Annotated in this window: 26 protein-coding genes (2 of these 26 cut by a window edge); 22 read left to right on the top strand and 4 right to left on the bottom strand. The window is 42.5% G+C overall.

Annotated features, from left to right (window positions below; translation table 11 throughout):
• Positions 1 to 1,580: the 5' portion of a SusC/RagA family TonB-linked outer membrane protein gene (locus tag AAA970_RS23945; RefSeq protein WP_338239421.1), read on the bottom strand. 1,435 nt of this gene lie to the left of the window's left edge; 1,580 of the gene's 3,015 nt are visible here — the first part of the coding sequence; the start codon lies at positions 1,578 to 1,580; the stop codon falls past the left edge of the window.
• A 385-nt stretch (positions 1,581 to 1,965) separates the two neighbouring features.
• On the opposite strand from AAA970_RS23945, the gene AAA970_RS23940 reads away from it, so the two are divergent.
• Both AAA970_RS23940 and AAA970_RS23935 read left to right on the top strand, forming a co-directional pair.
• Positions 1,966 to 2,964 carry a hypothetical protein gene (locus AAA970_RS23940; protein ID WP_338239420.1) on the top strand — a complete coding sequence of 333 codons (999 nt, stop codon included), beginning with the start codon at positions 1,966 to 1,968 and terminating at the stop codon, positions 2,962 to 2,964.
• 68 nt (positions 2,965 to 3,032) lie between these two features.
• On the top strand, positions 3,033 to 4,496 hold the full coding sequence (locus AAA970_RS23935; RefSeq protein ID WP_338239419.1) for a sulfatase family protein: 1,464 nt from the start codon (positions 3,033 to 3,035) through the stop codon (positions 4,494 to 4,496).
• Between the two features lie 95 nt (positions 4,497 to 4,591).
• Here AAA970_RS23935 and AAA970_RS23930 read toward each other — a convergent pair whose 3' ends face one another.
• The 3 genes from AAA970_RS23930 to AAA970_RS23920 are packed head-to-tail and all read right to left on the bottom strand — an operon-like array spanning position 4,592 to position 8,028.
• Complete coding sequence (locus AAA970_RS23930) at positions 4,592 to 5,626, bottom strand: amidohydrolase family protein (RefSeq protein ID WP_338239418.1); 1,035 nt, start codon at positions 5,624 to 5,626, stop codon at positions 4,592 to 4,594.
• A complete protein-coding gene (locus AAA970_RS23925) occupies positions 5,619 to 6,587 on the bottom strand; it encodes an ABC transporter substrate-binding protein (RefSeq protein ID WP_338239417.1) in 969 nt (322 codons plus the stop codon). The genes AAA970_RS23930 and AAA970_RS23925 overlap by 8 nt, the downstream gene beginning before the upstream one ends.
• A 10-nt stretch (positions 6,588 to 6,597) precedes the next feature.
• Complete coding sequence (locus AAA970_RS23920) at positions 6,598 to 8,028, bottom strand: gluconate:H+ symporter (protein WP_338239416.1); 1,431 nt, start codon at positions 8,026 to 8,028, stop codon at positions 6,598 to 6,600.
• 424 nt (positions 8,029 to 8,452) lie between these two features.
• On the opposite strand from AAA970_RS23920, the gene AAA970_RS23915 reads away from it, so the two are divergent.
• From AAA970_RS23915 to AAA970_RS23820, 20 genes are all read left to right on the top strand, one after another.
• On the top strand, positions 8,453 to 12,601 hold the full coding sequence (locus AAA970_RS23915) for a fibronectin type III domain-containing protein (RefSeq protein WP_338239415.1): 4,149 nt from the start codon (positions 8,453 to 8,455) through the stop codon (positions 12,599 to 12,601).
• Between the two features lie 55 nt (positions 12,602 to 12,656).
• Positions 12,657 to 14,495 carry a glycoside hydrolase family 2 protein gene (locus AAA970_RS23910; protein ID WP_338239414.1) on the top strand — a complete coding sequence of 613 codons (1,839 nt, stop codon included), beginning with the start codon at positions 12,657 to 12,659 and terminating at the stop codon, positions 14,493 to 14,495.
• Between the two features lie 74 nt (positions 14,496 to 14,569).
• Positions 14,570 to 17,827 carry a fibronectin type III domain-containing protein gene (locus tag AAA970_RS23905; protein WP_338239413.1) on the top strand — a complete coding sequence of 1,086 codons (3,258 nt, stop codon included), beginning with the start codon at positions 14,570 to 14,572 and terminating at the stop codon, positions 17,825 to 17,827.
• A gap of 223 nt (positions 17,828 to 18,050) precedes the next feature.
• Positions 18,051 to 22,895, top strand: coding sequence for a hybrid sensor histidine kinase/response regulator transcription factor (locus AAA970_RS23900; RefSeq protein ID WP_338239412.1), 4,845 nt, complete (start codon positions 18,051 to 18,053; stop codon positions 22,893 to 22,895).
• An 880-nt stretch (positions 22,896 to 23,775) separates the two neighbouring features.
• Positions 23,776 to 26,499: a GH116 family glycosyl hydrolase gene (locus tag AAA970_RS23895; protein ID WP_338239411.1), complete on the top strand. Its 2,724-nt coding sequence runs from the start codon at positions 23,776 to 23,778 to the stop codon at positions 26,497 to 26,499.
• A 68-nt stretch (positions 26,500 to 26,567) separates the two neighbouring features.
• The gene (locus AAA970_RS23890) at positions 26,568 to 28,430 is read left to right on the top strand and encodes a glycoside hydrolase family 97 protein (protein WP_338239410.1); all 1,863 of its coding nucleotides are present in this window, start codon (positions 26,568 to 26,570) and stop codon (positions 28,428 to 28,430) included.
• Positions 28,431 to 28,440: 10 nt separating this feature from the next.
• Positions 28,441 to 30,012 (top strand): glycoside hydrolase family 28 protein, encoded by a 1,572-nt coding sequence (locus AAA970_RS23885; protein ID WP_338239409.1) that lies wholly within the window; start codon positions 28,441 to 28,443, stop codon positions 30,010 to 30,012.
• A 77-nt stretch (positions 30,013 to 30,089) separates the two neighbouring features.
• The gene (locus AAA970_RS23880; RefSeq protein ID WP_338239408.1) at positions 30,090 to 32,522 is read left to right on the top strand and encodes a glycoside hydrolase family 2 TIM barrel-domain containing protein; all 2,433 of its coding nucleotides are present in this window, start codon (positions 30,090 to 30,092) and stop codon (positions 32,520 to 32,522) included.
• 229 nt (positions 32,523 to 32,751) lie between these two features.
• Positions 32,752 to 36,945 carry a fibronectin type III domain-containing protein gene (locus AAA970_RS23875; protein WP_338239407.1) on the top strand — a complete coding sequence of 1,398 codons (4,194 nt, stop codon included), beginning with the start codon at positions 32,752 to 32,754 and terminating at the stop codon, positions 36,943 to 36,945.
• 303 nt (positions 36,946 to 37,248) lie between these two features.
• A complete protein-coding gene (locus AAA970_RS23870) occupies positions 37,249 to 39,174 on the top strand; it encodes a sulfatase-like hydrolase/transferase (protein ID WP_338239406.1) in 1,926 nt (641 codons plus the stop codon).
• A gap of 49 nt (positions 39,175 to 39,223) precedes the next feature.
• Positions 39,224 to 42,541 carry a glycosyl hydrolase gene (locus AAA970_RS23865; RefSeq protein ID WP_338239405.1) on the top strand — a complete coding sequence of 1,106 codons (3,318 nt, stop codon included), beginning with the start codon at positions 39,224 to 39,226 and terminating at the stop codon, positions 42,539 to 42,541.
• A gap of 487 nt (positions 42,542 to 43,028) precedes the next feature.
• Positions 43,029 to 44,342 carry an acetylxylan esterase gene (locus tag AAA970_RS23860; protein ID WP_338239404.1) on the top strand — a complete coding sequence of 438 codons (1,314 nt, stop codon included), beginning with the start codon at positions 43,029 to 43,031 and terminating at the stop codon, positions 44,340 to 44,342.
• A 1,375-nt stretch (positions 44,343 to 45,717) separates the two neighbouring features.
• The gene (locus tag AAA970_RS23855; RefSeq protein WP_338239403.1) at positions 45,718 to 47,160 is read left to right on the top strand and encodes a DUF1593 domain-containing protein; all 1,443 of its coding nucleotides are present in this window, start codon (positions 45,718 to 45,720) and stop codon (positions 47,158 to 47,160) included.
• Between the two features lie 138 nt (positions 47,161 to 47,298).
• Positions 47,299 to 49,047: a sulfatase-like hydrolase/transferase gene (locus AAA970_RS23850; RefSeq protein WP_338239402.1), complete on the top strand. Its 1,749-nt coding sequence runs from the start codon at positions 47,299 to 47,301 to the stop codon at positions 49,045 to 49,047.
• An 840-nt stretch (positions 49,048 to 49,887) separates the two neighbouring features.
• On the top strand, positions 49,888 to 53,403 hold the full coding sequence (locus AAA970_RS23845; RefSeq protein ID WP_338239401.1) for a BACON domain-containing protein: 3,516 nt from the start codon (positions 49,888 to 49,890) through the stop codon (positions 53,401 to 53,403).
• Positions 53,404 to 53,519: 116 nt separating this feature from the next.
• Complete coding sequence (tnpA, locus tag AAA970_RS23840; protein ID WP_338239400.1) at positions 53,520 to 53,846, top strand: IS66 family insertion sequence element accessory protein TnpA; 327 nt, start codon at positions 53,520 to 53,522, stop codon at positions 53,844 to 53,846.
• Entirely contained in the window at positions 53,834 to 54,178 is a 345-nt protein-coding gene (gene tnpB, locus AAA970_RS23835) for an IS66 family insertion sequence element accessory protein TnpB (RefSeq protein WP_338239399.1), read from the top strand. The genes tnpA and tnpB overlap by 13 nt, the downstream gene beginning before the upstream one ends.
• A gap of 58 nt (positions 54,179 to 54,236) precedes the next feature.
• Positions 54,237 to 55,673, top strand: coding sequence for an IS66 family transposase (gene tnpC, locus AAA970_RS23830; RefSeq protein WP_338239398.1), 1,437 nt, complete (start codon positions 54,237 to 54,239; stop codon positions 55,671 to 55,673).
• 157 nt (positions 55,674 to 55,830) lie between these two features.
• On the top strand, positions 55,831 to 57,276 hold the full coding sequence (locus AAA970_RS23825; RefSeq protein ID WP_338239397.1) for a right-handed parallel beta-helix repeat-containing protein: 1,446 nt from the start codon (positions 55,831 to 55,833) through the stop codon (positions 57,274 to 57,276).
• An 87-nt stretch (positions 57,277 to 57,363) separates the two neighbouring features.
• Positions 57,364 to 57,671, top strand: the 5' portion of a protein-coding gene (locus AAA970_RS23820) for an AGE family epimerase/isomerase (RefSeq protein WP_338239396.1). 1,501 nt of this gene lie beyond the right edge of the window; only the first 308 of its 1,809 coding nucleotides appear in the window; the start codon lies at positions 57,364 to 57,366; the stop codon falls past the right edge of the window.

The following is a 57,671-nucleotide window of genomic DNA, read 5'->3' as shown; positions in this document are numbered from 1 at the left end:
GTTCCTCCGGCCATGGCATTGATGGAATGGTCCCCAAAAGTACGGTTGAATTTGAAATAACTCTCCACGTTATAGTCAAAGCGGGTATCTTCTACTTTATTCAGGTAGTTGGAACGCTCATTTAATGCGCCGGCAGAACCCTGATCAATAATTGGATTATATTCCTGGTTGTTGCGACTTACAAAATTAGTATTTACGTCGGTACGGAAATCCAACCCTTTGATAATATTAAATTCCGCATAAATATTACTCATGATGCCATACCGTTTTGTGGTATTTTCATATAACGAACCTACCATAGGGTTTGGGGTGTTATTTTGCCCGGTAAGTGCAATAGACGGGGCGCCAAAACCATTGAGGTTGTTAGGATCGTATACCGGCATTTGCGGTGCCGCGGTGTAAATCATATGGGAAAAGGAATTGGCCGATAGTTTGGAGCTTTCCTTATCCGAGATAAACATGTTGGAGGCGATGCCAAAGGTCAGGGCACCACGCTTTTGTTTGGAGTTAATGCTCAGGTTAATTCGCTCAAAGCCTGAATTGTCAATCGTACCACTCTGATTGATATAGCCCAGGGAAGCTCTGTAGGTCCCATGATCATTTCCGCCGGAAATAGAGAAGTCGGCTTTGGTCATGGTCCCTGGTTTGAATACCTCATTTTGCCAATCGGTATTGGTGGCCATAATCGCAGGATCCTCTACCCATGCCGGAGGGCTTTGTGGAAATTGCGGTGTAGAGGCATTGTTAAAAAGGTCCCGGGTATATTGGGCATATTGATCCGTATTCATCATTGAAAAGGAGTTGGACACCTGACTTACCCCACTTTCCAGGTTCACCGATATCTTTTGCTCTCCCGACTTTCCGGATTTGGTGGTAATCAACACCACGCCATTTGCAGCACGAGAACCATAAATGGCCGCCGAAGAAGCATCCTTAAGCACCTGCATGTTTTCAATATCATTGGGGTTGATGCCCGAAATATTGTCCATTTGGATACCGTCTACCACGAACAGCGGATTGGAATTACCGTTAACGGAACCTATACCCCTGATATTCATATTGGCCACACCGCCAGGTTCTGAAGTGGAACTTACAAAGACTCCGGCGACTCTACCTTCGAGCGCATTGCTCACATCGGATACCGGAAATTGGGTCAGGTCTTCGGTTTCCACCATGCCTACCGCTCCGGTGAGGTCTTTCTTTTTCACCTCTCCATATCCGATCACGACTAATTCTTCCAATTCCTGAACATCCATTTCCAAAGACACATCAATGGTGTTTCTGTTCCCTACAATTTCCCGAACGGTTTTATATCCGACAAATTTATAAATGAGTATCGGGTCTTCCTGATCCCTGAGGTTGACTTCATAGCGTCCTTCAAAGTCGGTCATGGTGCCGATCGTCGTGCCCTCTAACTGGATATTGACGCCGGGTATCGGGCCGTCCGCGTCCATAACCACTCCACTTATCGTACGATTTTGTCCATACACATGAGTATTAAATAGTAATAAAAATAAAATTGGTAGCGTGCCCATTAAACGCAGATGGGCTTTGGTCAAAAAGAATATGTACCTAGCCATTACTAATTATTTGGTTAAAAAATTCTTTACAATCATTGACTGTAAATGAAAGGCAAAAAAAAAGCAGCCATTCGCAAAAAGTGCCCAATAAAGAGTAAAGTTGAAAAATATCGCTTTATGGGCAGGCTTAAGCCGTTAAATATACATCTTTTTCTATACCTAAAAATTAGGATCAGCTTATAAATTAAAGGCTTATTGTATGTAAAATGCCTAAAGGGCTGTGGGTGATTGACTTTCGGAAAGTGTATTTTGAAAAATATGATTTTACTCTTTTTCGGGCAATTATTGGAGATCGCCCTTAGCAGGGCTCCCTACATTTACAATTGTTACGGAGGCACTAAAACCAATCGCCTTTTATTATTTATATTATTTTAATTATTGAAAAATGAGGGATTTTTTAAAATTTTCGACCCTTGCCTTTTTGGCATTTTGCTTCACCGCTTGTAGCGATGAGAATAAGGAAGATACCACAGTAGCACCTTATAGAATAGAGGTGGACGGACAGATCTCGGAGATGATGGGTGCTGACTTGCCATCCTTTACTATTAATGGTGTGGCTAAATCTTCGGTGAGTTATTCGATCATTGCTCCTTCCGGAGAAAAAATTAGTACGGGCGCTGCCCTTGATTTGGAAGAGGGACTATTGTCAGCAGCTTTGGGTGCAACGGTAAATGCCATCGGAGATGTGACGGAAGGAAATGAATCTTCTGCAATTAATTTTATCTCAGAAGCAAAACTGGAGTATGAGTGGGAAGCGCCGGAAGTGAACTTAACGATTAAGTATAGTCCTTCTTCGCAAAAGATTACGGCAGAAGCTATTGTGACCAAGGAAGTAGTAAGAAGCCCTATTGATCCGGACAATTTGGAATGTACAGATACCGACTTCTCGCAAATGTTTGCCGTGGGTGGCCCTGGTTCTATGTTGGGTTGGGATCTTTCAAGTGAAAAGACGAATATTCCACGTGAAGGAGATACGTTTATTTATAAGAAGACGTTCACTGGGGTGCAGAGTCACTATGCTTCCTTCAAATTTCTTAATTCCCCGTATTGGGCGGATGCAGAGTGGGCAGCCATTAAGAATGATGATACCTTTAGAAAGGAATGGTTGAGTTCAGAAGTTTCTACTGGTGCAGAATTAATGTTTGAAATTGATCTGGAGTATAGAAAAATCGATGTGGAGCTGGATGCTGAAGGCAATAAAATTAGTGAAGAAAGCACGGTTTGTGGTCCGGATGAAACGGGTGATGTTACCCTCAGATTCATGACAGATGATGAGGTCACTACTATGTCTAAACCTATTTTTGATATGGATTTGACCCTTGATGCACTGAATAGAAAAGCCTATGTAGTCGTTAGAGTGACACAGGGTGTAGGCGCAGAATGATAATTTAAGTCGTACTGATATGGAAGCTGCTTTGTGAGAACAAAGCAGCTTTTTTTAATTTTAAAAAGATGAGAAAAATTTTCTGTTGGCTTTTCTTTTTTATGATGGCCTTCCGGCTTTCGGCACAACAAAGCCCTAATATTGTGTTCATTGTTTCCGATGATCATGGTACGGATGATTTGGCCTGCTATGGCAATAAAAGCATTCATACCCCCAATCTTGATGGGCTGGCCCAGGAAGGTGTTCGGTTTAATCGGGCATATGCTACTTCGGCTTCCTGCACTGCTTCCCGGTCTACCTTATTGAGTGGTATTTATAATCATGCAAACGGGCTTTACGGCCATATGCATCATTTCCACCATTTCAGTGCCTATGAGCATATCCAAAGCTTGCCCGTTTTGCTAAAGGAATTAGGGGATTATGAAACTGTTCGGGTAGGGAAATATCATCTGCATCCGGAACATGTTTTTCGTTTTGATTCCCTGCTCGCGGGGCATGGGAGGAACAGTGTGGAAATGAGTAATCATTGCATCTCCTTTTTGTCTGAAAGAACAGCCGATCAGCCTTTTTTACTCTATTACTGTACAGAAGATCCCCACCGTTCCGGCAGCATTAAAGCGGGAACCGATTTTGTAGATACTTTTGGGAATCAAAAAGAAAGCCGCGTCGGGATCACTCCTCATATCTTTCAGCCTGAAGAAGTGGAAATTCCTCCTTATTTGCCTGATGATCCTCAGACCAGGGCGGAAATGGCAGAATATTATCAGGCAGTAGCCAGAATGGATCAGGGTATCGGTAAGCTTTTTCACTATTTGAAATCAGCGGATCTTTGGGAGAATACCATCATTGTTTATCTTTCTGATAATGGGATTGCTTTTCCGGGAGCCAAATCCAACCAATATGAACCGGCTTTAAAATTGCCGCTGATCGTTAAACCGCAAAAGGGTACTTTCGAAGTGGCAACCAGCAACGCGCTGGTCAGTTGGGTAGATATTACGCCTACACTATTGGACATGGTGGGATTATTACCGCAAGCGAAAAACCGCTTGTCGGAAGTTTATCAACAAGATACGCTACGTTGGGATCATACCGCCAGCCCTGATTTTCATGGCAAAAGTTTTAAAGGGGCTTTTTCCAATCCGAATTTTAAAAAAGATACCATTTTTGCCTCTCATACTTTTCATGAAATTACGATGTACTACCCCATGCGGACGATCATTACCGAAAGGTATAAATTGATATGGAATATCGCCTATCCGCTTCCTTTTCCGCATGCGGAGGATTTATGGTCTTCGGCTTCCTGGCAGGCGGCCCTGGAGAAGGGTGGGGAATACTATGGCCCCAGACCGATGGCGCTTTATAATCAACGTCCGGAATTTGAACTGTATGATTTGCAGGAAGATCCATTGGAAATTAATAATTTAGCCCAAAAGGATGCCCATGTTGAATTATTAAGCCACCTAAAACAAAAGTTAAAAGCATTTTGTATAGCATCCAATGACCCCTGGCAGGTGAAATGGGAACGTCAATAACAGGCTTATTTGTGGTAATGAAAATTGTACTATTAAAAAAAAATCTCACCATAATAGTGAGATTTTTTTTATTCAAAGACTATTCTTTTTTTCAGCTACACCAGCTGAGACTTCTCCCTGGTAATCAACCCTTGTATATTTTTTAAGGGTTCCAATACCAGCTGCACAAAATTTCCGCCCATATATTGTGCGACTGCCGCATCATTAAATAGGTTTTCAGTAGGGCAACAATGCAACTGTGGGTGATTTTTTTGATCCAAAAGGGATTTAAACATCTGACGGAAGCCCCCAAAATTCCAACTGATTCTGCCATAGGGCGCATCGCTTGCGCAAAACAGGTTATTGGAAAAAGGTGCTCCGGCAGTTTGGTAGGCGATCAGGTCACTTTCCATATGGGTATCCCGCTTAGCGCTAAGGGCAAATTTAATATTTGGATATTTTAAACCCAGTTTTCGGCTTTCCGTGTATTGTTCATCGGCTTCAATATAGGCGGCGCCCCCACCGCCCATGTGTACCGCAATAATGGGGTGGTTCGGGTAACGTTTAGCAAGATTTTCCAGGGCAACAGCAGGAGTGAAGGGGGTGTCAGCCCCATAGTGGAATGCGGGAATGGCTTTAAGTGCTATTATTTTGTCTACAATGGTAAAGACCATAGGGTCGTCCATTCGAAATTCATTTTGGGCAGGGTTCAGTTTAATAATGGGCATCCCATATTCCAGCACACAGGTTTCGATAATCCGAAGGGCATTCTCTAATCCACAATTTTTCGGGTCGGTCCAGCCCGCGGGGATAAATTTCTCCGGATACCGATGAGCACAGTCCGCAATGTATTGATTGGCCTGAAGTAGTTGCTCAAAATTCGCCTGTGGATCGTTGGTGTAATACGTGCAGGCGGGGTTTTGCCATATCAGTGCCATGTCCACTGCCGCCTGCTTCATTTCCAAAAGGAGTTCCGCCTCATTGATGGGGCGCCCCTGATAATAATAGGGATTATTATTCAGCTTTTGCTGAAAATCCGGATGTAGGCACGACGGATCAGTCAGGTGAGTGTCGGTATCGATGACCAAATGGTCAGCATGTTTTTCCAAAAATGAAATTTGGTGTTGAATGCGTTCCGCTATTTTATTCATAATCCTCTGTATTGAAAGATTCCCATGATGGAATATTTTGTATAGGAAAATCAACTATTTCCATCATAGACTTATTAATATATTTTTTTATTTCCTGATTGCTGCATACCGGGATATCGGTGATGTTTTTGGAATTTTGTAAGAGGGCAATGGCTTCCCCGGCCATCCAGTTGCCTTGTTCTATGGCGACTTTAGTGTATCCCAGCAGGCAATATTTCATCATAAAATCATCGCAGGTGACCATGACGGCCGGATGCTGCTGTATCAGTTGAAGGGCTTCTTTTTCATTCCAATCCTGAATAGCACCATTGGTAGGAAAGTAAATAAGATGGGCATTTTTTGCCGCTTTCTGATAAGCCAGCTTCCATTCTTCAAAATTATCGACAAAGGCATAATCTACCGAAAAGCCATTGTTATGGTATATCGGTTCAAGTACGGCCTTGTCGTTTTGGGCCGAAAGGGTGTTCTCTGATAAAACGGTAAGGGATTTATAATTAGGCGCCACATGCTTAACGGTTTTCAAAAGCGTATCAATGGGCAGTACTTCCAGCATACCGGAGCATTTTTCAGGCTCCAGGGCGTATTTTTCTGCGGACCAGTTTATACCGCAGTATAACACCGGAGTGTTCAATGAATCCATATTGGGTTTGATGAGGTGCGCCATAGCGGCATCATCCGAAATCAGCAGGATATCTGCTTCAAATGCCCGGATTTTTTCCATCGTAGCCTTTACTTTTTCATGGATGAAGTCCGGGCTATTATTTCTTTTAAAATCCAGACATATGCTATCCAATGTAATGGAGGTATCATGAAAAGCGTTCAGTACCCCCAAACTGATTTGATCACTGGAGGGATAGCCCACATGGTAGGAGTTGATGTATAAGGCTTTTTTCGAACTGTCTGAGGTACATCCACTAAAAAACAGGGAATATAGTATCAGAAAAAAATATAATCTTATCATGGTATTGACGTTAAAAAAGGGCAGTTATTATATTTTCGGCAGGAATTCTTCCCATGAACTGATCCATCAGGAGACAGGCACCAAGTCCTACCAGTCCTACAATACTTTCCATCACTGTCCAAATCGCAAAGGTCTGTTTTATCGATACATTGAAATATTCTTTAAACATCCAGAAACCGACATCATTGAAATGAGAAAAAAGCAAACTTCCTGAACCGGTGGCAAGTACCATTAATTCCGGACTTACGCCAGAGCTTAATGCGATGGGTAACATGATCGGTGCAGCAGTCATGGTCGCCACAGTGGCCGAGCCAACCGCTAATCGGAGAATGGCGGCGGTGCAAAATGCCAGAAGCAGTGGATTTACCTGAATATTGGCGGTGATTTGCCCAATGTATTCATTAACGCCTCCCTCACGCAAAATAAAGGAAAATGCACCACCAGCACCTATGATAAGGATAATCATACCAATGGCACTTACGGACTTCCCTAATAATTTCATGATTTCTCCCATCGTTTCCCCTCTTCGGATGCCCAGGGTATAAATGCCCAGTAATACTGCTGCCAGCAGTGCCATATTAGGCTCGCTGAAGAATTTTAGCGTGGTCAAAAGATAACCGGCGACCGAATTGAACAAAGGAATGGAGATGAATGAAGCCGAAATGGCCATATAATCTAATTGCACTCCTTTTGGTGGGGTTTGAATAAAAATGTCAATAAGCGCCCCAAAAAGCATCAGTATTACAGGAGTAATAGCTGTAAAAATACTGATAGCAAGACCCGGCCGCTTTTCCTCCGGAATATGCTTATTTTCGAACAGGTTTTTCGGCGGACTGACTTTGATGTGTTTGAAAAATTTTGATAAATATATCCCTGCAAATAAGCAAGCCGGTATCACCGGTACCAGCCCCACCAGTAAAGTTTTGTTCAGATCAGCACCATAGATGAAAGACACGTAAGTGGGGGCAGGATGCGGAGGTAAATAGCCATGGGCGATGGATAATGTGGCGGCCAGCGGAATACCCAAATATAGTAAAGGCAAACCGGTGGTACTGGCGAAGGTGTAGATGATGGGAATCAATACCAGAAAGCTGGCATTATACATCATTGGCAGCCCTACCAGGAAGCCGGTGATCAGGATGGCATACTGGATTTTTTTTAGGCCAAAAAGCGCCGTCAATTTATACACGATAGCATGAGCGGCACCACTATGTTCAATAAGTTTACCCAACATGGCACCAAAACACAGGATCAGGATGATATTCCCCATCGTTTGCCCGACGCCATTGCAAATGACATGGATAATTTCCAATAGAGGAATACCGGACAACAGGCCTACAAATAAGGCCGTAATAATCAGCGAAAAAAATGCATCTAATTTTACTACCATCATCAGAAGGAGAAGTAAAATTATACCCATTAGTACAATAATTAATGGCATAATAAATGAAATTATAATAAAAAAGTAGCGAAGTATTTCGAATATCCTTTCCCTGAACGTATATGATCACTTGATTTTCCTGAAAGTATTATTGAATTTTTTACGCAAGGGATCAATCCTTTATCGTTAGGAAGTGAAAACAATTATATGCAGGCCCGGATGACAAAAGGTGTAAATATCAACTTTTAAAATGTAAAATGAGCTAAAGATTCAGCTTTTTAGACCTTTGAAAATAAGTGAAATAGCCGTTGAGATGGACTGGCCTGTAGTATACCTAATTCCCTCCTTTTCCCTCTATTTTTACACATTCACCAGCATGCTATTCAATATTTTGAACCCAGTATTAGAAAATGTTTAATTCCTAACGCTGCCTTTTTATAGCAAGACGAAAAGGCTTTTTTACCTAATTTTTTAATTAAAGATTATGAAGAGGTATTTATTATTTTTTTTAGTGTTTTTATCCAGCACGATCAATTTGAGGGCCAGGGAGGCGCTTATTCCTTTTTCCGAAGAAGGGGGTTATTCCTACTTTAGGGTTACCGTTTTAGAAGCCGTAGGTGACCTTGATCCGAATATCGCCCAATTGGAATGGAGAGCTGATGGTCAAAGTTATCCTATTGCGGATTATTTGGTAAATGCTACGGTTAGCCCAGATAATGCCGGGGCGGCCTATGATAAAAATCCGAATTCCCTTTGGGGGCAAATCAATAGCCTGCCGGCTTCCATTACGCTGGCCATACCGGAGGAAATTCGCCCCGACGAATTATTGATTACCCCCGCATATGAAGGCCGGACAATGGCCTCTTTTATTATTGAAGCTTCGGCGGATAATGCGCTGTGGGTAGAAGCTTTAGCAGTAAGTGGCTTGAAGGAAAGCGACTGGACAAGAGGGGTCCCTAAATCCTTTACCTTTGAATTAGGCCCGCCACCGGTGGATGAAGACGCACCTACCGCTCCCACGCAATTAATGGCTAATTACCTTACTGCGAATGGATTTTTGCTGAGCTGGGAAGCTTCCACCGATAATGTCGGTGTGGTGGCTTATGACATCTTCCAGGATAATGTTAAAATCGGATCTACGGCTGGCCTGAGCTTTCAGGTAGAGCACCTGACGGAATTTACTAGCTATTCTTTTTATGTGACTGCCTCGGATGCAGCAGGGAATATTTCAGACAATAGTCAGGTATTGGAAGTGACTACGCCCAAATATGTGCCACTTTTTGCCTTGAATAGCACCCTTAGCCATCAGCAAATCATTGTGGGGGACTTACCCATGGATCTTCCATTGAGCTTAAGTGCTACGATTGCGGATGCCGAGATCGCTACCATTTCGTCCATTGATCATCAGGACGGGGATGGTTTTGCTGTTTTGAATTTGGCCGTAAATGGTCAGGTAGGGGAAACGGACATTACCCTTTCGGTTAGCAGTGGCGCATATAGCGAGGAAGTGGATTTGAAAATCCAGGTGAAGGACTATGACCGTAAGGGTTGGCATTTTGGCTTATATGATGTGGAATTCTGGAAAGAGGAAAAACCCGATGCGAGTACGATTTCGGCCTATCAGGACATTATTGATCAGTCCAGGATGCCTTATGATGAACTGGATTGGGATAATATTCCCCTAACGGTGGGCATTATTGCGGGTAAAACGAAAAAGGATTATTTCACTTCCTCTATTTCGGGTTATATTAAGCCGCCCAAAACGGGAAATTACAGATTTCACTTTCAGGCTCATGAGCCGGGCGCCATTTATTTCAGCAATACGGCAGAAATTCAGAAGGAAACAATTTTATTGTATGACAAATGGGATCAAGATTCCCCTACCTCAGATGAAATTTATTTAGAGGAAGGAAAGGTTTATGGGGTATATGGTGTTCATCACCAGATTTTGGGCCCTTTGGTATTTGATTTGAAATGGAGTAACCCGGAAGCGGGAATTTCCGAAGAATACATTCCTGCAGCGCAGGTATACCATATGTGGGATGATGAAGCACCTGCTGCTCCTGCCGCCCTGAAAGCGAATATTGTGGAAAGTTATCGGGCATCCATTTCCTGGGAAGCTGCCACGGATAATCAGCGTGTGATTGGTTATAAAGTTTATTTAAATGGAATTGCGGAGGAAGGTTTTGTTCGTAAACCTGAATATCAGTTTGAGGGGCTGGCCGCAGATACGCAATATTCGGTGGTGGTTCAGGCCTTTGATGAAATGGGTAACCTTTCTTTAGTTTCTTCTACCTTACAATTTAATACTTTTATAGAGGATCATAATCCTCCTAGTCCGCCAACTTCAGTTGACTTGTTGCAGGCTTCAGGGGTATCCATGAAAATTGGTTGGTCCGGAGCTCATGATGCAGAAACGGCAGTGGTAGGCTATTTTGTCTATGTCAATGATCAATTGTATAGTCCAGACCGGATTACTGCAGATTCCACTGTCCTTACGGGGCTGATGCCGGAGCATCAATATGAGGTTACTATTGTTGCGCAAGATGCTTCCGGTAACCTATCCGTTCCCAGCGAGGCGATCAGTTTTTCTACCACCGTTTTCGATCCTGATTTTATAGACTTTGGGGATAAAGTGGGTAAAATTTCGCTTTTACCGGAAGCGATTGCTTACAATACCGGTTTTGGGATCAACCCACCTTATGTGAAGGGGGAATATACCAATTCACCAAGGATACAAGAAGTAGCCAAAGCCATGCACCCTTCTCTGATTCGCTGGGGGGCCATTGATGCGAACTCCATTTCTTTTGCGCAGGCAGCGGGTACCGGAAAAACCATGACCTATGGTGAGCTGGCCCAATTGGCCATTGAGGCGAATGCCGCTTATGCAGTGGTAGTAGGAGTGGCTGATGATACGGATTATATGACCGATAGTGAGGCGACTTTTACCAAATTAATGGACTATTTAGGTGGTGATGAAACCACTCAGGGAGGACAATTGAGGATAGCAGAAGGATTTGATGATCCTTTTCTTCCACAGCTGAGCCAATTAGTGATCGAGCTTGGAAATGAAGTTTGGGGAGGCAATGGCCATAATTCCCAAATTGGTCGTGATTATAAAGTTTACCGGGAATGGTGCCGGGATATGGCTAATGTGATTAAGTCGCATCCGGCATTTGATCCTGACAAGGTATTGGTGGTGATTTCAGGCAGATATCCGGACCGTGCCAGTAGCTACGACGTCAACAGAAATGCTTTGACCGGTGATGGCGGAGAGGTAGATGTGCTGGGCGTTTCAGGTTATCTCAGTGGAGACTTTAATTATGATAACAGTTTAGATTTCGGTGAGACGGAGTTGAAATATTATCAAAACCGTTATGAATTAATGGCCAAGCGTTTCCATGGTATGATAGAAACCCTGTATTTTGATATGTATCGAGTAGGTAATAAAAATATAAAACCATTTTATATTTATGAGACCAATGCCACCACTTCAGTTTATAATGGACGTACCGGACAGGCGCTGATGATCGGGGATTATATGTGTAATGCTGCCCGCCTGGGGAACATTTATCCAACGCTGTTTCATTTGACTGCCGGGGAGTGGAGAATAACGAATCCGGAGGATAATTATTCACCAAGACCCCTGTATACACTGGCCAAAACACTGAATGAACATTCGGTGGGTGACATTTTGAACAGTAGCCTACAGACTAAGAACACTTTGGTCAATGATGAAGGGATTGCTTTTGAATTAGATCCGGTAGGCCATCATTTCTATAAAACTGAGCAAGGCAAATATGCCCTGGTACTTTTCAGTCGCGATTTCGAGCATAATTATACGCTTCAGTTAGATATCCCATCCGAGATTCTTGGTGGAGCAACTGCTGCTACAGTGTATGAATTGTTGGCAGAAGATTATAGTGCTAATGCCTTCGAGATGAATACTTCCCTTTTGACGCTATCAGATGGTGCTATCATTCCATTACAGGCCAATTCGGTAAAGATTATCGAATTCGAAGGAGAAGATTTCACCTTTGACCGTTATGATATTGGCGCATTTAAATTTCTTAGAAGTAACGCAGACCTTACCCTCAGCACAGTTAATACCACCCTCATTGAGGACAATAAAGGGAAGGCCAATCTGGTATTTAAAGGTGGACCGGAAGATTTTATTCATGATGATAATTATGAGTGGATGCTGGTAAATGAGCAGGATATTGAAGTAGAGGTAGAAACGCAAGGTTTGGGCTTCGAAATTCAGGCCTCCGGAAGCTGTGCCGGAAATGGGGAGATCAAAATTATTACTACCATTGAGGCTGATGGCGTTGCCAAATCGGATGAGTTGACCATTGAAATTAAAAATCAGGGAGGTAATTGCGGTGCCCTTGCTGCAGGAGAAGCAGTCCCTCAATTTACGGTATCACCAAATCCGACCACGGGCGTAATCAATGTGGACACCAAAGGGGAGGACTTTATCATCAGATTATTTAATACCGGAGGAAGACTTGTGCATAGCGGTGCTTATGCGGGAGGTCAACCCGTTGATATTCGTCACCTTCCGGCAGGAGTTTATATCCTGAATGTCCTGAGTGAGGGACAGGTAGCCGCAAAGAAAATCATTAAAAAATAAATTTCAGGCCATCGATAATGGGGATGTTGGTGGCCCCTTTTACGATTCTTTTTATATGAAAAAATTCATTATTTTTATCTGTTTTTTAGCCACAGCATTGAGTGTGCAGGGCACTGATTTATTGCACAATGCTTTTAACCGGGAGGCGGTTTCCCTTAATGGAAAGTGGCACTATATTGTAGATCCATACGAGAATGGTTATTACGATTATCGCCGAAGTCCCTATGATACCTGGGGAAGGACCTTAAACCCGGGCACCAGTGCTTATTACCAAAATTCCAAAGCTAAAGATAAGACGGAGCGTTGTGAGTATAATTTTGATAATGCCGCCACCATGACCATTCCGAGTAGTTGGACCACACAGGTGGAGGCCTTACACTGGTATGAAGGCGTGGTTTGGTATCAGCGAAATTTCCAGCATTATAAAAAAGACGGAAAACGCGCTTATCTCTATTTTGGGGCGGTAAATTATGAAGCACATGTCTATGTTAATGGGAAAAAAGTGGGCTTGCATATAGGCGGTTTCACGCCCTTTAATTTTGACATCACCGATTTTCTAAAGGAAGATGGGCAAAATTTTGTAGTGGTGAAAGTGGACAACACCCGCAAGGAGGAAGCGGTACCGACCGTGAACACCGACTGGTGGAACCATGGAGGCATCACCCGCGAAGTGAAAATTATTGACGTGCCGGAAGTCTATATTGCGGATTATCGTTTCACCCTGGATAAAAAAGACCGAAGCCATATTACGGCCAATATCAATGTAGGAGGAGTAAGCCTGGCCACGGAGGTAGTGGTGGATATACCGGAATTGAAGGTGAGAAAAGTGCTTCAGACGGATGAAAATGGAAATGCTCAAATCTCCTTTAAAAATAAAAAGCTCCAGCTTTGGAGCCCGGAGCAGCCTAAACTCTATGAGGTGAAATTATCTGTGGCTAATGATCAGCTGACGGACCGAATCGGTTTCAGAACCATAGAGACCAAAGGCGCGCAGATTTTATTGAACGGGGCACCCTATCCACTTCGCGGCATTTGCGCTCATGAAGAGAACCCTATTGGCGGCCGTAGGAATTATAGTGAAACCGATGCACGTCAGATGTTCCAGTGGGCCAAAGACCTGAACGCGAATTTTATGCGATTGGCGCATTACCCGCATAATGAATATATGCCGAGACTGGCAGATGAATTAGGGTTTTTACTTTGGGAGGAAATTCCGGTGTATTGGACCATTGCCTGGGAGAATGAAGCCACTTTAGCGAATGCCAAACAACAGCTTTCCGATGTGATTTTTCGGGATAAAAACAGAGCGGCAGTCATTATATGGAGTGTGGCCAATGAGACCCCGGTAAGTGAGGCCCGAAATATGTTCCTGACTAATTTAGTCCAGACTGTTAGAAGTAAGGATGATAGTCGATTAGTGAGTGCAGCCATGGAAGTAAGTCGCCATCAGGAGACCGGAGCTAAGGTTATTGATGATCCTTTCGGGGAAGTGGTGGATATTATGAGTTTTAACCAATATCATGGCTGGTATGGTGGTGATATCGCAGCGTTTAAAAATATAAAGTGGGAAGTAAAATATAATAAACCTGTGATTGTAAGTGAATGGGGTGCGGGTGCTTTAGCCGGTTATCATGCTGATAAGCAGACTGTGTGGTCCGAGGAATACCAGGCGGAGATTTATGAAAAAACGCTGGACGGAATTAATAATATTCCAAACCTTGCCGGCTTTACCCCCTGGGCACTGTGTGATTTCCGATCACCAAGAAGACCATTAGCCGATATTCAGGACATGTGGAACAGAAAAGGCATTATTGGCGAAGGGGGAACTAAAAAACAGGCATTTTATATATTAAGTGAATTTTATCAACAGCAAAAACATCAATACCTTCCATAATTGAAATTTTTAGAGGGGAAAAATTCCCCTCTTTATTATATATAACCATATGTTAATTTTTAAAACACAAAACCATGAAGACGAAACTTTATGCAATTTTTTTACTATTTTTTTGTGTAGGACATGGGGCGTTGGTCAGAGGGGAAGGAATGTCTACACAAACTGCTTCAGCTTACCGTTTTCTTCGATTAACGGTATTGGATAAAGTAGGCACCTATGACCCTAATATTGCAGAGATTGCCTGGGTGGCCAATGGGACTACTTATCCTCAATCTAATTATTCGGTAAGTGCCACCGTGGCTTCCGGTAGCGCCAATAGTGCTTATGACAAAAATACCGGTACCATCTGGGGGCAGCTAACGGCCCTGCCTGCGGCCATTACGCTGGAACTGAATACCGATATTGTACCTTCTCAGCTGCAAATTACTCCTGCCTATGAGGGTAGAGCGGCCGCTGCTTTTCGGGCGGAAGTTTCCGCCGATGGGAATAACTGGATCACGGCTACGGAGGTCAGTGGGCTTAAAGAGTCGGATTGGACCAAAGGCGTAGCCAAATCTTTTTCACTGGATCTGGATACCAATCCGGATACTGAGGCACCAACGGCTCCATCGAATTTATCCGCTTCCAATGTATCCACCAACAGTGTCTCTCTCTCCTGGGGGGCGTCTTCCGATAATGTTGGCGTGGATAAGTATGAGGTTTATCAAGACAACCAGTTTTTGGCAACGGCAAGTAACACCAATTATACAGTCAGTGGACTTCAGTCCTCCAGCACTTATAACTTCCATGTGATTGCCAAGGACGCTGCCGGAAATGCTTCCCCAAAAAGTAATACGCTGTCCGTCACCACTGAGGGAAATAGTGGAGGTCAGTCTTTCCGCTACCTTCGGGTGACCGTACTGGATGGTACGACTACTTATGATCCCAATGTGGCGCAGATTGCCTGGATCGAACAGGGAACTACTTATCCCAAAAGTGGCTATTCGGTTAGTGCGACCGTTTCTAACAGCACGGCGAAGAATGCCTATGATGGCAATCTTACCTCTCTTTGGGGAACGTTGACCAGTTTACCGGCCTCTATTACACTGGATTTGGGAAGCAGCACCACTATTGACCCAAGTGCCATACAAATTACACCTGCATGGGAAGGCAGAGCCTTTAGTAGCTTTACCGCAGAAGGATCCACCGATGGTAATATCTGGCAAACGCTTCTGCAGGTAAATGGCTTGAAAGAGGGAGACTGGCAAAGAGAGGTCGCCAAAACATTTACCATTTCTCAGGATAATACGCCTGATACCGAAGCTCCCACCACTCCCGGAAATTTGCAGGCTAATGCCGTTTCGAGCAGCAGTATTGCCTTAAGCTGGAATGCTTCAACGGATAACGTAGGGGTAACGGCTTATGATATTTATCAAAATAATAATTTTAAGGCCAGTACCGCTAATACAAGTTACACGGTTTCGGGCTTAAGTGCCAACACCACCTATACCTATTATGTGCGCGCCAAGGATGCTGCAGGGAATGTTTCCAATAAAAGCAATGAGGCGAGTGCTACCACCAATGCAGGCAGCACGCCGCCTTCAGGAGACTTTTTGATGGGAATAAACGTTCATGGGGTGAATGATTATGAGGATGTGATGTTTAAGAATGTGTTGAAACAGGCCCGGCCATGGCGTACCTCCAATTCCATTGGCGGAGGCGACAACACCTTCGAAGGAGATAAAATGGCAGTAGACCAGGACGGCTATCCTCTGGAGGTGCCACTTGTCGGGCTTCAGGCCAAAGGGGTGCATACCGTATTGTTGACTACCAAAGAGTTCCATGAAGGGAAATATATCGTGTTATGGGATGGTCAGGGAACCTTGGACTTTAGTGGAAGTAAAGTAAAAAATGAGCAATTGGTAGCGGCGAATCGCATGGAAGTAACCATCGAAATGGATGGAACCACGGCGCCAGTATTCATGCATATTAAATCTTCGCAAAAGGGAAATCATGTTCGAAATATCCGGGTGCTGGCACCGGGAACGGAATCTTCCTATCAGCAGCAACCCTTTGATGAGCTTTTCCTTCAGGAACTTGCTCCATTTCCTGTACTTCGCCTAATGGATATGGGAACTACAAATTTTAATAATATTGAAAACTGGAGCGATAGAATAGGAGAAAATTATTATTCTTATTCTACCAGCAATGGTTTTGATGGCCGTCATGATGGGCATTTCACTCCTTATGAGGTGATGGCACAATTGGCCAACATTACGGATAAAGATATCTGGGTGTGTGTACCGCATAAGGTGGGCTTAGACCGTAATTACCTTCGAAATATGGCTCAGGTTTTTAAGGATCATTTGAACAGTCATCTTAAAGTTTATGTGGAGTATTCTAATGAAACCTGGAATGGACAATTCACCCAAAACGGCTGGATTTATAACTTGAATGATGCGGAAGTTTCTAGCCTGAACTTCCACCAAAAACGTGCCTATATTTCGGGTATTTGTTTTAATGAATTTCGTTCCGTACTTGGAAATTCTCGTGTTATTCGCGTCTTGGGTGCTCAGCGTGGGCAGTCCGGAAATAATCGAACCATGCTTAACCAGTTGAATGGGAACGTAGACATGTTGTCCACTGCCAATTACTTCAGACCCAAAAATCAGGAGTTGGAAAATTTGCGCAATTTAGGTTACGCGGTTACCCTTAATGACCTGGATAGGGAAACAAGAGGCACGATGTATAATCGTGATATGCCGGATTTAAAAAGTGATGCGGACCTCGCTAAAGAGTTTGGGGTAGAATTATTCTTCTATGAAGGCGGCCAGCACCTGGTTACCCTTAATTCGCAGGATGAAAAATATGGGGATGTGATCGTAGCCATGCAAAATGATGATCGGATTTATGATCTGACCATGGAGTGGTATGCCTATGCGATTAATGATTTGAAAGTAGCCGGCGGGTGTTACTTTAATTTGGCGAGCAGTTATAGCCCTAAAAATAGTTTTGGAATGCAGGAGTATTTGGGGCAACCATTGTCGGAGGCACCTAAGAAGCGGGCAGTTTATGATATTCTGGAAAATAAGAATTTAAGAGTCGGAAAGCCTTTAGCCATGGAACCGGGTTTTGAGAGTCAGGGAATTTACCCCAACCCGAGTCGCGGACTTTTCAGGCTGGAGGAGCAATTAAAGGAATATCAAATTTATAATACTGCCGGTGGGCGCATTCAGGTTAAAATTTCTGAAGAAGGAGTACTGAATTTAAGTGCTTATCCGGCGGGTATGTATCTGCTTCAAGGAGTGGATCAGCATGGCCACAGCCGATTATTCAAATTGATTAAACAATAAAAAAAATAGGTGAATTACGAAAAGGCGAAAATCCGATAGTGGATTTTCGCCTTTTTCTTTATCCGTATTTCTGTACTCCATTCCGGCTAAAAATACGGCATTTCACTCTTCCTGAGGGGTAAAAAATAGAAAAACCAACAAAAAAAGAGGAATTCTGTACGGGGCCTTTTGACAAAAGTAAAAAAATCAACATTTATGTATTGTACTCAATTTTTTAGCTTTTATGAGACGATGCATACTCACCCTATTTTTTTGGGTCTCTTTGATTTTTTCTTATGCGCAAAGCATCCGATATGAGAAAATTCTGGAAGAGGCTACCTATAAAATTCAACGTGCAAATAAAATTTTGCAGGACAAACTGGGCTATGTCTGGATTGCTTCCAGCAACAGGCTTCACCAATATGATGGCTATAAGCTGAGAACTTTTGAATATCTTCCCAATGATCCCGATGGTATCCATGGTTCCTGGATTACCAATATGGTGAATGACAGTCAGGGGAGAATTTGGATTCAGTATGCCACGGGTGGGATGGATTGTTATGATCCGGTCACGGATAGTTTCACCTTTATCACGGAGGCGGATGGGATTTCCACGAAACATCTCTCCCAAAATGATCAATCCTTACTCGAGACAAAGGATGGTAATATTTGGTTATGCACCAATAAAGGATTAAACCTATTTACAGTTAATGGGGAGATCAGGCATTATTTGAAGTCGGCCAAAGGGCTGCCCACCAATGTTGTGAATTGCCTGATGGAGGATAGTGCCGGTCTGCTTTGGATTGGCACCGAGCAGGGGCTCACCTGCTTTGACCGGGAAAAAGATGAACTTCGAAACTTCAATGACGATCCCCGAAATGCCCCTTTCAGCCAGACAGATATTGCCAAAATATATGAAGACAGCAGGGGAGACCTGTGGGTTGCCGGCGCATACAATGGGGTGATGAATATTACCCTGAATAAAAAAGGATTTCCGATAAATGCTAAAGCATATCGTTTTCATCCACTGAAAGATCATGACGATATTTTATTTATTCAGGAAGTTGAGAATGTGGTTTATATCGGGACCAACACCGGCCTTTATGCCAAAGCGCATCATCAGGCGAATTTTCAGGAGCTGTGGAGTGGCATTGCCGAGAATTTTGTAGTCGATAATGCGCAACGGATATGGGTGAGTGGCAGGCCGAACACCAATATATTGCTGGTAAAAAAAGGGAAGGTGTTGGAGCATCTAAGCCTGGACCAGGATCATCCATATAATGACCGCATCATGTCGATGACTTTATTGGAGGATAACAATATTTTAATCGGCACCGAATGGAAAGGAATCTATAAAATAAATGTAGATCAGAAACCATTTTATACCATACCTCATTTTTACAGTAATGCTAAACTTGATCTGACCCATATCTATAGCATTACCAATCAGGGAGACCTGCTTTGGCTAGCCACCCAAAAGGGCCTGACTTCCTTTAATTTGAAAAGCCAGGAAAGAAAAGATTTTTTCTCCGATCGAGGAAGTATTTCGGTCATCACCAAGTCCTGGGATGGGGGACTATGGATAGGTCTTTTTAATGGGAAATTATTTAAATATTATCCGGAAACGGGTGAAGAAATCGCTTATCAAAATGATCCTGCTCAACCTCATTATTTTGAGGGATGGTCTGTACGGGACATTAAAGAAGATGAGGAAGGTAACCTATGGGTCAGTGCGCATAACCACGGACTCTTCTTCCTGAAAAAAGGATCGGATCATTTTGAGAAATATACAGAGGAGGGAAAACCAGGCTATCGGCTTTTAACCAATAGAACGCTACAAATATTGCTGAGCAGCGACGGCGACGTTTACGTGGGGTCGGTCATGGGTTTAAATAAACTGAATCCCAGAAGTGGGGAGATTAGCGTCTATTCTTATGATGAAAACCAACAGCAGGAGGGCGGTATTCAATCCAATTATATCCGAATGCTTTATGAGGATCAAAAACAAAGGATCTGGGTAGGGACGAGCTCCGGGCTCCACCTGCTGGATAGTAAAACAGGGCAATTTACTTTATATGACGAATCCGATGGACTAACAGAGAACTCCGTGAAAGCTATTTTCGAGGATCGCAATGGTCAATTCTGGATCACGACTGATTATGGAATTTCCCTATTCAATGAAAAGGAAAACAAATGGCAAAGCTTTTATAAGGAGGATGGTTTACATGACAATCATTTTTATACCAATTCCATGTGGTATGATCAGGAAAAAGCATTTATTTACTTTGGTGGAAGGGAAGGGCTAACTTATTTTGATCCCACCAAAATTGTCAACAATGAAAATGAGGCAGTGGCCCGGATCTCCGGTTTGAAAATAAATGGCCAAAAAGTAGGCGTCTATGATACTTTAAAGTCTGGTTTTATCATGAATAAAACGATTAATTTTATTGATAAAATTGTTTTAAATCATGATGAAACATTATTAGAGTTTATATTATCTTCTATCCATTTTGCCTCTCCTCTTAAAAACCAAATTGAATACCGGATCGCTGCTGTAGATCCACAATGGCGAAAAGCTACGGACTCTCATTTGGCCTTATATAATAGTCTGCCTGCCGGGAATCATACCCTGATGGTCAGGGTATCCAATAATGATGGCCTTTGGTCTGAAGAAATGGCCACAATGGAAATCGTGGTGCTGGCTCCCTGGTGGGAAAGTTGGTGGTTCAGGTGTGGGGTGATGATTATCCTGGGTATAATCGTTCTAGTATATTTTAGATATAAAAAATATAAACAATTAATCAATGAGCGATTCCTCAAATCTGAGGTGGAAAAGCAGACCAAGGCATTGAAGGCGAGTAATGATGAATTATTGGTGAGACAAAATGAAATTATCAAAAGTCATCAGGAAATAGATCGCCAAAGAGAGGATTTATTGGAGAAGAATCAACGCATTGAGCTTTTACAAAGCTTCGGATATAAAATTACGTCTTCCATTGATATCAATGTGATTTTTGATCAGTTATCTCAGGAGCTTTCTGAACTCATCGGGGCAGACCGACTGATGTTGGGACACCTCAATTATGAAAACAATACCATTGAATTTTGGGGGCGGGATCAGGAAAGTGGGGCTATTATTAAAGAAATTGTGTCCCGAACGGAAATCTCCAGGCTTTCGGTGTATGCGGTGCAATTAAACGAGGCCTTACTCGTTGACAATATTGGTAAAGAGGCTGCAGTACGGCTTAGTGCTCCGGATCAGAAATATGAGCAGTTGGATTGGTCCGGAATATACCAACCCCTTTCGATGAAAGGCCGCAAGACCATTGGTATTTTAGTAGCTCAAAATACGCAGCCTAATCAGTTTACGGCGGAACATGTGGAACTACTTAAGCACATGGGTAATTTTATTACCATTGCGATGGAAAATGCCATTTCCTATGAGCAAATTCAGCTTCAGGCCGATTCGCTGAAAGAGCTATCTCAAAAAAATGATCGCTTTTTCACAGAAATTTCTCATGAATTAAAAACACCGCTATCGCTTATCCTCAGCCCGGTACAGGAGCTGCTTCGTTCTTCTAAAGAATTTTCCCTGAACGAAAAAAATGTATTGACCCTCATTGAGAAAAATGCCAAGAGATTACAGCGCCTGGTGACTCAAATTCTGGAAATTAAAAGAGCGGAGGTCGGGATGTCTAAATTGCAGGTTAGTGAAAATGATTATGTCGAGGTCGTCTCTTCTATCGTTTCCTCTTTTCAATGGATGGCCAAAGAAAAAGAGATTTCCCTTAATCTGGAAACACAGGTCGAAGGGGCGCATAGTATTTTTGATTTGGATAAAGTAGAAAAGATTTTCTTCAATCTGATTAATAATGCCATCAAATATACTTATAAAAAAGGGAAGGTAACGATCATGATGAATACCATAAGCCAACAGGATCGCTCCTATATTGTGATCGAAGTCAAAGATAACGGAATGGGTATTCCCGCCCATGATGTGGATAAAGTCTTTGATCGATATTATAGAAGTGAATTGGTGGATGTAGGCCAAAATGGAACAGGCATTGGCTTATCTTTAGTCAAACACCTAGTGGAGTTGCATCATGGGAGTATTTCGGTCAGCAGTAATGCGGACAATGGGGCCCAGGATCGGGGAACGGTTTTTACCGTTACGCTTCCTATTGAACATAATGTATCTGTTTCCTGTGCAGTACAGGATGCGACCCTACCAAATTTTGAAATTGAAGATTTGAAACCGGTCTCGCTTGAAAATAAACAGGACCATTTGCCTACATCTGAAAATAAGCAAAAGGTATTAATCGTAGAGGATAATGAAGAACTACGAAATTATTTAAAATCCTGCCTCCAGCATATGTGGGATATCAAAGTGGCAGGAGATGGCTATGAGGGGCTTCAGGTGGCCAAAACGGAAGCACCTGATTTGATTATTTCCGACGTCATGATGCCTAGAATGGATGGATTTAAACTGTGTAAGGCATTGAAAGAAGATGCTGCCACCGCAGCAATACCGGTAGTATTTCTAACGGCCAAAGGGGATACGGATGCCGTCAATGAAGGCTATCAGTTAGGGGTAGTGGACTATATGCAAAAGCCATTTGATATAAATATTATCAAGAAAAAAATTGAAAATATTTTAAATGTCAATTTGGGTATAAAAGAAAAAGTAAGTCAAAATAATTCTATCAATATCGATGTGCTTTCCGATTCCTCTGATGACCAGAAATTTATGAGAGAGGTGGTTAAAGTATTAGAAGACCATGTGTCGGATCCGCAATTAGATGTTTCTTTTCTAACGGAAAAATTAGGGCTGAGCAGAACCGTATTGTACGAAAAATTGCGTGGGATTTCGGGGATGTCGATCAATGAGTTTATTAAGCACTATCGAATGCAACTCGCCATTAAAATATTAAAGGAAAAAAATGTGAATGTTACGGACATTGCTACATTTGTGGGCTTTAGTGATGCCAAATATTTCAGTAAGTGTTTTAAGCGAGAATTCGGCGAAACCCCCAAGAGTTTCACTTTAAGGCAACACAGCAGAAAGTCTGAGAAAGTCGAATTAGTATAGGAAGTGTTTACCTCCACACTATTGAAGCAAAGCGCCTGCTAAAGCGCACACTATCTGGTTATTAATTTGGGCTTTTAAACACGCATAAATTCAAATTACAGGAAGCGATTTTGGATAATTTTTCGTGAATAGCGCTGCTATACACCGAGAATTATTGAGAATCGCTTTTTTAGCTCCATATTTTGATCAGGAAGTCCGGATTTAATCACCCGCTTAACTGAAATAAGTATAAAAATCCTCGTAGAGCAGCAAGGGGTAATATTGAAGGAATTTTTGCTATGTTAAGCGCAAGTTTAAGCGCCCTCCATTCGGCTGCAAATTCGAATTATTGGAAGCGATTTTGGATAATTTCTCAACAATACCGATGCTATTCTTTCCAAATAATCTTTATCGCTTCTACAATAATCAAATTTTCGCTGCGAATTTTGGCTTTTAAACTCGCTCTAAGTTTTTTTCAAGGAAACAGGTGGAGGTGAAGAAAGCAAACTGGTCCAAATTGGGGCTATTAATAAATTATTAAACAGGATAATTCTGGCTTAGAATCAAGTCTGTTAAGATGAACAACGATGTTTAGCGGCGAATCATTTGGGCAAAAACGGTTTTTGTCTGGTGAGGAGTTATTGTTTTTTGGAAAAACAAAAGGCTTCCCTGGAGCAAAATTAATCCTTGACGCCAAAGTAGTTGGAGGGGAAAATAAGTTATTTTTTCTCCTTTTTTACTAAAATTATACCCTATTCTGGCCGTATTAGGACATTTCCTGCCTGCTTTCAATGGCTCAATTTTTAAATTCAGACACTAAGTTATCCTTTTTAGATAAATCGTAAACGTTAATTTTTCGCCAAAAAGGCAATTTGCTTCCACAAGAAAAACTTATTTTTTTATGGAACGCAGAGGATTTTTAAAGAAAGGTGGTTTGGCTTTGTCCGCATTGGGTCTGTCAAATGTAGTGATGGCCAATGGACAGAAACAAGCGCCTAAGGCATGGGAAAATTTAAAGGAAATCCATGAGCACCCTCCGGTGGTAGAGGAATATAATGCTGATGGAAGGGTAAGAAGCGGAATTGCCTTAGGAGGAATAGGAACCGGATCTGTGGAATTACGCAAGGATGGGAATTTTTATAATTGGAGTATTTTTAATAATTATCCTTTTGGTGCCGGACCTGCTTTTGATTTAGCCGCATTTCCACATGCTGACCTGGAGGAGAGTCTTCAATTCTTTGTGGTACGGTATCAGGTAGAAGGAGAGGATCCTCAGATTAAACTCTTGCAAATTAATAATAGCATTCAGGAAGGTGGTCTGGAAGGGGTGATTTATTATTATCCCTGGATGTCTGCTGTACAAAATATTGAATATGCAGGGCGTTTTCCTTTTGTGAATATGCGCTATACTGATCCTGAAATGCCTTTTGATATTGAAATGAAGGCGCATGCGCCTTTTATCCCACATAATATAAAGGACTCTTCCTTGCCCATTGTATACTTTGATTTTGAGATTCATTCCAAGATTAAGAAAAAGGTAGAGGTTACCTTAGTGGCCACTCAACGCAATTTGGTCGCTTATGATCAGGTGGACAAGAAGTTTATCACCAAATTGGTAGAAGATCAGGGGTATGTGGGATTCCAGCAGTCGGTAGAAGGGGTGAAAAAGGATGCCAGTGCTTTTGGGGATATGGGGCTTACTATTAAAGGAGGAAAGACCAGTTACTTTTTGGGCTGGGAGCACCGTCACCCTTACTATGAAGAATTGTTGATTTCCGGTACACTACGGAATGTCAATGATACTGAGAATAGAAATGTAAAAACACCCGATGGAAAGACGATCGGCCGTGTGGATGGACGGGTAAATGATCAACGATGTTTTTCGTCCGTTGCGGCTACTCACCATATTAAGGCCGGGGGCAAAGCCAAGGCACAGGTGATGATGTTTTGGCATTTTCCTAATTTTTACGGCGCTTATAAAGATGATAAAAAACGTGGCCCGAATCAGCCGATCATTGGCCGTTATGAGTCCGGGCTTCAGCTGACGGAAAATTTGGGACATTACTATCAGAATTTCTTCCGTAGTACGGCAGATATTATCGCCTATGGCCATCAAAATAAGGGCCGTATGCAGCAGGCCAGCAAGCATTTTCAGCAGGGAATGTATGATACCGATATTGATCCTCAAATTTTGGATCAGGTTAATTCTCACCTGAACACTTTCATTACCTCCTCTACACTGACCAAGAGTGGGAAATACACCATTCAGGAAGGACTGACTTCCTCTCTTTCTTGGGGACCTAAAGGGACGGCAGATGTGGCCTTATATGGATCGGTGATGATCGTCAGCCTGTTCCCGGAATTGCAAAAAGCCATGATGCGCGTCCATCGTGACTTACAACAACCTTCCGGCGAAATTAATCATGGTATTGGATATGATCCGAATAAAACACACAACGGCACCTGGGGCGTTAGCCATCGGGTGGATTTGGTGCCGAATTATATTCAAATGGTTTTGCGTGATTATTTATTTACGCACGATAAGCAATATTTGAAGGAAATGTGGCCTTCCGTTGTCAAGGGGATAGATTATGTGCTGGAGACGCTGGATACCAGTGGGGATGGCATGCCGGATATGCATGGGATTATGTGTAGCTATGATAATTTCCCCATGCATGGATTAGCCTCCTACTTACAATCGCAATGGGTGAATACGATGCGCCTGGCGACCATTGCCGCACAGGATTTAGGAGAGAAGGCGAAGGCCAAAAAATATAAGAAGATCGCCCACAAGGGCCGTCAGCTGATGGACAGCAAACTATGGAATGGGGAGTATTACCGACTGGCCAACGATTATAAAGGGAAGAAGGGCACCGATGAGGGATGCTTGACCGACCAATTGATGGGGCAGTGGGTCGCTCACACCGTAGGGCTGGGCCACTTATTCGATCAGGAAAAAGTGCGGAAAGCTTTAGGAACCGTAATGGATTATTCTTTTATGAACAATCATTTCCTTCGTAATTGTACCTGGCCGGAACATCCCAAATTATACCCGATTGCCGAATCAGACCTTTGGGTCGATCAGGCCAATACGCCGTGGACGGGCGTAGAACTTGCCTTTGCTTCTTTCCTGATTTATGAAGGAATGGTAGAGCAAGGAGAGCAGGTGATCAAGGCAGTAGACAATCGTTACCGTAAAGCAGGATTATATTGGGATCATCAGGAATTTGGAGGTCATTATTTCCGTCCAATGTCTGCCTGGGCTATTCTAAATGCCTATGCGAGCATCAGCCTGCAAAAGGATGTGTTGACGCTGGGCAAAGACCTGCCGGCTACCAATAAAAAATACTTCTTTACCGGAGCCAATGGCGGGGCGCATTTACAGATCAAGCCCAAAGAGGGCTTACACGTTTCCTGTCATTACGGGAGCTTATCTCTGGCCGGAATAAGTTTGCAGGAACAGGAATTGAAACAGATTCATTCCATCAGCCAAAACGGAAAGGAGATCGCGTGGTCATTACAAAAGAGTAATCTTAATGATCGCACGGAATGTGCATTCGCAAAAAATATAAAATTAAACGCAGGAGATGCCATCACCATTTCCTTTAAGCAAAAACAGGTATGATAAATTCATTTTTTAAACTTTTGATGTGTTGCGGTCTCTCTATTTGTTTGGCGGCATGCAGCGCAGTAATGAAACAGGATCAGTGGTCAGTTGATGCACCTGATGGAGGCCTTACGGTAAATTTTAAGCTTGACGAAGGGAAAGTCTTTTACCAAATAGAAGCTAAATCCACAGAAATTATGCCCTGGGCCTCTTTGGGTGCGGTGCGTTCGGATACGGATTTAAGCCAACAATTATCCTTTGTAGACTGGGCACCCATCGCCACTGACCATCAGAAAGTGGCATTGATTTCCGGTAAACAGTCGCAGTTGGATGAAAAATGTCAGTTGGCGGTTTTGCGCTTACAGAATCCTCAACAGGAAGTGATAGAAATCCATACCCGCGTATTCAATCAGGGAGTGGCTATGAAGTATCATTTCCCGGGGACATCTGAAGTGGTGGTAAAAATGCTGGAGGATAAAATGACCTTCCATTTTGGGGAGCAGGATACGGCTTTTATGCAGGTATATGATAAAATTTCACCATGGAATCCTTCCTACGAAAAGTTTTATAGAAAGGAAGAAGTGAATGCCAAAGCGATGTATAATCACGGTTGGTGTTTTCCGGCTTTATTTCAGACGAATGGTCGTTGGTTATTACTCTCCGATGCTGGGGTGAGCCGTAATTTTGCCGGTATGCACCTTACAGAAGCACAAGATGGCGTTTTTGGCCTCCGCTGGCCAGAGGAAGGGGAAGCCAATGGGCTTTATGAGCAACATCCTTCTTCTACTTTGCCATGGAGTACTTCCTGGAAAACGATTACCGTGGGACAGGATTTGAATGAGATTATTCAATCGGAGATGGTCAAATTAGTGGCTGCACCTAATCAGGTATCGGATACGGAATGGATTCGTCCGGGTAAAGCTTCCTGGAGCTGGTTATCGGATCATGATAGCCCGCAGGATTATCAGTCTTTGGTGAAGTTTGTCGATTTGGCGGCGGAGATGAATTGGGCTTATTCGTTAGTGGATGCTAACTGGAATATGATGAAGGGAGGAGATATTCACCAGCTGATTGAATATGCGAACACAAAAAATGTAGGATTATTATTATGGTATAATTCCGGAGGCCCGCATAATGAGATTACCGAGGCACCCCGAAATATCATGAACAATGCCGAAAAAAGAAGAGCTGAATTTAAAAAACTGCAGGAGTGGGGCATTAAAGGCGTGAAGGTTGATTTCTTCCAAAGTGATAAACAGGAAATCATGAAGCTGTATCAGGACATTTTGAAGGACGCAGCGGACTTTGAAATTTTGGTGAATTTCCATGGATGCGCCATTCCAAGAGGTTGGCAAAGAACTTATCCGAACCTGATGACCATGGAATCGGTATTTGGTGCCGAGGCCTATAGTTTCAGTGATGAGTATACGGAGTATGCCGCTACTGCTAATACCATTTTACCTTTTACCAGAAATGTAGTAGGGCCAATGGATTATACCCCGGTAGTTTTCACTCATTTGGAAAAGCCGCACACCACCACTTACGGCCATGAATTGGCGCTTAGTGTGGTTTTTGAATCCGGCTTGCAGCATATGGGAGATGCGGTGGAAGGCTATATGGCGTTGCCAAAATATGCCCAGCAATTTTTACGCGAGGTGCCTAACGTCTGGGATGAAACCCGTCTGGTGGAAGGCTATCCTGGTAAGGAAATTATTTTGGCCAGAAGAAAGGGTGACCGTTGGTTTATCGGTGGATTGAATGGGGAAAATGTGGGGAAAACTTTCCAATTGGATCTTTCATTTATAGACGGTGCTCAGGAATGGAATATCATCACGGATGGGCCGGATGTCGCCAGTTTTATGCATTCCCAAACACAAGAGAAAAATTTCGAAATTCAGGTATTACCTAAGGGAGGATTTGTTATTTCAAGTCAAAAAATCGCATCTTAATAAGAGGAATATGAAAAAAATAAGCTTCTTATTTTGTATATCACTTTTATATTTAGGATCCTGCCAGCGTGTGCAGGAAGAAGATCCTTTTGTTAAAGGGGTAGCAAATGTAATGGAGAAAATCGCCCCTCCGAAAATTGAGGGGCCAAGTATCCTGTTGACCGAATTTAGCGGACAGCTGCCTGATGCCAACGGTACTTATGATTTTCGTTCGGATATTCAGGCTGCAATAGACAGTCTTTCTGCTATGGGTGGTGGTCACCTCATTTTCAATAATACGCTGGGATCCGAATCATGGATCAAATGGACAGAGGTATATCGTTGTAAGGGGCCTATAAATTTAAAAAGTAATGTTGCACTGGGTTTTGATCCCAGTACGGTTTTGCATTTTGAATTTGCACCGGAAGCTTATTTGGGTGAAGATGGTAAAGGCGTGTTACGACGATATGAAGGGACGATGATGTACAGTTTTTCTCCTTTGATATATGGCTTCAATATTGAAAATGTGAAACTTTACAGCACCAGTAAAAATGGGGCGAGTCCCATCATTACCGGAGATGGAGAACTTTGGCTGGAATGGCAGCAGGTAGGTCGTAAGTCACGTATAGATCGCGGTTTATTGCCTTCCAATATGTTATTGAAAAAAGTCAATGTTGACGGGGTTCCGGTGGCCGATCGGGTATTTAATGATGTCAAAGAAGATTTCTACCGACCACAGCTGTTTTCTTTGTATTTTTCTAAAAATATTTTGGTGGATGGCATCAAATTCCAAGATTCTCCATTCTGGATGATCAATCCGGTTTTTTGTCAGAATTTGACTTTTCAGAATTTAATTCTGGATGGAAAGATCGTCAATAATGATGGCATTGACCCGGATGGTTGTGAAGGGGTTTTGATTCAGAATGTACTTTTTGACACTCATGATGATAATATTGCGATTAAGTCGGGAAGAGATCGGGAAGCTCGTGAAGGCGTGGCAGTTGAGGGGACAGAAATGGCGAAGCTGAACTCTCCCTTTATTCGAGATGGGTTGGTGGGTAACAATAAGACCAAGCATGTTTTCATTCGAAATTGTCATTTCAAAAACCATTATGCTATCTGTATTGGTAGTGAAATCGGAGCGGGTGCTCAGCACATTTATGCTTTGGACAACTACGCACTTCAGGATGTAAAAATGGGGGTGTTTTTGAAGAGTAATCGCACCAGAGGTGGGGTGATAGAGGATGTTTATGTTCGAAACTTTAAAATAAACGAGATCGGTAAAGATGCGATTTGTATTATCTCTAATTATGATAATGATTCCACCAGTCCTTACCCCACCATGTTTAAAAATATAAGCATTGAAAACATGGAGGTGAATCATTCCGCTACCGGCGTTCGGATTTATGGTTGGGCTGACGCCGTTTTAGAGAATATTAAACTGAAAAACATCCATATCCAATCTACTGATTCGAATAAACCTGTATTAGAATATAACTTTGTTCGGGATTTATCGCTGGAGAATGTGAGCATAGGAAATCAGCAATTTGATTATAAAGAGTCTAGAATTGTGAAGGGGGAAAATGCCCCGCAGCAATTATAGTTGGGGAGTAATTTTACTTAATGATGAATTTGAGGAGGAGGGTTGGGGGACCTTCCTCTTTTTTTATGATCTTGAAAATGGAAAAGTACTTACTATTAGGAATATGCTTGTTTTTTAGTTTAAATGTTAAAGCGCAGGAATCTCTTTTTGCAGGAAAAAATAATTTTAATAATGATTGGCAATTCACGCTTAACGAAGGGGCTAGCCTCAGGGGAATCCATCAGTTGGAGGAGGGGTGGCAGCAGGTCCAATTGCCTCATGATTGGTCTATTGGTGGGGAATTTTCACAGATAAATGAGACCGGCGCCGGTGGCGGATATTTACCTGCAGGTATTGGTTGGTACCGAAAAGTTTTTAGGTTGGAGGAACAGCTGAAGGACAATAAAATTTTTATTCGATTCGACGGCGTCTTTAGCAATAGTGAAGTATGGATTAACGGGCATTCTCTGGGGCAATATCCTTACGGATACAGCACTTTTGAATATGATTTGACTCCCTATTTAAAATTTGGGAAAAAAAACCGGATTTTCGTTCGGGCTGATAATCATCGGCAACCGGCTTCGCGATGGTACACCGGTGCTGGTATATATCGCAACACCTGGTTGATTGTTAAAGAAAAAACGCATTTCCGGGAGGCAGATAGCTTTATTACCTTTGGTGAGGTGAGTGCAGATCAGGCAGTGGTACATGTTCAGGCGGGAATTGTTTCGAATGTTTTCCCGGGCTCTGATTTCCAATGGTGGCGTAAAAATCCTCAGGCCAATACCCGTGTTACCAGTGCTTTTAGGGTTGACTTTCATTTATTGGATGCAATGGGGAATCAGGTGGCTTCTGCTACCGTTGAAGATTCCTTAAAGGATTTCTCCTCTGCGAAAGTGAACACCTCCTTATGGGTTGATCAGCCTGCTTTGTGGTCAGCCGCAGATCCGAATTTGTATCAGCTACAAATGATTTTACATCTTGAAAATCAACCGATGGATACTTTGCATTATTCGGTGGGTATACGAACGGTGAATTTTGATGTAGAAAAAGGCATGTTGGTGAATGGAATACCTACCCAACTGAAGGGGGGTTGCTTACATCAGGATGCGGGTCCTTTTGGTGTGGCTGTGCCAGTGGAGCTATGGCGGTATCGACTTCAGAATTTAAAAGAAATGGGCTGTAATGCCATCCGTCCGAGTCACCATCCTTTCGCGCCTGAATTTTATGCGCTATGCAATGAGATGGGCTTTTATGTGATGGATGAGGCTTTTGATGAGTGGAAGTGTGGCAACCATTGGGGAGTAACTGAGGATTTATCGGGCAAGGTACCTTACGGCTATCATCGTCATTTTGAGCAATGGGCTGAGACGGATCTGCGGGCGATGATATTACGGGATCGGAATCACCCCTGTGTAGTAATGTATAGTATTGGTAATGAAATTCCGGATCAGCGGAAAGTGGAAGGTGCAGAAACAGCCAAAAAACTGGTGGCGCTCTGTCACCAATATGATAGTACTCGCCTGGTAACTGCAGGCTGTGATTTTGTAGCCGAAGCCAATGCCAGTGGGTTTATGGATGCGCTGGATATTGCAGGTTACAATTACGTTGGCCGTTATACAGATCGGGCGATGTACCAACCTGAAAAGGCGAAGTATCCGAACCGATTATTTGTGGGCACAGAAACTTTTCATGATGAATATTATTGGTCAGGTGTCAAGCATTCCCCATTTGTTATCGGAGAATTCGTTTGGTCCGGATATGATTATTTGGGGGAAGCCGGAAAGTGGCCCAAAAGAGGGTGGGATGCCGGCATTATCAGCATGGCTGAGCACAATCGTCCTGAATATTACCTGAGAAAAGCCTATTGGTCGGACGAAGCAGTGGTGCGATTAGCCGTTGAAAATTACCCCAATCCAGATATTACTGATTGGCACCCAGCCAATGTGATTTCCCATTGGAACTGGAAATGGAAAAAAGGGTACCTCAGCAATGTTTTTGTGTATTCCAATTGTGATTCTATTGTAGTGCAGCAGGATGGTCAAAACATCTATGAGGCGAAACGGTCCACTGATCAGTATCAAATCCCTCTTAAAGTGCACTACAAGCCTGGTAGCTTGACAGCATTGGCTTACAATAAGGGGAAGCTGGTGGGAGAACATCAATTACAAACTGCCGGCCGGCCCGTAGATTTTAGCCTGAAGTTGAATAAGGAGCGTCTGCTTGCAAACAGCGATGACTTGGCCTTACTATTTATTTCGTTGGAAGATGCTGAGGGAATTATCGTGCCTGACCAGGAACATCGATTTCAGGTAAAAGTCAAAGGAAGCGGCAAATTATTAGGACTGGAGTCCGGGGATCAATATTGTCATGAGTCCTATACTGCCAATACCAAAAGTACGCTGAATGGTCGGCTTACTGCATTTATCGGTTATGAAGGAAAACAAGCGCATCCAATAGAGATAGAAATAACCGATATTGATAACGGAAAGCAAAAAAACATTACCATAAATATCGATCAATACCTTTAAATAGAAAGACCCTCAGGGGTCTTTTTTTTATTCCTATAAATGAGTGGTTTATGGGTTTTTGATAGCGTAAAAATGACACGATTACAGACAAAAATTGCCCTCGGGAATTGCATTTTAACATTACTTTGAAATCAATATTTTTTAGTGATTTAATTTAAATGCTATGATTTTTACAAATACCAATCTCAACCGGTATCTACTTATTCTTTTTATAATAACTTCCTCCTTTATGGCAAAGGCTCAGGAAATTATTCAGTGGGAATTTCAGGATATGAATGGTGCTGCAAGCAGTACTGCCATTAGCCATGCGGAAGGGATTACCGTGAGTGAAATGACTTTAGGGCAGGGACTAGAACCAATTAATTACCGATCCCATGGGTTTACGGCTAAATTTCAGGAAGCACTGACCTTACAAGAGGCGTTGGATAAAGGTGAATATTTCACTTTTACGGTAACGCCTGAAGAAGGAAAGGTATTTTCCCTGAGCAATATTGACCTAAGGCCGGTAAGCCAAAATATGGAGCGTAATTTTGCCCTATTATCCAGTGTTAATGGTTTTGATACGGAAAAGGTGCTGGCTACATTTGCTATGCAAGGTAATGGAGACAACCCGCGACAAATCATGACGGTAAACGATCACCAAAACCTTTTTGAGCCCGTAGAATTTCGGATTTATATTTATGGAGTTAACGATAAATATACAGCCGTGGGCTTTGGCCTTGGTGAGGGTATGGACTTCATTGCCAATGGTGAAGTAGCTGAAAACAATAACTATTTAAATATTGATGCTTCTTCCTTTTCATTTCCAAGTGAGGGAGCCACCCAATCGATGGAAATTTCATCGAATGTAAGTTGGTTTATCACCAATACCACCCCATGGTTGTCGATTAGCCCGATGAGTGGAACCGGAGATGCCACACTGTCGATTGTCGCAGCTGCTAATCCGCTGATCGAGCGCTCAGGGTCTTTCACCATTAAGGGGAATGGCGAAACGAAGCTAATTCAGGTACAGCAAGCAGAAAATCTTGATTTTATTAATAATCCGGCCACCTTTACCTTGCCGGAAGTGGTACGCCTCAATCAACATCAAAGTCAGCAATATTTTTTGATAAGTAACCTAAAGGAAGATCCTCAGGGGGAACTTAGTTTCGAGGTAACTTTTGATGATGCTGATTTTGCAGAGCTCCAAGAAGTACAATATACAGCCAATAGCAGATTTGCCGTAGCCATCGTCAATCTGAAAAAAGGGGAAGGAAGCACAATGGTGAATGTTACAGTTGATGCTGGAGAATCGACTTTTTCTCAAAGTACCCATGTAGAGGTAACAGATTACGATGCGAAGGGATGGGCATTTTCCATGTATGATATAGAATTCTGGAAGGAAGAATATCCTACCGAACTAACCGCATCGGTTTATGAGGAGATCACTCCTAATTCTATTATGCCTTATGATGAGCTAAATTGGGATGACATCCCGCTGACTGTAGGGATTATTGGCGGGCAGAAAAAAGACGATTTCTTTACTGCTACGCTCACGGGTTACATCACCCCTCCGGTAAGTGGAAATTATAAGTTTCATTTGTATGCACATGAACCGGGACGAGTATTTTTCAGTGAAACAACGGAGTTACAAAGAGATCGATTTATGCTTTATGATAAGCATGATATAGATTCACCAGTATCCGATGATATCTATCTTGAAAAAGGAAAAGTATATGGTATTTATTGTAGCCACCACCAGGTGGTGGGGCCACCTCGCTTTCAATTGATGTGGAGTAGCACGGATGCTAATATCAACGAACAATTAATTCCTGCTACCTATACTTATCATTCATGGGACGATGAATTGCCAAGTACACCAACGGATTTAAAAACAGATATTATCGAAACCCACCAGGCACATGTAAGCTGGACGGCAGCAACTGATAACAAAAAAGTGGTGGGTTATAATATTTACCTCAATGGAATGCTAATGGCTCATGCCAAGGATACGGAGTATGTGATCACTGATCTGGAGGCTGAAACACATTATGCGCTGGCTGTAACCGCCCTGGATGCTTTGGGAAATGAATCCTTGATTTCAAATATTGAGACTTTTACAACTTATCAACAAGACTTGCTACCACCTACGCCTCCTACAGCGTTGAACCTTGATCAAAGTTCAGGGGTGTCCGTGAAGGTGAGTTGGAGCGGTGCCCAAGATCAGGAAACGACCGTGGTGGGATATTACCTTTATGTAGATGGTAATTTGTACAGTCAGGATCGTGTAAAGGCCAGCTCTGCCGTATTAACCAATCTTAAGCCGGAGCAAAGTTATGATATTGAGATTGTTGCTGTGGATGCTTCAGGTAATGAATCTGTTAAAAGTAAAGTCTTCTCTTTTAGCACTACTACTTTTGACCCTAACTTCACAGAATTCGGAGCCAAGGTTGCGGCCCTTCATTTATTGCCTGAACCGATTGCCTACAATACGGGTATCGGGATTAATGGTCCTTACTATGATGGTTCTCTAACTCGCAACGAGGATATTCGACGGGTATGTATGGAAATGGAACCGAAAAATATCAGATGGGGGGCGATTACAGCCAATTCAATCTCATTTGCAGCCTCTACAGGAGTGGATAAAGTAGCCACCTATGGAGAGGTGATGGAACTTTGTGTGGAAACCGATGCCGCCTTTTCTTTGGTGGTAGGGGTGTCTAATTCGGTGGATTATATGACGGATTCTGAAGCGACATTCATTAAATTAATGGATTATGTCGCTGGGGATAGCAGTACGCCCGGAGGACAGCTAAGAGCCGCTGAGGGCTATGAAGACCCATTTTTACCCCAATTGCCTGCCTTTGTGATTGAGTTGGGAAATGAAGTGTGGGGGGGAGATGCGCACAGGGCGGAAATTGGTAAGAATTATGCGGAATATGCCAAATGGTGTCGTGAGATGGCGGCTATTATCAAGGCACATCCGGCTTATGATCCAGAGAAGATTAAAATTGTGTACTCTGGAAGATATCCGGATAAGGAGAGTAGTGGAGACAAAAACAAGCAGGTTTTATCCGGTGATAATGGCGCATTGGATGTGTTGGGTGTTTCAGGGTATTTAGGGGGAGATTTCCGCTATGACAATACGATTGGTCCAGAGGGCAGTGAACTCAATTATTATAAAAATCGATATGCTTTTTTTGCTAAACGTTTCCACGGTATTATTGAAACACTTTATGTGGACATGTTCCGTTTCGGTAAGCATGTAATGCCGATGTACGCTTATGAAACCAATGCGACGACAAGTTCTTATAATGGTAAATTGGGGCAGGCCTTACTGATTTCTGACTATGCTTTCAGTATGAATCGATTAGGAGGAATTTATCCCACCTTGTTTCATCTGACCAATGGAGAGTGGAGAATTACCAACGCGGAAGCGGGCTATTCACCGCGACCGCTGTATTCCGTTGCACAATTATTGAATCAGCATACCGTAGGTGATGTCTTGAACGCTACGGTGGAAACAGGGGCGAGTCTGAAAAATGCGGCAGGTGAGGCTTATGAGTTTGACCCGATCGGGCAACATTTTTATAAAAACGTGAACGGTAAGTATGTTATTGCTTTGTTTAGCCGTGATTTTGAATCTGATTACACCGTTCAGCTTAATATTCCTTCGGAAATTTTGAGTGGGGAGGTGAACGCAGATTTCTATGAATTGTCCGGGAATAGTTTTAGTAGTTCGGAAACGACACTCAACGTTAGCAACGCAAAGATTAAAGACGGACAATTGATTCAACTGAAAAAGCACAGCCTTTTGATCATTGAATTTGAAGGGGAGGACTTTGCCTATGATCCCTATGCCATTGGGGATTTTAAATATTTGAGATCCAATGCCAGTATTGAACTCGAACCCTACACTGATCCTAATATTACCGAGAACAAAGGGGAGGTGTATGTAAGAATTAAAGGTAACCCTGAGGATTTCTTCAATGACGATAATGTGGAGTGGGAAGCACAGATGGAGGATGGAATGGCCGTTGAAAATCAAAAAATAGGGATGGTATTGCATGTAAAGTCGGAGGGACAATGTGAATCCAATGGAGAAGTAACCCTTTCAGCTTCTATCTTCCCCGATGGGGAGGAAAAAAAGAGCACCTTAGTGGTTGCTATCAGTAATCAGGGGAATTGTGATGCGCTTTCATCGGAAGAAGGGCAGCAGAAAATCCATATCGCACCTAACCCGGTAACCGATTATTTGAGCATTAAAATGGAAGATCAGCAGGCTTATACCTTAAAAATATTTAATAACCAGGGACTTTTGTTGAAGGACCAAGAAAAGCAAGACGATGCTCGCGTATATGTCGGGGACTTAAGTCAGGGGGTTTATTTCCTTCAGGTGACCAGTGGTCAGGCCATACATACGGTCAAATTTATAAAAAAATAGTAGGTTATATTCGGCCGTGGGGAAACCCGCGGCTCTTTTCCCCGCTCAATAAGCATTCCGTCATTGATGCTTCTAATGCATGGATTATCCCACTGTAACATTCACCAGCGTTTGAACTGTTACTTTTTTTCAATAATTAAAATGGGAGCCTGGTCATTCGATCAGGCTTTTTTTTGGCCTAATGCAGGAGACATTGGGCTATTTGCTCGCAAAGGGTTAAAAATTACGCGTTTTTAGATTTTTTCACCCCTACTCCAGACCGAGGAAAGATTAGTTTTGGTGGTGATTAGATGAAAATTTCCGATGAAAAAGTATACAACATTATTCCTTTCTTGGTGCCTGATGATATTGCTTGCGCCCTCCGCTACCTGTCAAAATCAGGATTTACCCAATATCTTCTGGTTTATGAGTGAAGACAACAGCCCTTTACTGGGGGTTTATGGTAACGAAATCGTTCATACTCCTGCAATGGATAAGTTCGGGGAACAGGCATTGGTTTTTGATAATGCTTTTGCCAATGCCCCGGTTTGTGCACCTTCGCGCTCTACCTTGATCACTGGTATGCACGCTTCTTCTTTGGGAAGTGAACATATGCGCAGTAAAGTGAATTTACCGACAGGTATTCGCTTTTTTCCGCAATACCTAAAAGAGGCGGGCTATTTCACCAGTCTGCGTATCAAACGAGATTATAATATCCCTCAACAGGCCGGCACCTGGGATATTGATCAATGGTGGGATCTGAAAGATGCACTTAAAGGTCGTGCGTCGAATCAGCCATTTTTTGTCTTTTACAACACCTGGATGACTCATGAGGATAAGCTGCGCCCTGGAAAAATTGAGGATTATTTTAAAGGAACAATGAAGTACCTCGGAGCGCACAAGTTGGATAGTTTGGAAAGGTCAATTGTGAAGATGGATCCAGAGAAGGTTTTAGTGCCAGATTACCTACCTAATATTCCTTCGGTTAGAGCGGAACTCGCCCTTTACTATGAATGTATGCAACGATTGGACATGGAGTTTGCTTTAGCGATGCAATTTTTAAAGGACTCGGGTGAATTGGACAATACCATTGTGATATACACCAGTGACCACGGTGGGGTATTTGGTCGCAGTAAACGCTTTACCTTCGAAACAGGTCTTAAAATTCCGATGATGATGCAGGTTCCGGAAAAATATCAGCAGGCATTTGGCATCAAGACCAAAAGACGAACCGATCAGGTCGTGAGTTTGGTGGATATGGCACCAACGCTATTGGCATTTGCCGGAATTGAAGCCCCTGACTATATGACTGGAAAGCCTATTTTTGATCCGAATTTAGCTGAAGATCGGATGGCTTATGGCTTCCGTGGCCGTATGGATGAAAGCTATGACTTGATCCGTACCGTTCGTTCTAAAAATTATCGTTATATCAGAAATTTCAACCCGCATCGACCACAGGGGCAGTGGATTAAATACCTATGGAATGCCCAAAGCATGCAGGATTGGGAGCGTCTTCATTTGGAAGGGAAATTAAGTAAAGTTGAGGATCGCTTTTTTACCCCAAAAGCAGTGGAAGAATTATATGATGTAAATAAGGATCCTTTCAATGTCAACAATCTGGCATTGCTTCCCGAATATCAGGACTTGCTAAAGAAAATGCGACAAGCGCTCTTTACCGAAATGCAGGTAACTGGAGATATTGGCTTTATCCCTGAAGGGGAATATTTTGCGGCCTCCGAGAAAGGGGAGACGACTTATCAGGCATACGCGGATAGTCAGGGAATGGCGAACATTATTCAAGCTGCTCGCCATTGTACAAAGGAACCTTCAGCAAATGAAGCGCTTCAGTATTTGAAAAGTGAAACCGCAGCCATACGTTTTTGGGGTGCGACCGCCTTTTTACAAACGGACCTGAAGATGAATAGAAAAGAGAAAAAAGCGGTCATCAAGGCGCTTAAAATGACTTTAAAAGATGAGTCCGGCGATGTAGCCGCCACCAGCGCAGAGGCTCTATTAGTTTTAGGAGAAAAGAAGGTAGGAGCAGATGAATTGGCCAAACTTTTATCACATCAGAATCCATACGTCGTTCTTCGAGTTTGTAATATCCTGGATGAACGAGCAATAAAATCTGCAGAAATTTACACCAAATTAAAAGCGCTTGAGCAGTCTGATGCCTTTGATGACCTCAGCGATAAATATATCAAGAATAAGCTCAGCAGGTTATTGCAGGCCTACGAGCAGGGGTCCTAATTACTTAGGATCAATGTCTAAATAAGGGATCTATATAATTTTTCACATCATGAGGTTTTCCATTTTTTCAATTACAGGAGTACTTTTTCTTTGGGCTTCCCTACAAGCCAACAGCCAAAATATAGAACAGCAGTTTACCCAACCGCCAAAAGAATACCAACCAGGAACCATTTGGCGGTGGATAGGCGGTTGTGTTTCCGATGAAGGCATTGCCCATGACATGAAAGCATTGGCCGACAAAGGGATATCAATGGTGGAACACTTTGATATTGAAGGCCATTGTTTTTGCGATACGACCATTCATGATGAAAAATGGATGAAGCACTTTAGGTTTGCTTTAGACGAGGCAAAAAAAAATGGACTTACTTTTCGAAAAGTCCCTACGGCAGGTTGGGGATTAGGGAGTCAGCATTTTACGAAAGAGCAGGGAGCAAAGCGGATTACTTTTGCAGAAACGACGCTGCAAGGGGGACAACAAATCCATCAACAACTTCCACTTCCAGAACTGCCGGAAGGTTATAAGAAGGAAATAGCTGTTTTGGCCATTCCGGAAAAAGGGAGTCATCCACCAAAGCCCTTAAAAGTGACGGATTCCGGACACGAAAAAGCCTATTTCTTCCAGCAGGTTTATACTGCCGAAAATGTGGTGGACATGGATCCTCATACCCCATTTATTAGTTATAAAGCCAATGGTACTTTTGACCAACAGTGGCTGGAATGGGAATATGAACAGGACTACCTTTTTGAGCAGTTGTTCATTAGTCCTAAAGCTAAGGATAATGGTGATCAGCGCATGTGGAACTGTCGATTGGAGCGAGCAGATTCAAAAGGAATCTATGATGTAATCCATCAGTTTCAAATGCAATCCGATCAGGAAAAATTGGTCGAGTTTAGGCCTACGAAGGGGCATAAATTCCGATTGGTATTTCAAACAGATTACAATGAGAATATCATGATCGGAGAGGCCTGGCTCCTTCGGGCTAATGATAAATCTCCTGTTCGGGAAGGAATTAAATGGTGGAAAACCAAAACAGCGAACCAAGGGGTATGGGATTATCCTGCTAAGGCTGATGGGGGCAATTTGGTCGTAAACGATTATTATTCTCAAGCTCAGGAGGCTGATATACAAACGTCTGAAGTCATTGATTTATCCGATCAAATGAATGAAGAAGGGGTACTTCAATGGGCGGCACCGGAAGGGCGTTGGACCATTTTACGTTTTTGTGAAGTGCTGGTGCCCGGGCATTCACGTAGTGCAAGCCACCTGCGACCTCAAGGTTATGAGGGCAATCCTTTTGATACCAAAACCTTGGATATCTTGTTTGAAAAATCTATCGATCCTATGATTGAAGTGGCAGGTGAACATACTGGTACCACCTTCAACTCTTTATTATTCGATAGCTGGGAAATTGGGGCACTCGAAGGAGCTATCCAACCGACCTGGACGGATAATTTCATGCAGATTTTTCAGGAAAAAAATGGCTACGACCTAAAGCCTTACCTACCGATTTTGGCACACCGAATAGTGGAAAGTCGCGAAATTTCTAATAGGTTTATGTACGATTATCGTAAAACACTTGCCGACCTGTACCTGGAGTTTTTCGAATATTATACCACTCTTGCCCATGACCGTAAACTTAAAACTTCCGCGCAAAATGGTTACGGCACAATGCCTCACCCTCATATTGATGGTTTAACCGCTTTCGGGAAAGTAGATATTCCCCAGTGTGAATTTTGGGTAGATGAGACTAACCGGGTAATGGACTATTTTTGTGATCCAATCCGCACCGCTTCTTCGGCGGCGAACATCTATGGCAAGCCTTATATCACTGCGGAGGCATTTACCAGATTTAAAGCCTGGGCCATGTTACCGGCCGCTTACAAAAACAGAGCGGATGAGGCATTTTGTAACGGACTAAATCAAGTCATCTTTTCGGTCTTTTCTCATAAATTTCAACCTGATGCCAAACCCGGCATTACGGTCGGTAGTGCTGCGCTGGATACCAACGTGCCCTGGTGGAATTACAGCGATTCTTTTCATCAATATCTGAGCCGATGTAATTATATGTTGCAGAAAGGGCAGCATGTTGCGGATTTTGCCTATTTCATTGGGGAAGGAAGCCTCAAATTTGTACCCGGGCGACAATACCTTAAACCTGCTTTGCCAAATGGCTATGACTATGATGGCATCAATGCTGAGATATTATTAATCCAGGCACAGGTGAAGGCTGGTAGATTACGACTTAAAAGCGGGATGGAGTACAAATACCTGGTCCTTCCTCATCATGATCAATGGACAGCCAGTCCAAAAATCATTCAGCAACTCTATCAACTTGCTAAACAAGGATTGACCATCGTTGGGCAGGCTCCTGCCCGTACGGATGGATTAGTGGATCGACTCAGGGAAAAAGAATTTCAGCAAATTTGTGAGAAAATGTGGCCATCCAAGGGGCAAAAAGTTCATGCTTTGGGCAAGGGACGAATTGTTCAAAATATGCCGCTCGAACAACTTTTGCAACTTGATCAGCAATTAGCAGATTTAGAGGTGGAAGATTGCTATAATCCCCATGATATTATTTGGACGCACCGAAAAGATCACAAGCAGGATATTTATTTTGTAGTCAATCAAAATGAAAAGACCTCCCGGAAGGCAAGGCTGATTTTTAATGCTGATCGAAAACAACCCCAATTATTTGATCCGCTAACCGGTTCTGTAAGGGCTTGTGATAAATGGAAAAGAGAAGATAACCGAATAATCATAAACCATACTTTTGCCCCAAACGAGAGCATGTTTTTCGTGCTGACCGATGAGCCGAATAAGGACAGCCAAGTCTCTTATAATACTTTGGTGCTGAAGGAGGAAGTGGATTTGAGCTTCGATTGGACATTGACTTTTGACCCTTCTCTTGGAGGACCTAAATCCCCTCAGCATTTTGCGTACTTGCAAAGTTGGAGTACTATTGCATGTGATGACATTCATTATTACTCTGGAATGGTGCAATATGAAAAGAAATTTTTCTTAACCTCCGAGCAGTATGAGATGATTCAAAAAGGAAAGTTAATGGTTGACTTAGGGGAAGTTGCCGGCACTGCACAGGTGATCGTAAATGGGCATCGACATCCAAGCAATTGGTGTGCACCTTATCAGGCAAGCCTTAAAGAAAACCTGAAAATAGGAGAGAACTTATTACAGGTGGAAGTGGCGAGCACCTTTTTTAACCGGATCATCTATGAACAACGGATCCCTGCTTATGCCCGAATATTAAGCACGAATGAATATCCGAACATGAAAAGTAAATTACAGCCTTCAGGATTGTTAGGGCCGGTGAATCTTAAGATTTATGAACATCGACTACCAGAACAATAAGCATTGAAATCAAATAAACGAGCGACACTAAATGAATCATGTCGCTCGTTTATTATGAATTGTATATTGCAGGATGATGCATCCATAGGGATTTAATCTAGTTTTTATAAAAAGAGTGCTTATATTAGTTTAAGGCTTTAGTTTTTACCAATATTAACCCGGATATGCGTACTTAAATCCCCGTTTAGCCGCTAGGCAGGAAAAAAGAAGGAATAGTTTCCTATTTCGAATTTTCCCCAACGAAGCAGATGAATGAGGAGAAAGCAAGCATACCCGAATTTGAGCTATTGATAATTCGATAAAATAAACCGAAAAAACCTGATGATTTAATATTTATATCGACTCACGAAATTTAGCGGTGAATAATTCGGGTTAAGGGGTTTATACCAAAATATATATTTTGATTATAGTAAATTAAGCAGTGCCTTTTTAGCTGTAAAACCATTAATTTTTTCTACTATTTTTTAACCCATATAAAACCTAACTGATGAGGAAAATTACATTTATATACCTGTTTATTTTATGCACTTTTTATCATAATACTTATGCACAGCCAAGCATACAGTATGTTAACTTACAAATAAGTCCTAAAAAATGGACTTATGAGAAAAAGGAGGAAATCATCTTTCAGCTTTACGCAACAGCCTATGATCAGCCGGTCAATAAACAGGTGGTGGTTCACTATGATTTTGGAATGGATGGCTTCGAGCACCTGCATAAGGGGAAAGTTGCGCTGAAAGAGGGGCGCGCAGAGATCGGCCCATTTTCTGTGGATAAGGCAGGATTCTATGCTTGTCGTGTTCATATGGAGTATGAAGGAAAAACGATCAAATCGTTCTCCAAAGCTGGCTACCAGGTAGCGGAAATTCAGGCGGTGACTCCATTACCGGAAGACTTTACGGCCTATTGGGAGCAGGCCATAACTAAGGCTAGAGAAGTCAGTCTGAAACCTGAAATGACTTTAATACCAGATTTATGTACATCAGAGGTCAATGTTTATCATATATCCTACCATAATACGAAAGAAGGTTGGCGGGGAACCGGCAAAATGTATGGTTTACTGAATATACCCAAAAATAGCAAAGGGCCATTACCGGTGATTATCGGTTATCCGGGCGCGGGCGTACGACCTTATGCCCATCGATATGCTATTGCGGAAAAAGAGGTTATTTATCTTCAAATGGGCATTCATGGAATACCCGTTAATTTAGAGCCCTCCCTGTATCAGGACCTGGCCACTGGCGCATTGGCGAATTACCAGATTCGCGGACTCGACCAGCGGGACACTTATTATTATCACCGGGTGATTTTAGGATGCGTAAAGGCGGTGGATTTTGTTAAAACCTTACCAGAGGCAAATCTGGATCAGATATTAGTCACTGGAGGCTCTCAGGGTGGAGCGCTTTCTATCATGGTAGCAGCATTGCATCCTGACGTCAAAGGGCTGGCAGCTCACTATCCTGCGATGGCGGATATGATGGCTTATCGTAAGCATCAAACCGGGGGCTGGCCTCACCAGTTTAAACATTTCGATGAGCAGGATCATCCCAATTGGCTAAAGGTTGCCCCTTATTATGATGTTGTTAATTTTGCCCGACAGCTGAAGGTGCCCGGCCTTTACCTGACAGGTTACCATGATGACGTATGTCCTCCTATGCCATTTTACGCGGTATATAATAATATTTCCGCACCAAAGGCCCTGGGCATTTATCCCAATGCCGGCCATTGGCAATATCCGGAGCAATCCGCAGCGGCAGAGGAGTGGTTACTGCGCTTTTTTAGTGAATTAAACAACAATTAAAAAAATCCATATTTGAGCTTAGCTGAATCATAACAATCGATTTGAAATAATAATTTATCTTAAAAAATATAGGCTTAAGAGCGTGTTAAAAAGTCAAAATTCACCGAGGAAAATTGATTATTGCAGTAGTGATATCCGATTATTTTGAAAGAATAGCAGCGACATTTTTGAGAAATTATCTAAAATTGTTTCCAATAAGCTTTCAAACACGCTTTCAATCCTCATTTAACGGTAAGCATGCAAAATGGAGACCTTTCGCATGGTTTTGAATTTTTCCATGGGACCGAATGAATAAGGATAAAGCATACTATCCATATTAGGGATAATTTAAATTCAAAAATAATACGCTTAATAAGCTGGAAAATGAGATTTCTGATTTACTAATAAGATACGGCATGGCGTAATTCCAATTAATTCTATTTGTAATGAAAACCGGTTTTTATGATTTTTAGTATATGATATAGACTTATTTTAGCTTATTTCATTTTAATATTATAATAAAGGTTATGTTAAATAGTAAGCTGAGTAATTACCTTTTAACCACTGGTTATCACCAATATGGTCTTTTCACTACTATTTTACGGAGACGATTCTATAAAACTTTAAAACCTCATTTCACAAATTATTCCTAAAAGCAAGTGACCCTTCACCTTCTCAAGGCTTAATACAATTTGTTTTAAATTATAAGATAGCAATCATCAATGGAAATCGTTTTTTGAAAAATCAGTCTTGCAAGAACTAATTCCGAAGAAATTCTTGTCGCTTGCCAATATTTAGATTATTCCTTATTAAGCATGAATTGATCTATAACCAGGAAAATTCTTCAGCCTCTTTTCCATACGCTTCTTTTCTGGGCAGTCTAAAAATACAACTTAACCTTTATTTATCCATTTATAAAGGTTAAGAGCGATAACAATTGGCCAATTCAATTTACCACATTTACACCTATCTTTTGATCATATCCATAGTATTCTCAATATTGATATTTCAACGCTATTCCTGATCCTATTTTCAGCACATACTAACCAAAGGTACCTACCAAATGAAAGTTTAAGTTCAAAAAAATCTTTTATCTAAGCGCGTGTTTAATAGCCAAAAATGGAAGTTTTACAGCAGCGATACCCGATTATTTTGAGCGCATAACGTCGCTACTGTTGGCAAATTACCCGAAATGGCTTCAAATAATTTGAGCTTGTAGCCTGGTGGTGTGCTTTAAAAATGCTCGAAACCGCGAAATTCTGGTGGCTGGACTATAAAGCCACTCTAATCAAAAATCAATGGTTAAGATTTACTACCTATTGAGACAAAAATTCCCCTGAATTTAAAATTTTGGATCGTTTCTTTCGAAAAATCAACCACGACTGAAAAACGAAAAATGGCAATTTATCTTCGACAAATTAAGTGCAGCTTGCTGGCCCTCGTGGTCCTTGCACTTTTGAGTTTACCCACCATGGCAGAGCCTAACGATCAACCTGTTTTGATTGTGACCACAGACCTAGGGCAAGACCCTGATGACCAACAATCATTGGTGCGATTGCTCCACTATTTAGATCGCGTTCAGCTCGCAGGGATCATTACGAATGCGGACAATAATAGCGAAGATGAAGCTGCCGTTTTGAGGGATGATCTTGCCCATCAATTGATTGATGCTTATGGTGAAGTGGAACAAAACTTTAGAATTCATGCCCCTACTTTCCCTTCCGCATCTTACTTGCATCAATTAGTAAAAAAGGGATCGGATAAAAATGGGCGAAATATTCCATATCAAAATTACGTTGGAGCAGCGCACGATACGGAGGGGTCTGACTGGATCATCAACGTAGTTGATCAATCAAAAAGTCGAGTGAATGTTGCCGTTTGGGGAGGAGCCTGTGATTTAGCCCAGGCTTTATGGCGAATTCGTCATGAAAGGTCCGAGGCAGAGCAAGATGAATTCATTGATAAACTACAAGTCTATTTTATAGGAAAGCAGGATAGTTCCAACGACTGGATCCTTCAACAATTTCAAGGGTTAAAGATCATTCTTTCTCTTGCTGAAAACGGGAATAGTTGGGACTCTACTTATCGGGGGATGTTTTTAGGAGGTGATTTATCCACTACTTCTCGGGAATGGATGGAGCACAATATCATTGGTCAAAACCCAATCACTAAGTTATATCCAGACAAGGCATGGACCGGTGGGAAGAATAAAAATCCACATGGTGTAATGAAGGAAGGAGATTCGCCTTCTTTGCTATATTTCCTCAGTAATGGTTTAAATGTCCCGGAAAAACCCGAATACGGTGGTTGGGGTGGTCGATTTCAACAAAAGCAAGATAATAGGTTCAGAGATACGCAAGAATATGCTTACACCGACACTACAAACCGTGGTGCATTGGCTCCTCAAGCGACTGTTTTCCGATGGAGAACAGATTTCCAAAATGATTTTGCCAACCGCGTAAAGTGGGCTACTGCCAGCCGCTATGAGGAGGCTAACCATTACCCAGTCATCCAAATGCGTAATGGTTATTGTGAAGGAGAACTTATACAGGAAATCGAAATTGCTCATGAAAAAAAGCTGCAACTGGATGCGAGTTTAAGTTTTGATCCTGATGGTGATGCCCTTCAGTTCGAATGGATACTTTACCCTGAGGCATCTGGACTTGAAAGCACTGATCATATTCATCTTGATGGCACTGACACGGAAAAGGTTACCTTAAGCTTTAATAATACCAAAGAGGAAGACATTCATTTGATCCTAAAAGTCAGCGATCAAAGAGCTATACCTCTGAGCAGTTACAAGCGATTTTTAATCAAAAGAAAAGCATTTCTACATTAATATTTCAAGGGCTAAACCTACAATTAGCAGCAGTGAGGTGACTATTTATGAGGGGCTAAATCTAAAGTTCAACATTTACCTGCTTTCTCCTTTCTTCGAATACGGGCAACCGTTTTTTCAAACTCAAAAGCATTAACTATGTCTATTTTTCCAAAAACCTGTTACCCGATAATCATAGGAATATGGTTAAGTTTTCTTTCCACGATGGGGTACAGCCAAAGTGGAAAAGACCAACGGCCAAACATCGTTTTAATTCAGTTGGATGACCTGGGCATCGATGACCTTCCCTCTGAAGGTAACATGACCGTTAAGGCGCCAAATATTGACCGCTTAGCGATGGAGTCTATTCGTTTTTCACAATTTTACGTTACGCCAGTTTGTGCAAGTAGTCGGGCAGAATTATTAACAGGAAAGCCCCACCTTTCCGTTGGGGTCAGCCATGTGCACGGAGGTAAAGATTATCTAAATTTAGAGGAGCAAACTATTGCCGATGTATTGCAGGAAAAAGGATATCGCACTGCTATGTGGGGTAAATGGCATTTAGGCAAGACACCTGGATATATGCCCTGGGATCGTGGATTTGAGGAAGCATTCATGGCCCGCCTATATGAATATATCGACAAAGACGGCCAAAATCATGGCCATTTTAATGGCAAAGCTATTAGCCATGAAGGTTGGGTAACCCAAACGATCACGGATTATGCTATTCAGTATATGCATCGGGATGACCCACGCCCATTTTTTGCTTACCTCCCCTATCTAACGGTACATGAACCGCTGAAAGCTCCAGAGAAATATAAAAATATATATAAAGAAAAAGGCCTGTCCAACGGTTTGTCGACCCTGTATGGAATGATTACGCATCTGGACACGCACATTGGTCGATTACTGGACGAAATTCAATCTTTACCACAGAACCGCCCCACTTATGTTCTATTCATGAGCGACAATGGCCCGGCCATCATCCATCGTTACCTCAGTGAGGAGGATCGCAAGTACCGTTATCACCACCAATACCGTGGTCATAAAGGTAATATTCTGGAAAATGGAATTAAATCGCCTTTTTACTTTCATGGGTTTGGTGCCGGTTATTCTGATAAGTTCATCAGTGGACAGGATATTTTCGCCATGATTCAGGACCTATCGGAAAGAAGAATTCAAAATCAGTCAGATCTCATTGACTTTGCTTCTGATTGCTCCGAGGAACATTTATTTTATGCCCACCGTGCGTGGCAACCGTCGCAGGAGGCCTGGAGCACATTAGGTAAATTCAATGAGTATATCACTTTGAAGTCGTCCAATGTACACCGCTTATATGACTTTAAGGAACAGGCCATTGCTTACCGAAAAGGCCCTTATAAGCTAATTCAGAATGGAAGTGAGCAGGAGTTTGAAGAAAAAGGATCAACCCTAAGATTATTCAACGTGCAAGAAGATCCGCAGGAACGTCATAACCTGGTCCAGCTTAATCCGGAACTTACCCAATTAATGTTGGAACAATCCAGGGTGGCTTTCAATCAATTGCATGTGGAAACATCCCTCACACACCCCATCATACACCAACCCTCAAAGGGACAGCTTTTTCTCCCGGCGGTAAACAGCATACCGGAAACGGGCGAGATCAAAAAGGCATTTGATTATTTAGTTGGAAAAGGAAAGGCAGAAATTAAATTTGAGGTGGCCGATCCTCTTATTCAATTAGAGGACTATAAAATCAAAGGCTCAGAAAACATACATCTACAAGCCAATATGAAGACTGAGGAAAATGCGGGGAAACTTACCCATTGGCTCCATATAAAAATAAATGCTGATCACGGTAAAGAATGGCGTCTTACGAATATCTGTTTTTCATCTGCTTCCTCGCTGGAACAAAATCAACAGCCCTAAGGGGAATTAGGCAGTAAATGGCTGATACAGGTCAATCGAATTAATCGAAAAAAATCAAAAGCTAAATTCCAAAAAAATCCAATTGTAGCCAATGCCTTTTCAAGGTGTTGGCTTTTTTTATCCCCTTATAAAAAAGCCTCAATAAGAGCGTGTTTAAAAGCCAAAATTCGCAGCGAAAATTTGATTATTGCAGAAGGGGTACCCGATTATTTTGAGAGAGTAGCAGCAGTATTTTGGAGAAATTATCCAAAATCGCTTCCAATAATTCGAATTTGTAGCCGGATGGTGTGCTTTTAAACACTCCCTAAAGCTGGGTGAGCTACTGAGGTTGTTGAACCGAACTATTTGACCTTGAAACTTCTTAAAATTTCATCGCCAAATTTGAATGATAACATTTGAAGGTTGCATTTGGAAAAATGAGCCATGACATCCATACGTCAATTTTTACCTACAGCCCAAAACACCTTATCTCAAATGGGTAATTTTTTTCGACACCTTTTAGTTAGTTTCCGCGCATTAAAAACAGATTAGAGCGAAAAAATACTCCTCTTCCTGTTTGGCGGATAGGATATAAGCGGAACAAAATATCCACTTTATATCGGTCAAAAAAACCTAAGTTTTCATCCAAAAAAATATACCCATTTTTAATCAATATTTTCTCTCATTACCTCACTACGAGATATAACTTATTATTCGTAAAACAAAACCAACAATTAAAAACCACCATTCATTCACATGAATTAATAGATTTTTTTCAGGCATTTCAATCATCAAACCATCCCATTCTTTTAATATGGGATATTATTTAAACTATATTTTTTTACGTAAACTATTTTTATAATGAAAACGAAGCATTACTTATTGCTCCTGTTCCTCATGAACCTGAGTTCATTAACCTGGGGGCAATCATTAGCCCAATGGGATTTTGCCGGTACTAATACGCCCAGTAGTAGTCCGCCGGATTACCAGGCGTCCGGAGTAAATGTATCAGATTTTACCGCTGGTAATGGTATCGTCCCTCTGAGTTACAATGGGGGCAACGCTTTTACTGCCAAAGAGCAACTCGCCAGCAGCCTGACCGAAGCCATCAGTCAGGAGGAGTACTTTACTTTTACCCTTACTCCTGCCAATGGGCAAACCATCAGCATTAGTGATTTACAAATCCGGCCTGTGAGTCAAAACACCAGTCGAACTTTTGCCATCCTCTCCAGCCATAGTGGCTTCGATGCTTCCTCGGTTTTAGGAAGTTTCAACATCCAGGTAAATGTGGAGGCGAGTTTGCAAAGCATTCCTATTTCCAACCATAATCAACTCGCTGAGGCGGTTGAATTTCGAATCTATGTGTATGGAGGTACCAATAAATACGAAGCCGTAGGTTTGGGTGCCGGGGACGGTGACGACCTTATTGTTAATGGACAGGTAGATACGGGAAGTTCACCCTTCCTGACTGTCTCCAGCTCGAATCTTGACTTTCCCGCAGCCGGAGGTAGTCAAAATGTGTCCATCTCCTCAAACATAAATTGGCAAGCCAGCACTGCTGAAAGCTGGATTACGCTGAACCCTGCCAGTGGTAGTAATAATGGTAACATCAGCATTAGTGTTGCATCCAATGATGCTGAAGCCAGAAGTGGCAGTGTTACTGTAAGTGGAGAGGGCATAAGCCGTACAATCAATATCAGCCAGGATGCAGGGGTTACCAACCCGCCTGCCTCAGGGGAGTTGGCCAGCTGGGAATTTACAGGCACCAACGGTGCCGGAAGTGTGGATCCAAAAACCTCCATGGCTGGATTAAGCGTTACGGCCACCTCTTTCGGCCAGGGATTAACTGCCCTGAAGTATGGTGATGGCCATGGATTGACGGCCAAGGATCAAACTGCATCCAACCTTACTGACGCTATCAACGGCTCGGAATACATTACCTTTAGCATTAGCCCTGAAAGTGGGAATGATGTTAGCATCACCAAAGTGGATTTCAGACCTGTCAGTCAGAATGTAAGTCGTACTTTCACTTTAATGTCAAGTGTCAATGGTTTCTCCACCTCAAACACCTTAGGCGCTACCACTGTACAGGCCAATCAGGATGCTTCGATGGTTTCCATCGAGCTGACTAATCATGTGCAGTTGACCTCTTCCGTTGAGTTCAGAATATATATTTCCGGCGGAACGGATAAATATGAGTCCTGCGGACTGGGCCGTGGCACTGGAGATGATCTGATTGTCTATGGTTCGATGAATGGTGACGTTCCTCCTCCTCCAAGCAAGGAACTGAGTGTAAGCCCAAGCTCATTAAGTTATGGCCAAAATGGCGGATCAGCCTCCTTCAATATTTCGTCAAATGTGGCCTGGACGATCAGTGCATCTCAAAGCTGGATCACGCTGGACAAAACCAGTGGCGCTAATAATTCGACGATAACGGTTACCACAGCAGCTAACGGTTCAGACAGCAGAAATGCGACCATCACCATCAACGGAGAAGGACTGACCGCTACCGTTAACATCAGTCAAGCAGGAGAAGTCCCTCCGGTATCCGGAGATTGGCCTAAGGTTGGAGTAGGACTAAACGGCGTGAATTATTATCAGCCCTATTGCCCCTTCAATGATGCAGTGAAAGCCGCCCTTTGGTGGTATGTTGGCTCCTGGGACGAAAATGGTTGTCCTAAGACCGCCAATGGACAACAGCCTGAGGGATGGATCGGTGTGGACAATGGAAGAACTTGGAAGGATGGCATCTATACCCTGACCTGGGAAGGTAGCGGCGATGTATCCATTTTCGCGGATGCGACACTTATCAGTGAGGACCTTTCCGGAACAGTGAAAAAGAGAAGGTATCAGATGGAGATGACCAATGGGGACAAGCACGCCATTAAGTTTAGAGTCAACAGCTTCCCCGCTACGAAGATCCATATCTACCTTCCGGGGCAAGAAGATAATCCAAGCCTATGGAACCCGGAATATACGGAATATATGAAGCCTTTTGTAGGAGGAGTTTTACGAATGATGGACTTGGGGCATACCAACCATTCCAAAGTAAAAAAATGGAGTGATCGCACCCCTCGCGATTGGGCTTCTTATTCTTCGGCTTTGAAAAATTCTACCGCCGCACCTTATGTGATCAGTGCCTCCTATGAAGCGATGATCGAGCTGGCCAATGAAATGAATACGGATATGTGGGTATGTATTCCACATGAAGCGGACGATGATTTTGTAAGAAAATTGGCTACCCTGATTAAAACGGGATATGACGGTAGCAAAAAAACCACCGAGCCGTTAAAAAGCAACCTTCGAGTATGGATCGAATATTCTAATGAGGTTTGGAATTGGGGCTTCTCTCAAAGTCATTATGTCAATAATAACACTTCAATACCAGGAAACAATTTCCACCAGCGTCTGGGGAATATTTCCAAAATGAAGACCAATGTATTTAGAGATGCTTTTGGTGATCCTGAGCGAGTAGTGAGAATTATTGGTACTCAAACGGGTTATGGAGATGCATGGGTAACCAAGCAAATATTGGAAGTGGCCACCCCTCATGTAGATTTTGATGCCATCGCCGTGACTACCTATTTTGCCCACGGTATTGAGCAGTGGATGCATGACAACTGGAATCAGGTCAAGGATAATAAGCAAATGGTGCTCAATGAGCTGGCCAAACGTTTAGGCTCCGGGCCATTTACCGATAATGAATTCCATTCTTATTCCAAAAAAGTTGGTGATAATCTGAAAGCCGCTCGTGAGGCTGGTATCCCAATTGTTGCCTATGAGGGTAACTCTCACCTGATCACCAGTCGGGATATATATAATGGTGATACTAAATTAGGAAAATGGTTTGATGTTCGTCCTGAATCGGTGGACTACATTCATGATTTGGAAAGAATGCCTGCATTTGCCGCCCTATACGAGCAGTGGATTGAACGCTATGAGCAATCCGGTTTGGTGACGAACGTTCCATTCGTGATGTTAGCCGGCTGGTCCAAGTGGGGACAATGGGGACATGTGGAATATGTGGGCCAACCCATCGATGAGGCCCCTAAATTCAAGATGTTATTAGATCATTATAACTTGCCTTATCCGGATGTGTCCAATCTCCGCACCCTTAGCTTTGAGGATGCAGCAGGCGCAGATCCTAACACTGATGATTACCAGATCCTGGCCTATCCTAACCCTGTGAGTGATCATCTACAAGTGATAGCCCCTGATGCCTCACAGCTTGATTATCAACTAATCAATGTCAAAGGAGAGGTAGTCAAAAAGGCTATAATTGCCGGGGAAAAAACAAGTATAATGGTAAACGATTTGGTGCCTGGCTTATACATTCTGAAAGTAAATCAATACAGTAGTCGAATTATTATTAAATAAGCCATAATCACCTTTTTAAAAAGCACTAACCACGGTTGGTGCTTTTTTTATTGTAAGCCTTCAGCTAACCACTGTTTCCTCCAACCTCCCCACCACATACCTTTGCTCTAAAAAAAATGAGGAAAACAAAGGCCGTTAAAGAGGCTCATATCAAAAAGTGGGAGATGAGTGGATTGAGTCAGGCAGATTACTGTAGGAAAAATGGGATCCCTTCAGGGTCCTTCAGAGGGTGGTTAGCTGCCTGGAGGAAAGAGCAGGAGGTTGAAAAAACACCAGAACCGCGTTTTGTAGAGATCAAAACCGATATGATTTTAGAAGAAGCGCCCCATGCTTCGACTGCAGAAGGGATAGTAATCAGGCTGAAAACTGGTAGTGCTATAGAAATTCCGGTCTCCGCACCGTCACATGTTATTGAATTAATCCTTTCCACATGCTTAGCGTAGGTCCTAACGATAAACTCAATTTCTATGCGGAGGCTGTAGATATGAGAAAAGGTTTTGATGGCCTGAGTGGCCTGGTGGAAAATGAACTGGAAAGAGACCCCACCAATGGAGAGATATTTATTTTCATTAATAAGGCGAGAAATAAAATCAAGTTATTGCAATGGGAAGCTGGAGGGTTTGCCATTTACTATAAAAGGTTGGAAAAAGGGACGTTTGAAATTCCGAGTCATAAAGCTGGAGATAAATCCATTTCAATCCCGAAACACACCTTGGAAATGATGCTCTGTGGGATAAGTTTGGAGCAAAGAATTCAGAGAAAAAGATATGCCTGATTGCCGTCAAAAATCGCCTTTATTTAAGTTTTAAGGCGGTTTTTTCGTATCTTTAGGTATGTCAGCACAAGAGTATGAATCAATTATAAAAGGGAAGGATGAAGAAATTAATTCCTTAAATGAGAAAGTTGATTCTCTGCAACAACAATTGGATGCCGTCCTGAAATTACTAAAGACAGGTAAGTCTGAAAAACGAAAAAAATCGCCCAAAGATTCTGATATCGAAAAGCCTCCCAGAAAATCTCCCAAAGCAGGTTCTATCCCACCGGTAAGAAAGCCGATTAGCGACCATTTGGAGCGTGAGGTTGAACATTATAAGCTGGAGATCCCGGGAGCTCATTTTTTAGGCACAGAGGTTTCCGAATATAGGAAGATTTATCCCGAAAGGATGGTGGTCAGACAGATCATCCGTTATAAATACAAGCTGCCAAACGGCGATATCGTTATCGCTGATTTTCCTCCGGATATTGTTTTGCCTAAGAGTGGTGCAGATGCGTCATTAATTGCTTATTTGCTTATTGGCAAATTTGACGACCACCTTCCTTGGGACAGACAGATTAAAATTTTAGCTCGTGAAACCGGTGAATCCCTTGCACCGAGTACCGTGATTAACTGGTTCAACAATGTGAGCCGTTTAATGCTACCACTTTTTGAAGAGGCCGTGAAAATGGCCCTGGAGGCGGGATACTTACAAATGGATGAATCACCCATTCAGGTACTTGATGGCGAAAAACCTGGTTCCTCTCACCGGGGATATATGTGGGTCAGGCATGTCCCCGAAAGCGGTTTGGTTGTTTTTGATTATGCCAAAGGGAGAGGGAAGCAAATCCCAAAAGATTTATTAAAAAAGCTGCCTGATTTCCTGCAAACCGATGGTTACGCCGCCTATGATCAGTTTGGTCAAATTCCGGATATCAATTTGCTGGCTTGCTGGGCACATGTCCGGCGAAAGTTTGACGCCGCACTCAAAAACCACAGGAAGAAAGCGCAAATTGCACTGGATTTAATTGGGAGGCTTTATGCCTTGGAGACCAAAGCTAAAGAGGAGCAGTTTTCCCCGGAACAAATCCTGAAAATGAGAAAATCTGATAGCATAAAGATTTTGGAGGAACTCAAAAGTTGGGCGCTTAATGAACAGAAAGATGCGCTTCCAAGATCGCTCATCGGAAAGGCGATTAACTATATGCTTAACCTCTGGGATCGCTTGATCACCTTTACACAAGATCCCCAATTACATCCGGACAATAACCTGATTGAAAACCTGATCAGACCTTTAGCCCTCGGAAAAAAGAACTTTCTTTTTGCGGGCTCACATGCTGCTGCCCAAAATATTGCGATGTATTATTCCTTCTTCGGCACCTGTAAAGCTAATGGAATAAATCCATCCAAATGGCTGGAGGATGTGCTTCGAAGAATTAATAACCATTCTATTTCCAAAATCAGGGAACTACTTCCGCTAAATGAAAATTTGGCCGCCAACCCTCAATGGCTTTGATTTTTTTGCAAGTGTGGTTGGCTGAAGGTTTACTTTTTATTACTATCCCACCTACCCGACAATTCTTGCTCTTTTTGAAATCAATGCTCCCCTACCAAGATTATAAAAAACCTTACCATTGTAGTATTAGGCAATTTTTTACCAAGGCAATATTTTTATGAAATTCTTACTTACTCTTTTTACTCTTCTAACCCTTGCTCCTTGTTGGGCTAAAACTATTTATGTTGCTGCCGATGCCAAAAAGAATGGCGATGGAAGTGTTTCAAAACCATTCAAAGATATTCAAACGGGCCTTGACCATACCTTTGCAGGTGACACACTTTGGATCGCTGCGGGTGGCTATTATCCGGAGGGTCAATTGCGAGTAAAACACTCAGGACGACCTGATGCCTGGGTAACAATCATGGGAGAGCCCCATAAAAAAGTAGGCATTTCCGGAGGTAAGTTCTTACTTGAACTGCCCGAATCCGGGGATTGGATAACTCAGGGCTTATTTCATATTCAGGGGGTGAAATATGTTCGAGTGGACAATCTACAACTTTTTGATTCCCACAATGCGGGATTCATGATTTATGGACAAGGAAGAAGAGAGGGAAACCGGGTGATCAATTACGACCCAACGGTTACCCACAATATCCATTTGAACAATTGCAAATCCATGCTCTCTTACAATTCGGGTATAGGGGTATGGTATGCGGACAGTGTAAAAATCACTCATTGCGAAATTGTCGGTGCCAACGACCAGGAACAACGCCCCGAAGGGAAGAAATACAAGCGGCAGGCGCCACATGAGGCTATTTCCATTGCCGGAAGTAATCATTTTGAAGTGGCTTACAACCATCTTCACATGAATAAAAAAGAAGGAATAGACTGTAAGGAGTTTAGCTCCAATGGCAAGATTCACCACAATTATTGTCACGACAATAAGTCGCAAGGCATCTATCTGGACAGCTGGTTTAGAAAATTAGAGCATATCGAAGTATATGCGAATGTCGTTCATGATTGTGGGTTTGGAATGGCCATAAGTGCCGAGGGGAAAGATTCTAAAATGGCACATATTGCCATTCATGATAATCTGTTTTATAATAATCGGCATAGTGGCTTTATCATTGCCACTTTTGGTAAAGATGCTGTGCGGAGTCACCTCTATTTTTACAATAATACCCTGGTAGGAAATGGTTTGGCAGCGCATTGGGCCGGCATGGGCGGTGGGCTGGATCTGCGCAGCGAACAGATTCACGATGCTTATTTTTTCAATAATCTGATGGTAGATAATACCGGTTTTGAAATTGCCGCTTTTAAAAAAGGAAGAGCTTTTGATCAAGCGGCAAAAGATCAAAATCTCCACATCACCAATAATATGACAAGTCCAATGGTCAGTAAACAAGCCTGTGAGGGGTACCTCGGAACGGTATATCCTATTGAGCAGCAGTCATACATTGATACTACCATATTTATTAATGCGGGTGAGCATAATTTCTCTTTGAAGGCCAACGCCTTACCCAAGGGCAAAAGTATCAGCATTAATGGGTATGGGAAAGAGGGACGAGACCTGGGAGCGAACATTGAGCATCTTCCTCCTTTTTACAGACCAAATTTTTAAGCGCATATAGCACTGATTTATTTAATATTCACACACTACTCAGGCGATAAGGCACCGGTAGTAGACACCTCTTTGAAAGATAAAACCATGAAACATTTTTTAATTTTATTATTATGCCTAGGCCCCGCGTTGGTGAGTCAGGCACAATATCAACCTACTTCCACTTTTCTAACTCAACCCGAAAGTGCCATTGATTTTGTAAAAGCCGTAGCCGATTTTCACCTTCGCCTGGAAGACCAAAAGGATGGTGGATTTTATACTTTTGCCGGGGCAGATGGGCAACCGCGCTTTCCTCAAAATAGAGGATTCGAAGATTATTCTTTTAAAAGCCTCTGCGCTATATCAAGGACCGCTTATGCTTTTGGAAAAGCCTTTCAGCTCACCGGTGAAGTCAA

Origin of the sequence: Persicobacter diffluens, assembly GCF_036244895.1 — a bacterium.
Classification (GTDB): Bacteria; Bacteroidota; Bacteroidia; order Cytophagales; family Cyclobacteriaceae; genus Persicobacter; species Persicobacter diffluens.
Note: the sequence above shows the minus strand (reverse complement) of the source record. Positions and strands in the feature narration are given on the sequence as shown.

Coding starts and splice junctions, on each gene's coding strand:
- AAA970_RS23940 (WP_338239420.1), top strand. CDS start 1,966: ATGAGGGATTTTTTAAAATTTTCGACCCTTGCCTTTTTGGCATTTTGC.
- AAA970_RS23935 (WP_338239419.1), top strand. CDS start 3,033: ATGAGAAAAATTTTCTGTTGGCTTTTCTTTTTTATGATGGCCTTCCGG.
- AAA970_RS23930 (WP_338239418.1), bottom strand. CDS start 5,626: ATGAATAAAATAGCGGAACGCATTCAACACCAAATTTCATTTTTGGAA.
- AAA970_RS23925 (WP_338239417.1), bottom strand. CDS start 6,587: ATGATAAGATTATATTTTTTTCTGATACTATATTCCCTGTTTTTTAGT.
- AAA970_RS23920 (WP_338239416.1), bottom strand. CDS start 8,028: ATGCCATTAATTATTGTACTAATGGGTATAATTTTACTTCTCCTTCTG.
- AAA970_RS23915 (WP_338239415.1), top strand. CDS start 8,453: ATGAAGAGGTATTTATTATTTTTTTTAGTGTTTTTATCCAGCACGATC.
- AAA970_RS23910 (WP_338239414.1), top strand. CDS start 12,657: ATGAAAAAATTCATTATTTTTATCTGTTTTTTAGCCACAGCATTGAGT.
- AAA970_RS23905 (WP_338239413.1), top strand. CDS start 14,570: ATGAAGACGAAACTTTATGCAATTTTTTTACTATTTTTTTGTGTAGGA.
- AAA970_RS23900 (WP_338239412.1), top strand. CDS start 18,051: ATGAGACGATGCATACTCACCCTATTTTTTTGGGTCTCTTTGATTTTT.
- AAA970_RS23895 (WP_338239411.1), top strand. CDS start 23,776: ATGGAACGCAGAGGATTTTTAAAGAAAGGTGGTTTGGCTTTGTCCGCA.
- AAA970_RS23890 (WP_338239410.1), top strand. CDS start 26,568: ATGAAACAGGATCAGTGGTCAGTTGATGCACCTGATGGAGGCCTTACG.
- AAA970_RS23885 (WP_338239409.1), top strand. CDS start 28,441: ATGAAAAAAATAAGCTTCTTATTTTGTATATCACTTTTATATTTAGGA.
- AAA970_RS23880 (WP_338239408.1), top strand. CDS start 30,090: ATGGAAAAGTACTTACTATTAGGAATATGCTTGTTTTTTAGTTTAAAT.
- AAA970_RS23875 (WP_338239407.1), top strand. CDS start 32,752: ATGGCAAAGGCTCAGGAAATTATTCAGTGGGAATTTCAGGATATGAAT.
- AAA970_RS23870 (WP_338239406.1), top strand. CDS start 37,249: ATGAAAAAGTATACAACATTATTCCTTTCTTGGTGCCTGATGATATTG.
- AAA970_RS23865 (WP_338239405.1), top strand. CDS start 39,224: ATGAGGTTTTCCATTTTTTCAATTACAGGAGTACTTTTTCTTTGGGCT.
- AAA970_RS23860 (WP_338239404.1), top strand. CDS start 43,029: ATGAGGAAAATTACATTTATATACCTGTTTATTTTATGCACTTTTTAT.
- AAA970_RS23855 (WP_338239403.1), top strand. CDS start 45,718: ATGGCAATTTATCTTCGACAAATTAAGTGCAGCTTGCTGGCCCTCGTG.
- AAA970_RS23850 (WP_338239402.1), top strand. CDS start 47,299: ATGTCTATTTTTCCAAAAACCTGTTACCCGATAATCATAGGAATATGG.
- AAA970_RS23845 (WP_338239401.1), top strand. CDS start 49,888: ATGAAAACGAAGCATTACTTATTGCTCCTGTTCCTCATGAACCTGAGT.
- tnpA (WP_338239400.1), top strand. CDS start 53,520: ATGAGGAAAACAAAGGCCGTTAAAGAGGCTCATATCAAAAAGTGGGAG.
- tnpB (WP_338239399.1), top strand. CDS start 53,834: ATGCTTAGCGTAGGTCCTAACGATAAACTCAATTTCTATGCGGAGGCT.
- tnpC (WP_338239398.1), top strand. CDS start 54,237: ATGTCAGCACAAGAGTATGAATCAATTATAAAAGGGAAGGATGAAGAA.
- AAA970_RS23825 (WP_338239397.1), top strand. CDS start 55,831: ATGAAATTCTTACTTACTCTTTTTACTCTTCTAACCCTTGCTCCTTGT.